The organism is Pseudomonas sp. dw_612 (genome assembly GCF_018449725.1).
In the GTDB taxonomy this organism is placed as follows: Bacteria; Pseudomonadota; Gammaproteobacteria; order Pseudomonadales; family Pseudomonadaceae; genus Aquipseudomonas.
The window spans coordinates 112,676-170,346 of record NZ_JAAVVC010000015.1 but is presented as its reverse complement, the minus strand read 5'-3'; the positions used below and the strand labels follow the sequence as shown (position 1 = coordinate 170,346).

Sequence of the window (57,671 nt, the reverse complement as noted above, 5' to 3'; positions counted from 1 at the left end):
CAATGTGCAGGACATCTATCCGCTGGCGCCGTTGCAGGAAGGCATTCTCTATCACCACCTCACGGCGGAAAAAGGCGATCCCTACGTGCTGCAGACGCAGTTCGGGTTTGAGAGCCGCGCACGCCTGGATGATTTCGCCCAGGCGCTGCAACAGGTAATCGACCGCCACGACATCCTGCGCACCGCGATGGTCTGGGAAGGTCTGGTCGAACCGATGCAAGTGGTGTGGCGCAAGGCACAGCTGATTTGCGAACCGTTTGAACCGGGCGCTGGCGATGTCGCCGCGCAATTGCATGAACGCTTCGATGCCCGGCATTACCGCCTCGATGTGCGTCAGGCGCCGATGTTGCGGCTGGTGTTCGCCGAGGACCTGGCCAACCAACGCTGGGTCGCGACGCTGTTGTTCCATCACATGGCGCTGGACCACACGGCGCTGGAAACCCTGGAACACGAAATGCAGGCGCATTTGCTTGGCCACGCGCATCAATTGGGCAATGCGGTGCCGTACCGCAACTATGTGGCCCAGGCGCGTCTGGGCGTCAGTCAGGATGAGCACGAAGCATTTTTCCGCGAAATGCTCAGCGATATCGAAGAGCCGACGCTGCCGTTTGGCCTGCTGAATGTGCAGGGCGATGGCACGGGGGTCGAGGAAGTGAAAGTGGCGGTGGAGACGCAGTTGAGTCAGCGTCTTCGCAGTCAGGCGCGGCAGCTCGGCGTTAGCGCGGCGAGTGTGGTGCATCTGGCCTGGGCGCAGGTCCTGGGTCGGGTCAGCGGTCGCGACGAAGTGGTTTTCGGCACCGTGCTGCTGGGGCGGATGCAGGGCGGCGAAGGGGCCGACCGCGCGCTGGGGATGTTCATCAACACCTTGCCGTTGCGGGTAAGCCTGGGTGCGCAAGGTGCGGCTGCGGCGGTGAAAGCCACGCATATGCGTCTGACCGGGCTGCTGGGTCATGAACACGCTTCCCTGGCATTGGCCCAACGTTGCAGTGGGGTGGCGGCGCCGACGCCGTTGTTCAGTGCGATGCTCAACTATCGACATTGCGCCGTTGAGATCACCGCGCGAATGATCTCTGCGTGGCAGGGCATGCAAGCACTGGGCGGCGAAGAACGCACCAACTATCCGCTGTCGTTGGCGGTGGATGATGAAGGCCAAGGGTTCAACCTGGTGGTGCAAGCGGTGGCCGGGATCGATGCGCAACGCGTCGCCGGGTACATGCAAATGGCGCTCGAAAGCCTGGTTGCTGCGCTGGAACAGGCACCAGAAACGCCGCTGCATGAACTCGACAGTCTGCCGCTGGCCGAACGCCGGCAATTGCTCGACACCTGGAACGCCACGCACGTGGCTTATCCGCAGGACCAGACGCTCGCGCAGTTGTTCCAGGCGCAGGTCGAGGCGTCTGCGGACGCGGTGGCTATTCAGTTCGGCGATCAACAGCTGAGCTACGCCGAGCTGAACGACCGGGCGAATCAGGTCGCGCATCATTTGCTGGCCCTTGGCGTCCGTTCGGACGATCGCGTGGCCATCTGCGTCGAACGTGGCCTGGGCATGTTGGTCGGGCTGTTGGGTATTTTGAAATCCGGCGCCGCTTATGTGCCACTGGACCCAGCTTATCCGTTGGATCGCCTGACCTACATGTTGGAAGACAGCGCCCCGGTGGCCTTGCTGGTGCACGCCGCGACCCATGATCTGCTGGCGGAAGCGTCGATGCCGGTGTTTGACCTAGACAGCGAGGCGTGGCAGGAACTGTCCACGGCCAATCCATCGATGTCGGGAGCCCAGGCGTCGGACCTGGCTTACGTGATCTACACCTCGGGTTCGACCGGCAAGCCGAAAGGCGTGATGGTCGAGCACCGCAGCGTGGTCAACCTGTTGTGCGCGATGGCCGACACGGTAGGTGTGGACGCGAGCGATCGGGTCTTGGCGCTGACCACCCTGGGCTTCGATATTGCCGGTCTGGAGCTGTTCCTGCCGCTGATGTGCGGTGCGCGGATTGTTTTGGTGTCCCGTGATCAGGCGCGTGATGGTCGCTTGTTGGCCGAGGTGATTGCCAGCAGCGGCGCGACCATTGCCCAGGCCACCCCGGCGAGTTGGCGCATGCTGCTCGAATCGGGTTGGCAGGGCGATGCCGCGCTGACCGTGTTGTGTGGCGGCGAAGCGTTGCCGGCGGACCTTGCCCGGCGTGTCGCAGGGCAGGTCAAGCGGTTGTTCAATGTGTACGGGCCGACCGAAACGACGATTTGGTCTTCGGCGCTAGAAGTTCAGGAGGTGGGTGGCAGCCAGGTCAGCATCGGCCGGCCCATCGCCAACACGCAGTTCTATTTGCTTGATCAACATGGCAAACCGGTGCCGACGGGCGTTGCGGGTGAGATCTATATCGGCGGCACCGGTGTGGCGCGCGGGTATATGAATCGTCCCGATCTGACGGCCGAACGCTTTCTCGACGATCCATTCAGCAACGGCCGGATGTACCGCACCGGCGACATCGCCCGCTACTTGCCCGACGGCAATATCGACTACTTGGGCCGAAATGATGGTCAGGTGAAAATCCGTGGCTTGCGTATTGAGCTGGGTGAAATCGAAGTCGTGCTTGCTGCCTGCCAAGGTGTGAGCGAGGCCGTCGTGGTGGTCCGCGAAGATCGTCCCGGTGAGCAGCGCCTGGTGGCCTATTACAAGGCGCAATCAGCGCTGTCGGTGGACGTGCTGCGGGCCTTGATGCTCGCGCAACTGCCCGAATACATGGTGCCCGTGGCTTATGTGCTGCTCGACGCCATGCCGCAGACGCCCAACGGCAAACTCGACCGCAAGGCCTTGCCGGCGCCGGATGCCGGGGCGTTGAACGCCTATGGTTATGAAACGCCGTTGCCAGGCGTTGAATCGGAACTGGCGCAGATCTGGCAAGACTTGCTCGGTTTGGAACAGGTCGGTCGGCATGACCGCTTCTTTGAATTGGGCGGCCATTCGTTGCTGGCGATGCGGTTGATTTCCCAGGTGCGTTTGCGCCTGGGTGTGGAGCTGGCGCTGAGTGAACTGTTCAGCCATGCGCAGTTGAGCGAACTGGCCCAGGCCGTGTCCCGTGCCGGACACAGCACCTTGCCGGAGATCGTCGCGGTGAGTCGCGATGAGCCGTTGCCGCTGTCGTTCGCGCAACAACGCCTGTTGTTCCTGACCCGGATCGAAGGTGCCAGTGCGGCCTATCATCTGCCGGCCGGCCTGCGCCTGACCGGGGATCTTGATCGCGGCGCGCTGCAGCGTGCGCTGGATCGGATCGTCGCTCGTCATGAGGCGTTGCGTACAAGCTTCACGCAAATCCCGGAGCAACCCGCCACACAACGAATCGCCGCCAGTGATTGCGGTTTTGCCTTGCGGTTGATTGATCTGTCCGGGCATGCCGAGGCGGAGCACCAACTGAACACACTCGCTACCCAAGAGGCGTCGGCAGCCTTTGATCTTGAGCACGGCCCACTAATACGCGGGCAGTTGATCCGCCTGGGCGAGCGCGAACATGTGCTGCTGGTGACGATGCACCACATCGTTTCGGACGGTTGGTCCATCGGCGTGCTGACCCGGGAACTGGTCGCCTTGTATGAGGCGTTCCGCCATGGGCTGGACGATCCGCTGCCACCGCTGCCCGTACAGTACGCCGACTATGCCGTGTGGCAACGCCGCTGGTTGAGCGGTGAAGTCATGAAAACCCAGGGTGATTATTGGAAAACGGCGTTGGCGGATGCACCGGCGGTGTTGATGCTGCCGCTGGACCGTCCGCGACCCGCGCAACAGAACTATGCCGGCGCCGCTGTGCCGGTACTGTTCGATGCCTCCCTGACCGCCGACCTCAAAGCCCTGAGCCAGCGCCACGGCACCACGCTGTATATGACGGTGCTGGCCGGTTGGGCGGCGGTGCTCGGGCGTCTGTCGGGGCAGGACAAAGTGGTGATCGGCACGCCGGTGGCCAACCGTCTGCGCTCGGAAGTCGAAGGGCTGATCGGTTTCTTCGTCAACACCCTGGCCTTGCCGCTGGATGTGTCGGGGCAGCCGAGCATTGAGGCGTTGCTGCAACGGGTCAAGGCACAGACCTTGAGTGCCCAGGCCCATCAGGATTTGCCGTTCGAGCAAGTGGTCGAACTGGTCAAACCGGTGCGCAGCCTGTCCCACAGCGCAGTGTTCCAGGCCATGTTGTCGTGGCAGAACACCGAAAGCGTCGAGCTTGCGCTGGGCGACTTGAAGCTGGAAGGGCTGGGGGCTGCGGGGCGGACGGCGAAGTTCGATGTGTCCCTTGATTTGGGGGAAATCGAGGGTCGGATTCAGGGTTCGCTGGAGTTTGCCACGGCGTTGTTCGATTCAACGACGATGGAACGTTATCTCGGTTATCTGGAGCGAATGCTGCGGGCTATGGTGGCGGATGCGGGGCGGGCGGTGAGTTCGATTGCGTTGCAGGATGATGTCGAACGTCGGTTGCTGGCCGGGTTTAATGCGACTGAGGCGGCTTATCCGCTGGAACAGACGGTTCATGGGTTGTTTGAGGCGCAGGTTGAGCGCACGCCGGATGCCGTAGCCGTGGTTCATGGTTTGGAACAGTTGAGCTATCGCGCGCTGAATCAAAAGGCTAACCGGTTGGCGCATTACCTGCGCGGGCAGGGTGTGAGACCTGATTCTCGGGTGGCGATTTGTGTTGAGCGCTCGGCGGAGATGGTCGTTGGGTTGCTGGCGATTTTGAAGGCGGGCGGGGGTTATGTGCCGCTCGATCCGGCTTATCCGCTGGATCGGATTGCCTACATGTTGCAGGACAGCGCGCCGGCCGTTGTGTTGGCGCAAGCTTCGATACTGGGCTTGTTGGCCGAAGCTCCGATGCCAGTCATCGACCTGGATAGCGGCATTTGGCAGGACGAATCCGCCTCCAATCCTGTGATTGACGGACTGACGTCAGCGCATCTCGCGTATGTGATTTACACCTCGGGTTCGACCGGTTTGCCGAAAGGCGTGATGATTGAACACCGCAACACTGTGAACTTCCTGACCTGGGCGCATCGTTCATTTGATGAAAGCACGCTGGCGAAAACCTTGTTCTCCACCTCGTTGAACTTCGACCTCGCCGTTTATGAGTGCTTCGCACCGCTGACCTCTGGCGGCAGCATTAATGTCGTGAAGAACGTGTTGGAACCACAACACGACATCACCCTGATCAACACCGTGCCGTCAGCGCTTAAGGCGTTGTTGGAATCGGGCGGGTTGAGCAAAAACGTGCACACGGTGAACGTCGCCGGTGAAGCGCTGAAACGCAGCCTCGTGGAAAACCTGTTCGAACACACCAGCGTGCAGCGCCTGTGCAACCTCTACGGCCCTTCGGAAACCACCACTTACTCAAGCTGGGTGTCGATGGACCGCGAGGACGGTTTCGCCGCCCATATCGGTAAACCCGTGGCCAACACCCAGTTCTATTTGCTGGATGAACATCAACAACCCATGCCACTGGGCGTGCCGGGCGAAATCTACATCGGCGGCGCTGGCGTGGCGCGGGGCTATTTGAACCGCGACGACCTGACTGCTGAACGTTTCCTTAACGATCCATTCAGCACAAACGCCCGGATGTACCGAACCGGCGACCTCGGCCGCTACCTGAAAGACGGCAACATCGAATACCTCGGCCGCAACGACGACCAGGTCAAAATCCGTGGCTTCCGCATCGAACTCGGCGAAATCGAAGCCAAACTCGCCCAACACGAGGACATCAAGGAAACCGTGATCCTGGCCCGCGAAGACGTCCCCGGCGAAAAACGCCTGGTCGCCTATTACACACCGAGCAACGCGGACATTACCCCAGCCACTGGCGCACTGCGTTCACACCTGCAAGCGCTGCTGCCGGAATACATGGTGCCCGCCGCTTACGTGCGTCTCGACGCGCTGCCCCTGACCCCCAACGGCAAACTCGACCGCAAGGCCTTGCCAATACCGGACAGCAGCGCCTTTTCCACCCGTCACTATGAAGCGCCGATAGGCGACGTCGAGACGAAACTGGCGGCGCTATGGGCCGAGTTGCTGAAGGTCGAACGGGTCGGCCGTCACGACCATTTCTTTGAACTGGGCGGGCATTCCCTGATGGCGGTCAGCCTGATCGAACGCATGCGCAAGGACAACATGGAGGCCGATGTCCGCGTGCTGTTTGGTCAGCCGACGTTGGCACTGGTGGCGGCAGCCGTGGGGCAGGTGCAACGGGTCGAAGTGCCCCTGACGAAAATCCCCGCGCTTACGCGTAAACGCCGTATCTGATTCACGCGCCGTATCCATCCGATGGGTTCGCCCATCGGATTACACCCCGATCCTGCGAATCCGCACGGATCCGCTTCTGGGCTTGTCCCTGCTTCCCATGACAGACATATCCCCCCGAATGTTCTAATTTTTTCGACCAGTGAAGGGCGTCATTGCGGCGAGAGAAACCTCCCGGTCTGCGATCGTTTTTCAACGTGACAATTCACCCAACGCCTCACCCATGCACCGCCCCTCGGCCCCTGAAGCGCTGCCGATTCCCGCGTTCAGGCGCCGCGCCGTATCTGAAAAGCACATTTTTCATCGTCAACCACCCCCGAATTCAAAAAGCAGGTTCTTCGATGCAATTCAGCGATTTGATGGCCGTTCTGTCCCAGCACCCGATCCGTCTCCAACTGGATGACGACAACCTGGTTATCCTGGGCGATGACGAAGGACTGGACAGCGCGCTGTGGGACAGTCTTGGCGTGCATAAGAACGAGCTGCTCAAGCTGGTGGAGCGAAATGGTGGCGACTGGCTGAGCCCGGCGTTCCGCATCACCCCGGACATGCTGCCCCTGGCCAGCCTCAGTCAGGAAGAGATCGACCGCATCGTTGAAACCGTGCCCGGCGGCGCCGGCAATGTGCAGGACATTTACCCGTTGGCGCCATTGCAGGAAGGCATTCTTTACCATCACCTTGCGGCGGAGCAGGGCGATCCGTATGTGCTGCAAGCGCTGTTCGGCGCCGAGCAACGGTCGCGGCTCGACGACTTTACCCACGCGCTGCAAGGCGTGATCGATCGCCACGACATCCTGCGCACCTCCGTGGTGTGGGAAGGGCTGGACGAGCCGGTGCAAGTGGTCTGGCACGAAGCGACCCTGGCGCTGGAAGAAATCATGCTCGACCCGGCGGACGGTGACATCGTCGGGCAACTGCAACAACGCTTCGACACCCGGCATTACCGCCTCGATGTGGGCCTCGCGCCGCTGATGCGCCTGGTGTCTGCGCAGGACAGTGAAAACGGCCGCTGGGTGGCGATTCTGTTGTTCCACCACATGGCGCTGGACCATGCGGCGCTGGAAGTGGTGCAGCATGAGATGCAGGCGTTCCTGCTCGGCGCGGCCGACGCGTTGCCGGAAGCGATGCCGTATCGCAACTATGTGGCGCAGGTGCGACTCGGCGTCAGTCGCGACGCCCATGAGGCGTTTTTCCGCGAAATGTTGGCCGATGTCGATGAGCCGACGCTGCCCTTCGGGTTGGCCGTAGTGCCGGAACGTGACCCGGTGATCGAGGAAGTCCATCTGCCGATCGATGCGACGCTCAGCCTTCGCCTGCGCGCCCTGGCCCGGCAGTTGGGCGTGAGCGCTGCTGCCTTGCATCACTTGGCGTGGGCGCGGGTGGTGGGCAGTGTGTCCGGGCGTGAAGACGTGGTGTTCGGCACGGTGCTGATGGGGCGGATGCAGGGCGGCGACGGTGCCGATCGCGCGTTGGGGATGTTCATCAACACCCTGCCGCTGCGGGTGAAACTGGCCGGGCAGGGCGCGCGCGAAAGCGTCAAAGCCACCCATGCCGACCTGGCAGCGTTGCTTGGTCACGAACATGCCTCGCTGGCCTTGGCCCAGCGTTGCAGCGGGGTGCCGGCACCGGCGCCGCTGTTTGGTTCGCTGCTCAATTACCGCCACAGCGGCACGGCGCAGGAGGCGACCACGGAGTCGTTGAAAGCGTGGAAAGGTTTGCAATCGTTGGGCGGTGAAGAGCGCACCAACTATCCGCTGACCCTGTCGGTGGATGACCTCGGCGAAGGTTTCAGCCTGAGCGTGTTGGCGTTGGCGGAAATTGGCGCGCAGCGGGTCGGCGAATACATGCTGACGGCGCTGGCGGGTCTGGCTCGGGCGTTGGAACAAACGCCGGAGATGCCGCTGCATCAGCTCATTGTGTTGCCGGACATCGAGCGCCAGCGGGTGTTGTTGGATTTCAACGCGACGACGCGCAGCTATCCGCAGGACCAAACCGTGCATGGGTTGTTTGAAGCGCGGGTCCTGGCTCACCCCGAGGCGACAGCGGCGGTTCACGACACGCACAGCCTGACTTACAACGAACTCAACATCCGGGCCAATCAGTTGGCCCAGCACCTGATCGGCCTCGGTGTGCAACCGGGCGCGTCCGTGGCGATTTTGCTGGAGCGCTCCCTTGAGTTGCTGGTCAGCCAGTTGGCGATCATCAAGTGTGCGGCGGTCTATGTGCCGCTGGATATCAGTGCGCCGATTGAACGTCAGGGTTTTATGGTGCAGGACAGCGGGGCGCGGGTTGTGCTGACGTTGAGCACGGAATCGGTGCCCGAAGACGCCCGGCGTGTTGATCTGGACACCGTTTCCCTCGATGGCTTGGCAAGTAATCCGCAACTGCCGCAGTCTAGCGAATCCCCGGCCTACATCATGTACACCTCCGGCTCGACCGGCACGCCGAAGGGCGTTTTGGTCCCGCACCGCGCAATCAGCCGCTTGGTGATCAACAACGGCTACGCCGAATTCAACGCCGAGGACCGGGTGGCGTTTGCCTCGAATCCGGCGTTTGACGCCAGTACCCTCGACGTCTGGGCGCCGCTGCTCAATGGCGGTTGCGTGGTGATCGTCGAGCAAGATGTCTTGCTGTCGCAAGAACGCTTCCGCACGTTGCTGCTTGAGCAAAAAATCAGTGTGTTGTGGATGACGGCAGGTCTGTTCCATCAATACGCCGCCGGTTTGATGACCGTGTTTGGCCAACTGCGCTACCTGATCGTCGGTGGCGACGTGCTCGACCCGGCGGTGATCAGTCGCGTGCTGAACGAAGGCGCGCCGCAACACCTGCTCAACGGCTACGGCCCCACTGAAGCCACGACCTTCACCACGACCTATGAGATCAAGGCTGTCGGCACGGGCAGCATTCCGATTGGTCGCCCGGTCGGCAACACCAGGGTTTATGTGCTGGACGCCTACCAGCGGCCCGTACCGGTTGGCGTCGCGGGCGAGTTGTATATCGGCGGCGACGGCGTCGCCAAAGGGTATTTGAACCGCCCGGAGTTGACCGCCGAGAAGTTTGTCGCCGACCCGTTCAGCGCCGACCCGGAGGCGTTGCTGTATCGCACCGGTGACTTGGCCCGCTGGCTGGCGGACGGCACTGTGGAATACCTGGGCCGCAACGACGATCAGGTGAAAATCCGTGGTTTTCGCGTCGAACTGGGCGAGATTGAAACCCGGTTGGGCCAGTGCTCTGGCGTAAAAGATGCTGTGGTGTTGGCGCGACAAGACGAATCGGGACCCAAACGTCTCGTGGGTTATGTGATTGCCGAACCCGGCACCGCTTTGTCAGCGCAGGATCTTCGCGCCGAGCTGGTCGCCTCGCTGGCCGAGTACATGGTGCCCAGCGCCTTCGTGGTGCTGGAAACCTTCCCGCTGACCGCCAACGGCAAGCTCGACCGCCGCGCACTGCCGGCCCCGGACGCCGATGCCTACGCCAGTCGCGAGTACGAAGCACCGCAGGGTGAGGTCGAGGAAACTCTGGCCCGCTTGTGGGCTGACGTGCTCAAGGTTGAGCAGGTCGGTCGTCACGACCACTTTTTCGAACTGGGCGGTCACTCGTTGCTGGCGGTCACGCTGATCGAACGGATGCGTCAGGCCGGTCTGAGCGCCGATGTGCGCGTGCTGTTCAGCCAGCCAACCCTGGCGGCATTGGCGGCCGCTGTAGGTAGCGGCAAAGAAGTGATCGTTCCGGCGAACCTGATTCCGCTGAACTGCGAACGCATTACCCCGGACCTGCTGCCGCTGGCCAACCTGACTCAAGACACCATCGACCGCATCGTCGCCACCGTCCCTGGCGGTTCGCGCAATGTGCAGGATATTTATCCGCTGGCGCCGTTGCAGGAAGGCATCCTCTATCACCATTTGGCCGCCGAGCAGGGTGATCCGTACGTCTTGCAAACGCAGTTTGCGTTCGACAACCAGGAACGCCTCGACGCGTTCATTCAAGCGCTGCAAGTGGTGATCGATCGTCACGACATTTTGCGTACCGGCGTTGTCTGGGATGGACTGGAATCACCCGCCCAAGTGGTCTGGCGTGAAGCGAAATTGCACCTTGAACCGGTCGAACTCGACCCGGTGGCCGGCGAGGCCGTGACACAGTTGAGCCAGCGCTTCGACCCGCGCCATCACCGACTGGATGTCAGTCAGGCGCCGATGATGCGTCTGGCCTATGCGCAGGATGAGGCTAATCAGCGCCTGGTTGCGACGCTGCTGTTCCATCACATGGCGCTGGACCACACGGCCATGGAAGTGGTGCAGCACGAGATGCAGGCGTACTTGCAGGGTGAAGCGGATCAGCTGACTGAAGCGGTGCCGTATCGCAACTATGTGGCCCAGGCGCGCCTGGGTGTCAGCCGCGAGGAACATGAGGCGTTTTTCCGCGAGATGCTCGGGGATATCGATGAACCGACGCTGCCATTCGGTTTGCTGGATGTGCAGGGCGATGGACGTGATATCGAAGAACATGCCCGGGTTGTCGAGACCGCGTTGGATGTGCGTCTGCGAGCACAGGCGCGTCAACTCGGCGTGAGTGCCGCGAGCCTGGTGCATCTGGCTTGGGCGCAAGTGCTGGGCAAGGTGTCCGGCAAGCAGGACGTGGTGTTCGGCACCGTCCTGATGGGCCGGATGCAGGGCGGTGACGGCGCCGACCGGGCGCTGGGGATGTTCATCAACACCTTGCCGTTGCGGGTGGATGTCGGTGCCCAAGGTGTGAAAGCCGGGGTCAAGGCGACCCATGCGCGACTGACCGCGTTGCTCGGCCATGAGCATGCTTCGCTGGCCCTGGCGCAACGCTGCAGCGGTGTGCTGGCACCGTTGCCGCTGTTCAGTGCGTTGCTCAACTATCGCCACAGTGCGGTGGGCGCGATATCCGCTCAGGCCGTGGACGCGTGGCGTGGGATGGAAGTGCTGAGTGGCGAGGAACGCACCAACTATCCGCTGACGTTGAACGTCGATGATTTAGGTAGCGGCTTCAGATTGACGGTGTTGGTGGGTGCGCAGGTTGGGGCCGCGCGGGTTTGCGCGTATATGCATTCGGCGTTGGAAAGCCTGGTGGAAGCGTTGGAGCAGACGCCTCAGGCTTCGTTGTATCGGTTGTCGGTTTTGCCGGTGGCTGAGCGGTTGAAATTGCTGGTTGAGTTCAATGCCACTGAGGCGCTATATCCGCTGGAGCAGACGGTTCATGGGTTGTTTGAGGCGCAGGTTGAGCGCACGCCGGATGCCGTAGCCGTGGTTCATGGCGAGCAGCGGTTGAGCTATCGCGAGTTGAATGAGCGGGCGAACCGGTTGGCGCATTACCTGCGCGGACAGGGCGTGAAACCTGATTCGCGGGTGGCGATTTGTGTTGAGCGCTCGGCGGAGATGGTGGTTGGGTTGCTGGCGATTTTGAAGGCGGGGGGCGGTTATGTGCCGCTGGATCCGGCGTATCCGCTGGATCGGATTGCCTACATGTTGCAGGACAGTGCGCCTGCTGTGGTGTTGGCGAAAGCCGCTACATTGGGGCTGTTGGCCGGGGCTTCGATGCCCGTGATCAATCTGGATGGCGGGATTTGGCAGGACGAATCCGTCGCCAATCCTGTGATTGGCGGACTGATGTCAGCGCATCTCGCGTATGTGATTTACACCTCGGGTTCGACCGGTTTGCCGAAAGGCGTGATGATCGAACACCGCAACACGGTGAACTTCCTGATCTGGGCGCATCGTTCGTTTGATGACGCCACGTTGGCGAAAACCCTGTTCTCGACCTCGCTGAACTTCGACTTGGCGGTTTACGAATGCTTCGCTCCGTTGACCTCGGGCGGCAGCATCGATGTCGTGACTAATGTGCTGGAACTGCGAGACGACATCACCCTGATCAACACCGTGCCGTCAGCCCTCAAAGCCTTGCTGGAATCGGGCGGGTTGAGCAAAAACGTGCACACGGTCAACGTCGCGGGTGAAGCACTGAAACGCAACCTCGTGGAAAACCTGTTCGAACAAACTAGCGTGCAGCGCCTATGCAACCTCTACGGCCCCTCGGAAACCACGACCTATTCAAGTTGGGTGTCGATGGACCGTGAAGACGGTTTCGCCGCCCACATCGGCAAACCCGTCGCCAACACCCAGTTCTACTTACTTGATGAGCACCAACAACCCGTGCCAATGGGCGTTCCGGGCGAAATCTACATCGGCGGCGCTGGCGTGGCGCGCGGTTACCTGAACCGTGACGACCTCACTGCAGAACGCTTCCTCGCCGACCCATTCCGCACCAACGCCCGGATGTACCGAACCGGCGACTTGGGCCGCTACTTGCCCGACGGCAACATTGAGTATCTGGGCCGCAACGACGACCAAGTCAAAATCCGCGGCTTCCGCATCGAACTCGGCGAAATCGAAGCCAAACTCGCCCAGCACGAGAACATTAAGGAAACCGCCGTCCTGGCCCGCGAAGACGTCCCCGGCGATAAACGTCTGGTCGCTTACTACACCGCGCCCGCAGCCCTGGACATCGACGCACTCCGCCGCCACCTGCAAACCCAACTGCCGGACTACATGATCCCGGCAGCCTACGTCCATCTCGACAAACTGCCCTTGACGCCAAACGGCAAACTCGACCGCAAAGCCCTGCCAGCCCCCGATTCCGCCGCCGTCATCACCCGCACTTACGAAGCCCCCCTCGGCGAAGTCGAAATCGCCCTCGCCAACATCTGGCAAGACCTGCTGGGCCTTCCAAAAGTCGGCCGTCACGACCATTTCTTCGAACTCGGCGGTCACTCCCTGTTGGCCGTCAGCCTGATCGGCCGCATGCGCCAACTCGGTCTTTCGGCAGACATCCGCGTCCTGTTCGGCCAGCCAACCCTGGCGGCACTCGCTGCCGCAGTGGGTGGCGCTAACGAAATCGTGGTGCCGGCGAACAACATCCGCCTGGGCTGCACCGAGATCACCCCGGACATGCTGACCCTGGTCAACCTCGACCAGAACGCCATCGACCGCATCGTCGCCACCGTTCCGGGCGGCGCGCGCAACGTGCAGGACATCTACCCCCTGGCGCCGTTGCAGGAAGGCATTCTCTACCACCACATCGCTGCGTCTCAGGGCGACCCGTATGTGCTGAAAGCCACGTTCACCGTCGTCGATCGCGAGCGTCTCGACGCGTTTGCCCATGCCCTGCAAGGCGTGATCGATCGCCATGACATCCTGCGCACCTCGGTGGTGTGGCAAGGCCTCGACGAACCGGTGCAAGTGGTGTGGCGCAAAGCGCAACTGGCGGTCGAGGAAATCAAGTTCGACGCCACCGAAGGCGAGATCGCCGACCGCCTGCGCGCACAATTCGACACCCTGCATTACCGTCTCGACATGCAACAGGCGCCGTTGATGCGCATCGCGTTCAGCCATGACGCGCCGAATCAACGCTGGGTGGCCATGTTGCTGTTCCACCACATGGCCCTCGATCACGTCGCGCTGGAAGTGGTGCAACAGGAAATGCAAGCGCACTTGCTCGGTCAGTCCGAGCAACTTGGCGAAGCCGTGCCGTATCGCAACTATGTGGGTCAGGCGCGCCTGGGTGTCAGTCGCGAGGAACACGAAGCGTTCTTCCGCGACATGCTCGGCGATATCGACGAGCCGACCTTGCCGTTCGGTTTGCAGGATGTGCGCGGCGATGGCAGTGACATTGAAGAATCCGCGCTGGACCTCAGCGCCGACCTGAGTCGCCGTCTGCGGGCCCAGGCCCGGCAGTTGGGCGTGAGCGCCGCAAGCCTGCACCATTTGGCCTGGGCGCAAGTGTTGGGCCGGGTTTCGGGTCGTGAAGACGTGGTGTTCGGCACCGTACTGATGGGCCGGATGCAGGGCGGCGAGGGCGCCGAACGGGCGCTCGGGATGTTCATCAACACCTTGCCGCTGCGGGTCAGTCTCGGTGAACTCGGCGTGCGCGACGGGGTAAAAGCCACCCACGCGCGGCTGAGCGGTTTGCTGGGTCACGAACATGCCTCGCTGGCCCTGGCCCAGCGTTGCAGCGGGGTGGTCGCGCCATTGCCGTTGTTCAGCGCCTTGCTCAACTATCGGCACAGCGCGGCCCATGCGCATTCAAACGAAACTCTGACGGCGTGGGAAGGCATCGAATCCCTGAGCAACGAAGAACGCACCAACTACCCGCTGACCCTGTCGGTGGATGACCTGGGCGAAGGTTTCCGCGTGACCGCGCTGGCCATGCCACAAATCGGCGCCGAGCGTATTTGTGCCTACCTCAACACGGCGCTGGAGCATTTGGTCGATGCCCTGGAGCAGGCGCCACACACCGCACTGCTGAGCCTGCCGATCCTGCCGCCCGCCGAGCGTCAGCAACTACTGGTGGACTTCAACGCGACGGCGCGCAGCTATCCGCAGGACAACACCGTTCATGGGCTGTTTGAAGCGCAGGTTCTGGCTGCTCCGCAAGCAACAGCGGCAGTCCACGACACGCAAAGCCTGACTTACAACGAACTCAACACCCGAGCCAATCAATTGGCTCATCACCTGATCGGCCTCGGCGTTCAACCGGGAGATCGCGTGGCGATTCTGCTGGAGCGTTCCCTTGAACTGCTGGTCAGCCAGTTGGCGATCCTCAAATGTGCCGCTGTGTATGTGCCGCTGGACTTCAGCGCACCCACCGAGCGTCAAGGTTTTATGGTGCAGGACAGCGGGGCGCGGAGGGTGCTGACGCTCAGCACAACAGCCGTGCCCGAAGACGCAGTGCGCGTGGATCTGGACACCGTAACCCTCGAAAGTCAGGTAACCGATCCACACCTGCCACAGTCCAGCGAATCCCCGGCCTACATCATGTACACCTCGGGCTCGACCGGCACGCCAAAGGGCGTTTTGGTCCCGCACCGCGCCATCAGCCGCTTGGTGATCAACAACGGCTACGCCGAATTCAACGCCGAGGATCGCGTGGCGTTTGCCTCGAACCCGGCCTTCGACGCCAGCACCCTCGACGTCTGGGCGCCACTGCTCAATGGCGGATGCGTGGTGATCGTTGAGCAAGATGTTTTGCTCTCGCAAGAATGCTTCCAGGTGCTGCTGCTTGAGCAAAAAATCAGTGTGCTATGGATGACGGCAGGGCTGTTCCACCAATACGCCGCCGGTTTGATGACCGTGTTCGGCCAGTTGCGCTACCTGATCGTCGGTGGCGACGTGCTCGATCCAGCCGTGATCAGCCGCGTATTGAAAGAAGGCGCGCCGCAGCACCTGCTCAACGGCTACGGCCCAACCGAAGCCACGACCTTCTCGGCGACCTACGAAATCAAGAAAGCAGGCGCGGGCAGCGTTCCCATCGGGCGCCCGGTCGGCAATACACGGCTTTACCTGCTGGATTCACAGGGCAACCCGGTACCGGTTGGCGTCGCGGGCGAGTTGTATATCGGCGGCGACGGCGTGGCCAAAGGTTATCTAAACCGCCCCGAGCTGACTGCCGAGAAATTCGTCGCCGACCCGTTCAGCACTGAGCCGCAAGCCTTGCTCTACCGCACCGGCGACCTCGGTCGCTGGCTACCGGACGGCAATGTCGAATACCTGGGTCGCAACGACGACCAGGTGAAAATCCGTGGTTTCCGCATCGAACTGGGCGAGATCGAGGCGCGATTGGGCCTGTGTGCCGGCGTGAAAGACGCCGTAGTGTTGGCGCGACAGGACGAGTCGGGACCAAAACGCCTCGTGGGTTACGTAATTGCCGAACCCGGCACCACGTTGTCAGTGCAGGATCTGCGCGCCGAACTGGCCGCCTCACTCGCCGAGTACATGGTGCCCAGCGCCTTCGTGGTGCTGGACCTGTTCCCGCTGACCGCCAACGGCAAACTCGACCGTCGCGCATTGCCAACCCCGGACGCCGATGCCTACGCCAGCCGTGAATACGAAGCGCCACAGGGTGAGGTCGAGGAAACCCTCGCACGCCTGTGGTCTGAAGTGCTCAAGGTCGAACGCGTCGGGCGTCATGACCACTTCTTTGAACTCGGCGGCCACTCGCTGCTGGCGGTCACGCTGATCGAGCGCATGCGTCAGGCCGATTTGAGCGCCGATGTGCGCGTGCTGTTCAGCCAGCCGACCCTGGCCGCACTGGCCGCGGCAGTCGGCAGCGGCAAGGAAATAACGGTTCCAGCCAACCTGATTGCGCTGAACTGCGAACACATCACCCCGGACTTGCTGCCGCTCGCCACCCTGACCCAGGACACCATCGACCGCATCGTCGCGACGGTGCCCGGCGGTTCGCGCAATGTGCAGGACATCTATCCGCTGGCGCCGTTGCAGGAAGGCATTCTCTATCACCACCTCGCCGCCGAGCAGGGCGACCCGTACGTGCTGCAAACGCAATTCGCCTTCGACAGCCGCGAGCGTTTCGACGCCTTCGTTCAGGCCTTGCAGGTGGTGATCGGTCGTCACGACATTCTGCGCACCTCCGTGGTCTGGGAAGGCCTCGATGAACCGGTGCAAGTGGTGTGGCGCGACGTCCTGCTGACCCCGGAATACATCGAACTCGACCCGGCCATCGGCGATATCTCCACACAACTGGGTAGCCGTTTCGATGCCCGCCATTACCGTCTCGACCTGCGCCACGCGCCACTGATGCACCTGGCTTACACCCACGATGCTGTGCAAAACCGCTGGGTCGCAATCCTGCTGTTCCACCACTTGGCGCTGGACCACACCGCGCTGGACGTGATGCAGCACGAGATGCAGCTGCACCTGCTGGGTCAGGACGACCAGTTGGGCGAGGCGATGCCGTACCGCAACTATGTGGCCCAGGCGAAATTCGGTTTGAGCGCCGATGATCACGAGGCGTTTTTCCGCGAGATGCTCAGCGACGTCGACGAGCCGACACTACCGTTCGGCCTGCAGGATGTGCAGGGCGACGGGCATGGCATCGACGAGGCGCGCCAGCCTGTGGATCTGGGGCTGTCCAAACGCCTGCGGGCCCAGGCGCGGCAGCTCGGTGTGAGTGCCGCCAGCCTGGTGCACCTGGCCTGGGCGCAGGTGCTGGGTAAGGTGTCCGGCAAACAGGATGCGGTGTTCGGCACCGTATTGCTGGGCCGTTTGCAAGCCGGCGATGGCGCGGACCGGGCGCTGGGGATGTTCATCAACACCTTGCCGCTGCGGGTCGATGTCGGTGCCCAAGGCGTGAAAGCCGGGGTCAAGGCGACCCACGCGCGGCTGACCGCGTTGCTCGGTCACGAACACGCTTCATTGGCATTGGCTCAGCGTTGCAGCGGCGTGACCGCACCGACGCCGCTGTTCAGCGCGTTGCTCAACTACCGACACAGTTCCGGCGAAGTCACCGAGGAAGCCTTGTCCGCGTGGCAAGGGATCTCGGCGCTGGGCGGTGACGAGCGCACCAATTACCCGTTGACCCTGAACGTCGATGACGCGGGTGAAGCCTTCTACCTCACGGCGCTGGTCGCCCAAGCCATCGGCGCCGAGCGCATTTGCGCCTACATGCAAGTCGCGCTGGACAACCTGGTCGTCGCGCTGGAAACCGCGCCGCACACGCTGCTGCAAGATCTGACTGTGCTGCCCGCCGCCGAGCGTCAGCAGTTGCTTGAAACCTGGAACACCACCGACGTCTTCTATGAACATGACGCGCTGATCCACCACCAATTCGAAGCCCGGGCGGCCACGCAGCCGGACTCCGTGGCTGTGGTCTATGAAGACCTGAGCCTGACCTACGGCGAACTCAACGCCCGCGCCAATCAGATGGCCCACCGTTTGCTCGCTCTGGGTGTGCGCCCGGATGATCGCGTGGCGATCTGCGTCGAGCGTGGCCTGGAAATGATCGTCGGCCTGCTGGGCATCCTCAAGTCCGGCGCCGGCTACGTGCCGCTGGACCCTGCGTACCCGGCCGAGCGCATCGCCTACATGCTCTACGACAGCGCGCCGGTGGCGCTGTTGACGCAACTGCCATTGCGCGATCAGCTGCCGCAAATGAACATCCCGACGCTGCTGCTCGACCTGATCGAAGCCAGCCACGAAGCGCCGCCCGCACAACACAACCCTGACGTGCCGGGCCTGACCTCGGCGCATCTGGCCTACGTGATCTACACCTCCGGCTCCACCGGTCTGCCGAAAGGCGTGATGATCGAACACCGCAACGTCGCGCGACTGTTCTCCGCGACGCAGCCGTGGTTCAACTTCGGCCCGCAGGACGTGTGGGCCTTGTTCCACTCCTTCGCCTTCGATTTCTCGGTCTGGGAAATCTGGGGCGCGCTGACCCACGGCGGCCAGTTGCTGGTGGTGCCGCAACTGGTCAGCCGCTCGCCACAATACTGCTATGCACTGTTGTGCGAGGCCGGGGTGACCATCCTCAACCAGACGCCGAGTGCCTTCCGCCAGTTGATTGCGGCTCAGGGTGAAATCGACCTGAACCACAGCCTGCGCCAGGTGATTTTCGGCGGCGAAGCGCTGGAAACCGGGATTCTCAAACCCTGGTATGCCCGCAAAGCCAATGCGAACACGCAACTGGTCAACATGTACGGCATCACCGAAACCACGGTACACGTGACCTATCGCGCACTTGAAGCGGCCGATGCGCAATTGATTGGCGTGAGCCCGATTGGCGGACGCATTCCCGACTTGCAACTGTACGTGCTCGATGCTCAGCGCGAACCGGTGCCGGTCGGCGTGATCGGCGAAATGTACGTCGGCGGCGCCGGTGTCGCCCGGGGTTACCTGAACCGCGACGAACTCACCGCCGAACGCTTCCTCAGCAACCCGTTCAGCAGCGACCCGAGTGCGCGGATGTACCGCACCGGCGACCTTGGCCGCTGGCTGGCGGACGGCAGCGTCGAATACCTGGGTCGTAACGACGATCAGGTGAAGATCCGTGGTTTCCGCATCGAACTGGGCGAGATCCAGGCCAAACTCGCCGCCTGCAACGGCGTGCGCGAAGCCGTGGTGCTGGCCCGTCAGGACACCGGCGACAAGCGTCTGGTGGCGTATGTGATTGCCAAGGAAGGCGAGCAACTGACGGCCGCCGAACTGCGCGCCGAACTTCTCGAAACACTGGCCGATTACATGGTGCCGAGTGCGTTCGTGACGCTCACCTCATTCCCGCTGACCACCAACGGCAAGCTGGACCGTCAGGCACTGCCGGTGCCGGACCAGTCCTCGGTGGTGAGTCGCGCCTATGAAGCGCCGCAAGGCGAGGTCGAAACCGCCATTGCGAAAATCTGGCAAGACCTGCTGCAAGTGGAGCAGGTCGGGCGTCACGATCATTTCTTTGAACTGGGCGGGCACTCGTTGCTGGCGGTGAAACTGATCGAACGCATGCGTCAGGTCGATCTTGCGGCGGACGTGCGTGTGTTGTTCGGCCAACCGACCCTCGCGGCACTGGCCGCCGCCGTCGGCGGCACAGTCGAAATCGTGGTGCCGGGCAATGCGATCCCGGACGGCTGCACCCGCATCACCCCGGACATGTTGTCGCTGGCGACGCTGACTCAGGACGAAATCGACCGCGTGGTGGCGGCGACCCCCGGTGGCGTGGCCAATGTGCAGGATATCTACGCCCTGGCGCCGTTGCAGGAGGGGATTTTGTATCACCACCTCGCGGCGGAGAAGGGCGATCCGTATCTGCAATATGCGATGTTTTCCTTCGACAGCCGCGAGCGTTTGGCCATCTTCGCCAACGCGCTGCAAGGCGTGGTGTCGCGACACGATATTTTGCGCACGGGCGTGGTCTGGGAAGGCCTGGACGAACCGGTGCAAGTGGTTTGGCGTGCGGCGCAACTGGGGCTGGACGAGATTGTGCTGGACCCGACGGTCGGCGAAATCGTCGAGCAATTGCGCGAACGCCTCGATCCACGGCATTACCGCCTGGACATTCGTCAGGCGCCGATGATGCGCATCGGCTATGCCGAGGACGTGGCGAATAACCGTTGGGTCGGCATGCTGCTGTTCCATCACATGGTGGACGACGCGACTTCGCTGGGGATGCTCACCGCCGAAATCGAAGCGCACATGCTCGGTCAGGAGCAACTGTTGGGCACTTCGGTGCCGTACCGCAACTATGTGGCCCAGGCGCGGCTGGGTATCAGCCGCGAAGACCATGAAGTGTTCTTCCGCGACATGCTCGGCGACATCGACGAGCCGACATTACCGTTCGGCCTGCAGGATGTGCAGGGCGAAGGACGGGATATCGAAGAAGTCCGCCAAGTGGTGGATGCGGTGTTGAGCAAACGTCTGCGGGCTCAGGCCCGTCAGCTCGGCGTGAGCGCCGCGAGCGTCTATCACCTGGCCTGGGCGCAGGTGTTGGCCAGTGTTTCGGGTAAGGACGACGTGGTGTTTGGCACGGTGTTGTTGGGCCGGATGCAGGGCGGTGAAGGCGCCGACCGTGCGCTGGGCATGTTCATCAACACCTTGCCGTTGCGCGTCAGCCTCGGGGCCCAAGGCGTGCGCGCCGGGATCAAGGCGACCCACGCGCGATTGACCGCATTGCTCGGTCACGAGCATGCCTCGTTGGTACTGGCCCAGCGGTGCAGCGGCGTGACCGCGCCGACGCCGCTGTTTAGTGCGTTGCTCAATTACCGTCACCTCGGCACACGAACCGTGTCGAGTGAAGCCATCGCGGCTTGGGACGGTATCGAGGCGCTGGATGGCGAAGAGCGGACCAACTATCCGCTGACCTTGTCGGTGGATGACCTGGGTGAAGGCTTCAACCTGACCGTCATGGCCTCGGCGCAGATTGGCGCCGGGCGGGTGTGCGGCTACATGCAATGCGTGCTGGAAAATCTGGTGCAGGCCCTGGAGCAGGCGCCGCAAGCACCGTTGCATGGCTTGAAAATCCTGCCGGCGGCGGAGCGTTTGCAGTTGCTGGACACCTGGAACGCGCCGGTTGGCGAATACGCCAGTGACCACACAATCCAAGGTTTGTTTGAAGCCAGGGCGGCGGCACAGCCGGATGCCGTGGCGGTGGTGTTTGAAGCGTTGACGCTGACTTACGGCGAACTCAATGCCCGGGCCAACCAAGTCGCCCATCACCTCATCGGATTGGGCATTCGCCCGGATGATCGGGTAGCGATTTGCGTCGAGCGCGGTCTGGAGATGATTGTTGGTTTGCTGGGGATTCTGAAGGCGGGCGCCGGTTATGTGCCGCTGGACCCGGCTTATCCGCAGGATCGAATTACCTACATGCTGGAAGACAGCGCGCCGGTTGCAGTGTTGGCTCAAGCCTCCACTCGGTGGTTGCTGGACGCGGTTGTGGTGCCGGTTGTTGAATTGGATAGCGACCGTTGGCAGGACAAATCCGTCTCCAATCCATTGGTGACGGGCCTGATTTCATCGCATCTGGCCTACGTGATCTACACCTCCGGTTCGACCGGCCTGCCGAAAGGCGTGATGGTTGAGCATCGCAACGTCGCGCGGCTGTTTTCGGCGACTCAAGACTGGTTCGATTTCGGCCCGAAAGACGTCTGGGCGTTGTTCCATTCCTTCGCCTTCGACTTCTCGGTCTGGGAAATCTGGGGTGCGCTGACCCACGGCGGCCGCTTGTTGGTGGTGCCGCAACTGGTCAGCCGTTCGCCGGCGGATTGTTATGCGCTGCTGTGCGAGGCGGGCGTTACGGTGTTGAACCAGACGCCGAGCGCGTTCCGGCAGTTGATCGCCGCCCAGAGTGCTAAGGCCCATAGCCTGCGCCACGTGATCTTCGGCGGTGAAGCGCTGGAAACCGGGATTCTCAAACCCTGGTATGCCCGTGCGCAAAACGCGCAAACGCAACTGGTCAACATGTACGGCATTACCGAAACCACCGTGCACGTCACTTATCGCCCGTTGACAGCGGCGGATGCGCAATTGGTCGGCGTCAGCCCGATCGGCGGGCGCATTCCCGATCTGCAACTGTACGTGCTGGACGCTCAGCGCGAGCCAGTGCCAGTGGGTGTGGTCGGCGAAATGTACGTCGGCGGCGCTGGTGTGGCGCGGGGCTACCTGAACCGTCCCGAGCTGAACAACGAACGCTTTATCCCCGACACCTTCAGCGGCCGTGCCGAGGCGCGGTTGTATCGCACCGGTGACCTCGGCCGCTGGCTGGCGGACGGTACGGTGGAATACCTGGGGCGTAACGATGATCAGGTGAAGATCCGTGGTTTCCGTATCGAATTGGGTGAAATCGAGGCGAAACTCGCGGCCTGCGAGCATGTGCGTGAAGCCGTGGTCATAGCGCGTGAAGATGAACCGGGCGACAAGCGCCTCGTCGCCTATGTGATTGCCGATCAGGATGCGCCGTTGTCAGCCGCCGATCTGCGCACGCAATTACTGAATTCACTGGCCGACTACATGGTGCCGAGCGCCTTCGTGATGCTGGCCGCGTTCCCGCTGACCACCAACGGCAAACTCGACCGCAAGGCGTTGCCGGCGCCGGATTCGGCAGCCTACGCCAGCCGCGAATACGCCGCCCCGCAAGGTGAAGTCGAAAGCACCATCGCTGGAATCTGGCAGGACCTGCTGAAGATCGAACAGATCGGTCGGCATGACAATTTCTTCGAACTCGGCGGGCATTCGCTGCTGGCGGTGAAGCTGATCGAGCGCATGCGTCAGGTCGATCTCGCCGCTGATGTTCGCGTTCTGTTTGGCCAACCGACCCTGGCCGCGCTCGCCGCTGCCGTGGGCGAACAAACTGAAGTCGTGGTGCCGGCCAATCGGATTGCAATCGATTGCCAACGCATCACCCCAGACATGCTGCCACTGGCTGACCTGGATCAGCAGGCCATCGACCGTATTATCGCCACCGTCCCGGGCGGCGTTGCCAACGTGCAGGACATCTACGCACTGGCGCCGTTGCAGGAGGGGATTTTGTATCACCACCTCGCGGCAACCCAGGGTGACCCGTACGTCCTGCAAGTGTTGTTCGGTTTTGACGGTCGAGACCGTGTGGACGCGTTTGCCCAGGCCTTGCAGAGCGTGGTGTCGCGTAACGACATCCTGCGCACCAGCATGGTCTGGCAAGGGCTGGCCGCACCGGTGCAAGTGGTCTGGCGTCGGGCGCAAATGGTGGTCGAGGAAGTCGCGACCGACCCGGCGGCGGGGGATGTGGTGCAGCAACTGCACGAACGTTTCGACCCGCGTCACTATCGTCTGGACATCGCCCAGGCACCGTTGATGCGGCTGGCCTACGCGCAAGACCCGGCGAATAGCCGTTGGGTCGGCATGTTGCTGTTCCACCACATGGCCCTGGACCACACCGCCCTTGAAGTGGTGGTGCATGAAATGCAGGCCAACCTGCTGGGGCAGTCGGAGCAACTCGGCGCGGCCGTGCCGTACCGCAATCACGTGGCGCAGGCCCGATTGGGCGTGAGTCGCGAGCAGCACGAAGCGTTCTTCCGCGACATGCTCGGCGACATCGACGAGCCGACGTTGCCCTTCGGTTTGCAGGACGTGCAAGGCGATGGCAGCGGTATCGAAGAACAACATCAGATGGTCGATACGGCGCTGGCCCTGCGTCTGCGAGTGCAGGCGCGGCAGCTTGGCGTCAGCGCGGCGAGCCTGGTGCATTTGGCCTGGGCGCAGGTGGTCGGTCGGGTATCGGGTCGCGAAGAGGTGGTGTTCGGCACCGTGCTGATGGGCCGGATGCAGGGCGGCGAGGGCGCCGATCGGGCGCTCGGCATGTTCATCAACACCTTGCCACTGCGCGTAAGCGTGGGGGCACAAGGTGCGCGCGCCGGGGTCAAGGCGACCCATGTGCAGCTCTCGGCATTGCTCGGGCACGAGCATGCCTCGCTGTCCCTGGCCCAGCGGTGCAGTGGCGTACCGAGTTCGTTGCCGTTGTTCAGCACCTTGCTCAACTACCGGCACAGCGCCGGGGAAGCGGTGTCCGATCAGGCGGTTTCGGCCTGGCACGGGATTCAGACCCTGAGCATGGAAGAGCGGACCAATTATCCGTTGTGCCTCAACGTGGACGATCTGGGCGAGGGCTTTATGCTCACCGCGCAGGCGGTGGTCGAGGTCGGAGCGCAGCGGGTTTGCGACTATATGCATTCGGCGCTGGGTGCCTTGGTTGAGGCGCTGGAGCACGCGCCGGAGTCGCCGTTGCGTGGGTTGTCGATCATGCCGGTGGCGGAGCGGGAGCAGGTGTTGGTCGGGTTCAATGCCACTGAAGCGTTGTATCCGCTGGATCAGACGGTTCATGGGTTGTTTGAGGCCCAGGTTGAGCGCACGCCGGAGGCGGTGGCGGTGGCGCATGGCTTTGAACAGTTGAGCTATCGCGAGTTGAATGAGCGGGCGAACCGCTTGGCGCATTACCTGCGCGAGCAGGGTGTGCGGCCGGATTCTCGGGTGGCGATTTGTGTTGAGCGTTCTTCTGACATGGTCGTTGGGTTGCTGGCGATTCTGAAAGCAGGCGGCGGTTATGTGCCGCTGGATCCGGCGTATCCGCTGGATCGAATTGCCTACATGTTGCAGGACAGCGCGCCGGCTGTGGTGTTGGCGCAGGCCTCGACCCTCGGACTGTTGACCGAAGCTTCGATGCCGGTCGTCGATTTGGATAGCGACATTTGGCAGGACAAATCCGTCTCCAATCCTTCGATTGAAGGCCTGACGTCGGCGCATCTGGCCTACGTGATCTACACCTCGGGTTCGACCGGTTTGCCCAAAGGCGTGATGATCGAGCATCGCAACACCGTGAACTTCCTGACTTGGGCGCATCGTTCATTTGATGAAGCCACGTTGGCCAAAACCCTGTTCTCGACCTCGCTGAACTTCGATTTGGCCGTCTATGAATGCTTCGCGCCGCTGACCTCGGGCGGCAGCATCACGGTCGTGAAGAACGTGTTGGAACCACAACACGACATCACGCTGATCAACACCGTGCCCTCGGCGCTTAAAGCCTTGCTGGAATCGGGCGGATTGAGTGAAAACGTGCACACGGTCAACGTGGCGGGTGAAGCACTCAAGCGCAGTCTCGTGGAAAACCTGTTCGAACACACCAGCGTGCAGCGCCTGTGCAACCTCTACGGCCCGTCGGAAACCACGACTTACTCAAGTTGGGTGTCGATGGATCGTGAGGACGGTTTTGCCGCCCACATCGGCAAACCCGTCGCCAACACCCAGTTCTACTTGCTGGATGAGCATCAACAACCCGTGCCGCTGGGCGTCCCAGGCGAAATCTACATCGGCGGCGCCGGCGTAGCGCGCGGTTACTTGAACCGTGACGACCTGACTGCGGAACGTTTCCTTACCGACCCATTCAGCACAAACGGACGCATGTACCGGACCGGCGACCTCGGCCGCTACCTGAAAGACGGCAACATCGAATACCTCGGCCGCAACGACGATCAAGTCAAAATCCGCGGCTTCCGCATCGAACTCGGCGAAATCGAAGCCAAACTCGCCCAACACACCGATATCCAGGAAACCGCCGTCCTGGCGCGCGAAGACGTGCCGGGCGATAAACGCCTGGTCGCGTACTACACCGCGCCGCAAACCCTCGACATCGACGCACTCCGCCGCCACCTGCAATCCCAACTCCCGGACTACATGATTCCGGCCGCGTACGTGCACCTCGACGTCTTGCCCTTGACCCCGAACGGCAAACTCGACCGCAAGGCGTTGCCAGCCCCGGACTCTACCGCTGTCATCACCCACACCTACGAAGCCCCGATCGGTGAAGTCGAAATCGCCCTGGCGCACATCTGGCAAGACCTGCTCGGCCTGCCGCAGGTGGGGCGTCAGGATCAGTTCTTCGAACTCGGCGGCCATTCGTTGCTGGCGATTCAACTGATTTCCCAAGTGCGTTTGCGTCTGGGCGTGGAACTCGGCTTGACCGACCTGTTCGCCCAGCCCGAACTCGCTGCATTGGCCCAAGCCGTGGCCCAGGCCAGCCGCAGCACCTTGCCGGAGATCGTGACGGTTTCCCGCGAGGAAGATCTGCCGCTGTCCTTCGCCCAGCAGCGCCTGTGGTTCCTGGCGCAGATGGAAGGTGGCAGCGCGGCGTATCACATGCCGGCCGGTCTGCGTCTGCGCGGGACTTTGGATACTGATGCCCTGCAACGGGCGCTGGACCGCATCGTCTTCCGTCACGAAGCGCTGCGCACCACCTTCGTCCAGACCCAGGGCGAAGAAGCGCTGCAACGAATCGCCCCGGCGGATTGCGGTTTCACCCTGCGCCAGCAGGATTTGCACGGTCAGGCCGATGCCGAAGCGCAACTGCAAGTGTTGGCCGCCGAAGAAGCCGTCGAACTGTTCGATCTGGAACACGGCCCGTTGATTCGTGGCCGACTGATCCGGCTCGATGCGCAGGACCATGTGCTGCTGGTGACCATGCACCACATCGTCTCCGACGGCTGGTCGATAGGCGTGCTGACCACCGAACTGGCGGCATTGTATGAAGCGTTCCGCCATGGTCTGGACGATCCGCTGCCGGCGCTGACGGTGCAATACGCCGACTACGCCGTGTGGCAACGTCGCTGGTTGAGCGGTGAGGTGCTGCAAACCCAGAATAACTACTGGCAACAAACCCTGGCCGACGCGCCGGCACTGTTGATGCTGCCGACTGATCGTCCTCGTCCGGCTCATCAGCATTACGCCGGCGCCGCCATTCCTTTGGTCTTCGACGAAGCCTTGACCAGCGGCCTCAAAACCCTGAGCCAGCGCCACGGCACCACGCTGTACATGACGCTGATGGCCGGTTGGGCGGCGCTGCTCAGCCGCCTCTCCGGGCAGGATGAAGTGGTGATCGGTTCGCCGGTCGCCAACCGCACCCGTGCCGAAGTCGAAGGCTTGATCGGTTTCTTCGTCAACACCCTGGCGGTGCGGGTCGATGTCTCCGGCGCGCCAAACGTCGAAACCTTGCTCGCGCGGGTCAAGGCCCAAACCCTCGGCGCCCAGGCTCATCAGGACCTGCCGTTCGAACAAGTGGTGGAAGTGCTGAACCCGGTGCGCAGTCTGGCCCACAGTCCTTTGTTCCAGGCCATGTTGTCGTGGCAAACGGCGGGTGGCGCTGAACTGGTGCTGGGCGAGTTGAAACTTGAAGGTTTGGGCGTGGCCAACCACGTGGCCAAGTTCGACCTGTCGCTGGAACTCGGTGAAATTCAGGGTCAACTGTTCGGCAGTCTGGAATACGCCACGGCACTGTTCGACGAATCCACCGTGCAGCGTTTCCTCGGTTATTTCGAGCGGGTGTTGCGTGGCATGGTGGCGGACGATCAGGCCCTGGTCGATCAGATCGAGTTGCTGGATGCCGGCGAACGCCAGCGTCTGTTGAGCGACCTCAATGCCACTCACACGCCGTACCCGCGCGACAAAACCATCCATCAGTTGTTCGAAGCGCAGGTCACCGCTCAGCCAGACGCCATTGCCGTGGTGTTTGACGGCGAACACATGAGTTACGCCGAGCTGAACCGCCAGGCTAACCAGTTGGCGCACCACCTGATCGGGCTGGGCATTCGCCCGGATGATCGGGTGGCAATCTGCGTCGAACGTGGCGCGGAGATGCTGGTCGGTTTGTTGGCGATCCTCAAGTCTGGTGCCGGTTATGTACCGCTGGACCCGGCGTATCCCGTCGAGCGTTTGGCCTACATGCTCAGCGACAGCACCCCGGCGGTCTTGCTGACCCAACGAGCGTTGCAGGATCGCTTGCCGAGCCTCGACATTCCAGTGGTCTTGCTCGATAAATCCGAACGCGTCACCGATGGCTACGACGACAACCCGGTGATCCTGTCGTTGGGCGTGCGCCATCTGGCCTACGTGATCTACACCTCCGGCTCCACCGGCACGCCAAAAGGCGTGATGATCGAACACCGTGGGTTGGTCAACTACACGATTGACGCGATTCGCCTGTTTGGCCTGACCCCAGCGGACACCGTGCTGCAACAAAACACCCTGAACTTTGATTTGTCGGTGGAGGAAATCTTCCCCGCGCTCATTGCCGGCGCGACCCTCGCGCCAAGCCGCAACATCTTCGGCACCTCTCAGGAAGACATCCGCCCAACCTTCCTGCACCTGACCGCTGCGCACTGGCATACCCTGGCTGCCGAGTGGCACTACAGCCCGGCGCTGGCTCAGGAGCAATTGCGCAACGTGCGCCTGATCAACGTTACCGGCGACGCGCTCTCCACGCAAAAACTGCAAATGTGGGAACAGATTCGTCCGTCGCACACGCAACTGGTCAACACCTACGGCCCGACCGAGGCCACGGTGTCCTGCACCGCAAGCTACGTGACCTTCGAAGCGCTGAACAGCAACGCCAGCATCGGCACACCGATGGCCAACACCCGCATTTATCTGCTCGACGCGCACCTTCAGCCAGTACCGTTTGGCGTGACGGGTGAAATCTACATCGGCGGCGACGGCGTGGCCCGGGGTTACTTGAATCTCGACGCAATCACCGCCGAACGCTTCCTCGCCGATCCGTTCAACAGCGTACCAAACGCCAGGATGTACAAAACCGGCGACCTGGCGCGCTACCGTCCCGACGGCGGCCTCGAATACCAGGGCCGCAACGACTTCCAGGTCAAGGTCCGTGGTTTCCGCATCGAACTCGGCGAAATCGAAGCCAGACTCGGCGACTGCACCGGCGTGAAGGAAGCCGCCGTCATCGTTCGCGAAGACGCGCCGGGCGATAAACGTCTGGTCGCGTACGTGGTCCCGCAAGCCAATACACTCCTGATCGCCGCCAACCTGCGCGCCCAACTCGCACCGTTGTTGGCCGAATACATGCTGCCGAGCGCTTTCGTCAGCCTCGAAGCGCTGCCGTTGACCCCGAACCGCAAACTCGACCGCCAAGCGCTACCGATCCCAGACGCCGCCGCCTACGCCAGCCGCAGCCACGAAGCGCCGCAAGGCGCGACAGAAATCGCCCTGGCGCACATTTGGCAAGACCTGCTCAAGGTCGATGAGGTCGGTCGTCACGACCACTTCTTCGAACTCGGCGGCCACTCGTTATTGGTTATGCGCCTGATCTCACAAGTACGCCAGCAACTGGGCGTCGAGATGAACCTGACCGACGTTTTCGCTTACCCGAACCTGATCGCCCTGGCGCAAATCCTCTCGCAAGCCGCACACAGCACTCAGCCCGACATTGTGCCGGTGTCCCGCGACCAGGCCTTGCCGCTGTCCTTCGCGCAACAGCGCCTGTGGTTCCTGGCGCAACTGGACGGCGCGAGTGCGGCGTATCACATTCCCACCGGCCTGCGTTTGCGCGGCGAACTGGACAACATCGCGCTGACCCGCGCCTTGAATCGGATCGTCGCCCGTCACGAAGCCCTGCGCACCACGTTCGTGCAGGAACACGGTCGGGACCCGGAGCAACGCATTGCCGATGCCGATTGCGGTTTCGCCCTGCAATTGCATTCGCTGGCCAGGCACACGGAGGCTGAAGCCGAGTTGCTGGTCATGGCGTCGGAAGAAGCGCGCGAGGCGTTCGATCTGGAGCGTGGCCCGTTGATTCGAGGGCGTCTGGTGCGCATGGCCGAAGACGACCATGTGTTGCTGGTGACCATGCACCACATCGTCTCGGACGGCTGGTCCGCCGACGTGCTGACCCGCGAACTGGGCGTGCTGTATGAAGCGTTCCGCGCCGGTGGCGAAGATCCGTTGCCGGAACTGTCGGTGCAATACGCCGACTACGCGATCTGGCAGCGCCTGTGGCTCACCGGCGAGGTGCTGAACACCCAGGAAATCTACTGGCAGCACGCATTGACCGGTGCGCCGGCCTTGTTGACGTTGCCGACTGACCGACCACGTCCGGCGCAACAAGACTATTCCGGCAGCGCCGTCGGGCTCGCGCTCGACGAAACCCTGACCGGCGAGCTCAAGGCGTTGAGCCAACGCCAGGGCACCACGCTGTTCATGACCGTCATGGCTGCGTGGGCCACGGTACTGAGTCGCTTGTCCGGGCAGAGTGATGTGGTCATCGGCACACCGGCGGCAAACCGCATGCGCGCCGAAGTCGAAGACATGATCGGTTTCTTCGTCAACACCCTGGCGCTGCGCGTCGAGGTGTCAGCGGAGCTGACGGTCGAAGCTTTATTGCAACAAGTGAAGGCGCAGACGCTGGGAGCGCAAGCCCATCAGGACTTGCCGTTCGAACAAGTGGTGGAAGTGGTGCGGCCGGTGCGCAGCCTGTCCCACAGCCCGGTGTTCCAGGCGATGTTGTCGTGGCAGAACAACGAAAGCGCCGGTCTGGAGCTGGGCGACATGAGCCTGCAAGGCTTGGGCGTGACCAGCCGCACCGCGAAGTTCGATGTGCTGCTGGACATGGCGGAAATCGGTGGCCGACTGTTCGGTTCTCTGGAATACGCCACCGCGCTGTTTGACCAAGCGACGATGGAACGTTACCTCGGCTACCTGGAATGCGTACTGCGCGCCATGGTTGCCGACGAACACACTGTGCTGGCGAACATTCCGCTGCTGGGAGACGAAGAACGTCAGCATCTGCTGGAAACCTTTAACCGCACCGCCGTCGAGTACCCGCAGGGTTTGACCTTGCACGGGGTGTTTGAGGCGCAAGTTGCCAAGGGGCCTGACGCCATCGCCGTGACCAGTGAAAACAGTCACTGGACTTACGCCGAACTGAACCGCAGCGCCAACCAGATCGCCCATCGCCTGATCGAACTGGGCATCCGCCCGGACGACCGCGTGGCGATCTGTGTCGATCGCAGCCTGGAAATGGTCGCGGGCCTGTTGGGCATCCTCAAATCCGGCGCCGCGTATGTGCCGCTGGATCCGGATTACCCGGCCGATCGCCTGGCCTACATGCTGGAAAACAGTGCTCCCGCAGTGGTCCTGACCCAGCGTTCATTACAGGCGAGTCTGCCTGCAACAGCGGCGCGGGTCATGTTGCTGGATGCGGCGGACGATTTCTCGGCCCAACCGAGTACCGATCCCGTGGTTGAAGGCCTGAATTCGCAAAACCTGGCCTACGTGATCTACACCTCGGGCTCGACCGGCATGCCGAAAGGCGTGATGAACGAACACGGCGGGGTGGTCAACCGTCTGTTGTGGATGCAGGACGAATATCAACTGACCCCAACGGACAGCGTGCTGCAAAAGACCCCGTTCAGCTTCGACGTGTCGGTCTGGGAATTCTTCTGGCCACTGTTCAACGGCGCGCGGTTGGTGATGGCGCGTCCGGGCGGTCACCGCGAACCGGCGTACCTGCGCGAAGTGATTCAAACCGAAGGCATCACCACGCTGCATTTTGTGCCGTCGATGCTCGATGTGTTCCTGGCCGCTGGCGATGTCAGCGATTGCAAGGGGCTGGTGCGGGTCATGTGCAGCGGCGAAGCACTGCCGGGTCAGTTGGTGCGGCGCTTCAAGATGCAATTGCCGGGTACTGAGCTGCATAACCTCTATGGCCCGACCGAAGCCGCGGTCGATGTCACCGCGTGGAACTGCGCCGGTGCCGAAACGCCGGACAGCACGCCAATCGGCAAACCCGTTGCCAATACACAAATCTACCTGCTCGACGCCTCCCAACAGCCCGTGCCGCTGGGCGTAGCAGGAGAGATCTACATCGGTGGTGTTCAAGTCGCTCGCGGTTACCTGCACCGTCCGGAACTGACGGTCGAACGCTTCCTTAATGATCCGTTCAGTGCCAGCGCCAATGCGCGGATGTATCGCACCGGCGATCTCGGTCGCTACCTGGCGGACGGCACTATCGTCTACCTGGGCCGCAACGACGATCAGGTCAAGATTCGCGGTTTCCGCATCGAACTGGGCGAGATCGAAGCGCGTCTCACCGGGCATCCAGCCGTGCTGGAAGCGGTGGTGCTGGCCCGCGAGGACGAGCCCGGCGACAAGCGTCTGGTGGCGTATTACACAGGCGAAACCCAGGACATCCAGGCCTTGCGTGCGTACCTGCACATTCAGTTGCCGGAATACATGGTGCCGGCCGCCTACGTGCGCCTCGACGCATTGCCACTGACGCCGAACGGCAAACTCGACCGCAAGGCATTGCCGGCGCCGGACCTGGATTCGCTGGTGACCCACGGTTATGAGGCACCACAAGGTCCAGTGGAAACCACCCTGGCACAGCTTTGGGCCGAGTTGCTCAAGGTCGAGCGGGTCGGTCGCCACGATCATTTCTTTGAACTGGGCGGTCATTCGCTGCTGGCGGTGACGCTGATCGAACGCATGCGTCAGGCCGGTTTGAGCGCAGATGTGCGGGTGCTGTTCGGCCAGCCGACGCTTGCCGCGCTGGCAGCGGCCGTGGGTGGTGGCATGGAAATCGTGGTGCCGGTCAACGGCATTACCCCGGATTGCCAGCGCATCACCCCGGACATGCTGCCGCTGACCACGCTGTCTCAAGATGAAATCGAGCAGGTGGTTGCGCGAATCCCCGGTGGCGTGGCGAATGTGCAGGACATCTACGCACTGGCGCCGTTGCAGGAGGGGATTTTGTATCACCACCTCGCGGCGCAGCAGGGTGATCTCTATCTGCAACAGGCGTTGTTCAACCTCGCGGATCGTGAACGGCTGGATGCCTTCGTCGATGCGTTGCAAGGCGTGATCGGTCGCCACGATATCTTGCGCACTGCCGTACTCTGGGAAGGATTGCGTGAGCCGGTGCAAGTGGTCTTGCGTGAAGCACGATTGATTGTGCAAGAGTGCGTTGTGGAACAGGGCGACGTCGCGGCACAACTGCGCGAGCGTTTCGATCCGAGCCACTACCGCCTCGATGTGCGCGAGGCGCCGTTGCTGCGTCTGGCCTGCGCCTATGACGAAACCCATCAGCGTTGGGTCGCGTTGCTGCTGTTCCATCACATCGCCCTCGACCACACCGCGCTGGAGGTAATTCAGCACGAAATGCAGGCCTACTTGCTGGGCCAGCAAGCGCAATTGGGCGAGGCGGTGCCGTATCGCAACTACGTGGCACAGGCTCGACTCGGCATGAGTGAAAGCGCCCACGAAGCGTTCTTCAGCGACATGCTCAGCGACATCAAGGAACCGACCTTGCCATTTGGTCTGCACGATGTGGAGGGTGACGCCACCGGTGTCGAACAGGCGCAATTGGTGGTGGAAGAAGGCTTGAGCCGGCGTCTGCGAGCGCAGGCCCGGCAGTTGGGCGTCAGCGCAGCGAGCCTGCATCACCTGGCCTGGGCGCAAGTGGTGGCGGGCGTGTCCGGTCAGGAAGATGTGGTGTTTGGCACCGTCCTGATGGGGCGGATGCAGGGCGGTGAGGGTGCTGATCGTGCGCTCGGCCTGTTCATCAACACCTTGCCGTTGCGGGTGGATGTCGGAACCCTGGGCGCGAAAGCCGGGGTGAAGGCGACCCACACACGCCTCGCAGCATTGCTGGGACACGAACACGCCTCGCTGGCCCTCGCGCAACGTTGCAGTGGCGTGGCCGCACCGGCGCCGCTGTTCAGCGCGTTGCTGAACTATCGACACAGCGCCACCCAAGTCACGAGCGAGGCGCAGTCGGCCTGGAGCGGGATCGAAGGGTTGGGCGGCGAGGAGTGGAGCAACTATCCACTGTCGCTGAACGTCGATGATCTCGGCGAACCGTTCGTGCTCACCGCGTTGGTGGTGACGCAGATCGGCGCCAAACGGGTCTGCGATTACATGCATGCGGCGCTGGAAAGCCTGGTCGATGCGCTCGAGCGCACACCGCAAGCACCGCTGCGCAGCCTGTCGATCCTGCCGTTGAGCGAGCGTCAGCAATTGCTGGTCGAGTTCAATGCCACCGATGCGGTTTACCCACACGAGCAAACAGTGCACAGCCTGTTCGAAGCCCGGGCAGCAGCCCGGCCCGAGGCGATTGCCGTCGAACATGCCGGACAGCAACTCACCTATGGCGAACTGGAAACACGGGCCAATCGCCTGGCGCATTACCTGCGTGGGCAAGGTGTCACGCCCCAGGCGCGGGTGGCGGTTCTGTTGAATCGTTCGTTCGACCTGATCGTCAGTGAACTGGCGATTCTCAAGTGCGGCGCCGTGTATGTGCCGCTGGATCACCATGCACCGCAGGATCGCCAGCGCTTCATGCTGGAGGACAGCGCGGCGACGTTGATCCTGACCACCAGCGACCGCGTTGTGCCCGAAGGCACGTTGCGGGTGGATCTGGACACACTGCTGCTGCCGGATGAAATGCCCGCCGCCGCACCGGTCCAGGCCAGCGATACCCCGGCGTACATCATGTACACCTCGGGTTCCACCGGCCAACCGAAAGGCGTGATCGTGCCGCATCTGGCCATTGGCCGACTGGTGATCAACAACAGCTTTGCCGATTTCGGCGAACAGGACCGCATGGCGTTCGCCTCGAACCCGGCGTTCGACGCCAGCACCATGGAAGTCTGGGGCGCGCTGCTGAATGGCGGGCGGATCGTAGTCATTGATCACGAGGCCCTACTTAACCCGACGCAATTCGCCCAGGTACTAACGGGCTCGGGCGCGACGGTGCTGTTCCTGACCACGGCGATGTTCAACCAATACGTAATGCTGATCCCGGACGCCCTGGCGCGCCTGCGCATCCTGATGTGCGGCGGTGAGCGGGCTGACCCGACGTCGTTCCGCCGGATGTTGGCCCATGCGCCATCCCTGCGTCTGGTGAATGGCTACGGCCCGACCGAAACCACCACGTTCGCCACCACCCACACGGTGACTTCGGTGCCGGACGGCGCGGTGAATATTCCCATTGGCCGGCCGATTTCCAACACCCGGATCTACATCCTCAACCGGGCCGGGCAACCGGTGCCGGTCGGGGTGGCGGGGGAGATCCATATCGGCGGCGCCGGTGTGGCCCTGGGTTATCTGAATCGTCCTGAATTGACCGAGGAGAGCTTTATCATCGACCCCTTCAGCGATAAGACGGGCGCACGCCTGTACCGCACCGGCGACCTCGGGCGCTGGTTGCCCGATGGCAGCGTCGAGTACCTCGACCGCAACGACGGCCAGGTGAAAATCCGCGGTTTCCGCATCGAAATCGGTGAAATCGAGGCCCGTTTGCATCTATGCGATGGCGTGCGCGAAGCCTGGGTGATGGCGCGGGAGGACAGCCCGGGCGACAAGCGTCTGGTGGCTTACTACACCGGGGGTCAACACCTCAATGCCGAAACGTTGCGTCTGCAACTGCAATCGCTGTTGCCGGAATACATGATCCCGGCTGCCTTCGTGAAACTGCAGGCGCTGCCGCTGACGCTCAACGGTAAGGTCGACGTCCGCGCACTGCCAGTGCCGGAAGCCGAGGCCTATGCCAGCCGCGATTACGAAGCGCCGTTGGCCGGCGTGGAAACTACCCTGGCCGGTTTGTGGGCCGAGGTGCTGAAGCTGGACCGCATCGGCCGTCATGACAACTTCTTTGAAATGGGCGGCCATTCGTTGCTGGCGATCCGCTTGGTAGGGCTGATGGCCCAGGCTGGCCTGAGCATTACCCTGGCCGAGTTGTTCCAGCACGAAAGTGTCGCGTCCATGGCCTCGATGCTTGAGGCCCGCGACAGCGATGCGGCGGCACCGACGGGGATTTTGCCGGTACGCGAGGCAGGGACGAAAAACCCGCTGTTCCTGGTGCATGAGTTCAGTGGCCTCGACGTCTACTTCCCGGCGCTGGGCAAACACATTGATCCAGACACCCCGGTCTACGGCTTGCCGGGCATTCCCTGGGGCGAAGAGCAGCTGCAGACCATGGAATGCCTGGCGACGCGCCTGTTGGGCATCATCCGTTCGGTGCAACCGCAAGGGCCGTACCGCTTGGCCGGTTGGTCGTTCGGTGGGGTGCTGGCCTACGAGATTGCCATTCAACTGATTGGCCTGGACGAGAAGGTCGAATTCCTCGGCCTGATCGACACTTACCTGCCACGGTTGGTGGATCAGGGCCGGGCACGCTGGTCGCCGGTCGATGCGCACAAAGTGCATCTGCTGGACCGTTGCGAGGTGTTCTGGAAAGCCCAGGACTCGGACGTGACATCGGTGCTCGCGAAGCTGACTCGATTGCAGGTGAATGAGTTCGACTTTGATGGCCTGGTGCAGCATTGCAGCGACGAAGGTCTGCTGCCTGCCGAACTGGCTGATTACAGCGCGGCGCAACTGTGGCAATACCTTGATCGCGAGGTCGCTCATGGCCATGCGTTGGCTCATTACACGGTGTATCCAGTCAGCACGCCGGTGCACCTGTTCATTGCGGAGCAGCGCAAGGACGACGCGCCCGAGCACGACGGTTATCTGGGCTGGGACGCGGTCTTGCCGAAAGCGCAGATACAGTGCGTCACGGTACCGGGCGATCACCAGACCATGATGCAGGCGCCGCATATCCAGACCCTGGCACGGGTCATCGACGAGGCACTGCACGCTGCGGCATCACGCCCGGCGTCCGGGTCATCGAAAACCGACTACCAACCGCTGCTGACCATTCAGGGCGGGCGCTCCGGTCAGGCGCCGATCTTCTGTGTGCCGGGCGCGGGTGACAGCGTGACCGGGTTTATCGGCCTGACCGATGCCTTTGGCCCGGACTGGCCGATCCACGGCTTGCAACCCCGCGGACTGGATGGCACCACCGTGCCTTACAGCCTGGTGGAAACCGCCGCCGAAGCCTATCTGGAAGCCGTCGACCGGGTACAACCCGACGGCCCCGTGCATTTGCTCGGGCACTCCTTCGGCGGCTGGATTGTGTTCGAGATGGCCGCGCGTTTGCGCGCCAATGGCCGTGAAGTGGCTTCGCTGACATTGATTGATAGCGAGTCACCGGGCGGCAACGGCGTGGTCGGCAAACCCTATACCGCAATGGGCGTGCTCAAACGCTTGATCGAGGCGATGCAACTGGCGTCCGGCAAGTCGCTGGGGATCGATGCCACGGCCTTCGCGGCCCAGGACGATGCCGGGCAGATGCGCTTGCTCCACGCTGGCATGGTCCGCGCCGGCATGTTGCCCCAGCGTTCTGCGGCCAATTCCATGAACGGACCGGCGCGGGCCTTTGGTACGGCGCTGCGCACGGTGTATCAACCGCAGCATCAATACGACGGCCCGGTGAACCTGGTGCTGGCCGACGATCCGACCCTGGACACGGCCGGTAACAAACGCGAGCAGGAAGACATGATCGAAGGCTGGCGCAAGCATGTACCCAATCTCAGTATCTGGTACGGTCCGGGCAACCATTTCACCATCCTCAAGGCACCTCACGTACATAACCTGGCCGCCTGGTGGCAGGACAGCCTTTCGATCCTCGATGAGGAGGCCGCCAATGACTACGTCTAGGCGTCACTCCCTCGTGCAGAACAGTCGTCACTCAGCAGTGCCGGCGAACCCCTGAACCGGGTTTTGCCAACCATGAGCGGCGACGGTTCCAGGCAACACGACGCTCTTATCAATGGCTCCCGGCTACAGGTTGGCCGGGCCTGACATCAACGCATTCGTGGTTATTTATGGAAAAGTCGAAGTTTCGCAAAATCGCTATCGTGAGCGTACTGGTCGTGGTGGCTGGTCTGATCTTCTACAGCGCTCAATCCCCCGGCAAACCACCGGAGTACCTGACCGCCACGGTTGAACGCGGCGACATCGAGAACGCGGTGCTGGCGGCCGGGATTCTGCAGGGCATCAAACAGGTTGATGTCGGTGCCCAGGTTTCGGGGCAGTTGAAATCGCTCAAGGTCAAACTGGGAGACAAAGTCACCAAGGGCCAATGGCTGGCGGAAATCGATCCCGTGGTGCTGCAAAACGCCCTGCGCCAGTCCCAGGTCAATGAAGAAAATCTGGTGGCGAAAAAACGTGCGACCGCCGCGCAATTGAAGGACGCCAAAGCCACCTACGACCGCTACAAAAAACTGCAACCGGACGATGCCATTTCCAAACAGGAATACGAGACCGCCGAGTCCAACTACCAGGTGCAGAACGCCAACCTGGTGTCCCTCGATGCGCAGATCAAGGACGCGCGGATCCAGATCGAAACCGCGCGGGTCAATCTGGCTTACACCCACATCGTCGCGCCCATCGATGGTTACGTCGTCGGCGTCGTGACCCAGGAAGGCCAGACCGTGATCGCCCAGCAACTGGCGCCGGTGCTGCTGAAACTGGCTGACCTCGACACCATGACCGTAAAAGCTCAAGTGTCCGAGGCCGACGTGATTCACATCACCCCGGGCCAGGAAGTGTATTTCACCATCCTCGGCGAGTCGGAAAAACGCTACTACGCCAAGCTGCGCGGCACTGAGCCCGCGCCGCAAAACTTCCTGGAAACCCAGGCTTCCGGCGCGACCAAGCAGAATACGGCGGTGTTTTACAACGGACTGTTCGATGTGCCAAACCCGGATCATCGCCTGCGTATTTCGATGACCGCGCAAGTGCGCATCGTGCTGGACAAGGCCAAGGACGTGTTGATGGTGCCGGTCGCGGCGCTGGGCTCCAAAAACAGCGATGGCAGCTTCGCCGTCCGAGTGCTGGATGCCCAGGGCGTGGCACAGATGCGTAATGTGAAAACCGGCATCAACAACAACGTCAAGGCCGAGATCAAGGAAGGCCTGGCTGAAGGCGACAAGGTCGTCATCGGTGAACCGGCGCCGGCCGTGGCAGGGGCCTGACCATGAGCCGACCATTATTGGAACTCAAGGGCATCAGCCGTAGCTTTGTCGCCGGCGAGAAGGATTTCAAGGCACTCAAAGACATCAACCTGACCATCAATGCCGGCGAGATCGTGGCGATCACTGGGGCCTCCGGCTCGGGCAAATCGACGCTGATGAACGTGCTCGGTTGCCTCGACCACGCCAGCTCCGGCAGCTACAAAGTGGACGGGCGCGAGACCAGCGCCATGGACGACCGTGAACTGGCGGTGCTGCGGCGCGACCACTTCGGGTTCATCTTTCAGCGATACCACTTGCTGCCGCACTTGAGTGCCCTGCATAACGTCGAAATGCCGGCGATCTATGCCGGGGTCGCCGAGACGCAGCGGCACAACCGGGCCGGGGAGTTGCTGGCGCGGTTGGGGCTGGATGGGCATTTGCTGAATCGGCCGAGCCAGTTGTCCGGCGGTCAGCAGCAGCGCGTGAGTATCGCCCGGGCCTTGATGAATGGCGGCGAAGTGATCCTTGCGGATGAACCGACCGGCGCCCTCGACACTGTCAGCGGCAAGGAGGTGATGAAGATCCTGCTGGAGCTGAACGCGGCGGGGCACACGGTGATCATCGTCACCCACGATGAAAAAGTCGCGGCCAACGCCAAGCGCATCATCGAGATTCAGGACGGCGAGATCGTCAGCGATCGCATTAACCTGGAGCGCCCGGTGGAAGACCCGCCGGCACAGGGCGAGCGTCCGCCGAAGGTCAAGCAGTCGAACCGTCTGGTCGCCAGCCTTGGGCTGTTCAGCGAAGCGTTCAACATGGCCTGGGTCGCGTTGATTTCCCACCGCATGCGCACCTTGCTGACCATGCTCGGCATCATCATCGGCATCACCTCGGTGGTGTCGATCGTGGCCATCGGCGAAGGGGCCAAGCGCTATGTGCTCAAGGACATCGCCGCGATCGGCAGCAGTACCATCGAGATTTTCCCCGGTACCGACTGGGGCGACAGTCGCTCGGCGGCTATCGAAACCCTGGTGTTGCCTGACGTTACGGCCCTGAGCGAGCAGTATTACATCGACAGCGCCACGCCCAACGTGGGGCGCAATCTGTTGCTGCGCTACGAAAACATCGACGTGACCGCGACGGTCAACGGTGTGAGCGAGAGTTACTTCCAGGTGCGCGGGATCAAGATGGGCGAGGGCGTTTCATTCGGCAAGGACGATGCCCGGCGCCAGTCCCAGGTGGTGGTGATCGACCACAACACCCGCGTGCGGATGTTTGGCCCGACCGTCAATCCGTTGGGCCAGGTGATTCTGGTCGACAACCTGCCGTGCACGGTGATCGGCGTTACCGAAGACAAGAAAAGCGTGTTCAACACCAGCAAGGCCCTCAACGTGTGGATGCCTTACGAAACCGCGGCCGGTCGGCTGCTGGGCCAGCGTTACCTCGACAGCATCACTGTGCGCATGAAGGATGGCCAGCCGAGCAAAGCAGTCGAGGACAACATCAACAAGCTGATGCAACAGCGTCACGGCACCAAGGACTTCTTCACCTACAACCTCGACAGCATCATGCAAACGGTGCAGAAAACCAGTCAGTCGATGGCGTTGCTGCTGTCACTGATCGCGGTGATTTCGCTGGTGGTCGGGGGGATCGGGGTGATGAACATCATGCTGGTGTCGGTGACCGAGCGCACCCGTGAAATCGGGATTCGCATGGCGGTCGGCGCACGTCAGTCGGATATCCGCCAGCAATTCCTGGTGGAAGCGGTGATGGTGTGCCTGGTGGGCGGGACGATTGGCATTGCACTGTCGTTCGGCATCGGCTTCATCTTTTCATTGCTGGTCAAGGACTGGGCGATGGTGTTCTCGATGGGCTCGATCATCATGGCGTTCGTGTGCTCGACGCTGATCGGAATCGTGTTCGGCTTCGTACCGGCGCGCAATGCGGCGCGGCTTGATCCGATTGAAGCACTGGCGCGGGATTAAACAGGAAAAGACCATCCCCCTGTGGGAGACAATCCCCTGTGGGAGCGGGCTTGCTCGCGAAAGCGGTGTGTCAGCCGACATCAATGTTGAAGCTGAAGCCGCCTTCGCGAGCAAGCCCGCTCCCACATTAGTTTGGGGCCAAACACAACATCTGCGGGCACCGAAAATCCCCTGTGGGATCTGCTGTGAGCTCATGATTTGTGAGCGCCCGAGATCAAATGTGGGAGCGAGCTTGCTCGCGATGACGGTGGCACATTCAGTATCAATGTGGCTGATCTACCGCTATCGCGAGCAAGCTCGCTCCCACAGGGTCAGTGCCAGGCTTGACTGAGAGGTATCAGATCAGGCTTTTTCACCAGCATAGAGCTGCCGGGCTTCTCCGGATTTTTTCACCGCCTGCTCGAAGCGATCCAGCACCATCCCGACTTCGGATTCGGTAATGGTCAGCGGCGGCAGGAACCGCAGCACCGCGCCATGCCGGCCGCCGGTTTCCATGATCAGGCCGTTTTCAAAGCAATTGAGTTTGATCGCCCGTGCACGGGCACCATCGCCCGGGCCTGCTTTGCCTTGGGTGCCGGGCTTGGTGATTTCCACGCCGAGCATCAACCCGCGACCGCGGATATCGCCCATGAATGAATACCGTTGCGCGATCTGCTGCAGACCGCTTTCCAGCAGCTCGCCCATTTTCGCCGCGTGGGCGATCACATTCCCTTCCTTTATATGACGCATGGTGGCCGCACCGGCGACCATCGCGATCTGATTGCCACGGAAGGTGCCGGCGTGCATGCCCGGGCTCCAGGTGTCCAGATGCTCGGCGAACACGATCACCGACAGCGGATAGCCGCCGCCAATGGCTTTGGACAACACCAGGATGTCAGGGACGATGCCAGCGTGCTCGATAGCGAAGGTGCTGCCAGTGCGGCCCAGTCCGGTCTGGACTTCGTCGACGATCAGCAAAATCCCCTGTTCCTGGGTGATGTCCCGCAATGCCCGCAGCCAATTCGCCGAGGCCGGAATGCAACCGCCTTCGCCTTGCACGACTTCAACAATGACCGCCGCCGGTTTGGTCACGCCACCTTCGGGGTCCGACAGCACAGTGCGGATGTAATCGATGGACAGCTGATCCGTGGCCTCGCCATCGGTGCCGAACGGGCAACGAAAGCGATAGGGGAACGGCAGAAAGTGCGTGCCTTGGGCGATGAGGCCGTTGTCGGCCTTGGGGTGCAGGTTGCCCATTGCCGAGAGCGCACCGGCGGTCATGCCGTGATAGCCGCCATGGAAGGCCATCAGGGTCGAGCGTTTGGTGTAATGGCGCGCCAGTTTGATCGCGGCTTCAACGGCATCCGAACCGCTGGGACCGCAGAACAGGATCTTGCTCGTGTTGCGCATTTTTGCCGGCAACATCGAGAACAGTTCCTGCACGAAGGCGTGCTTGGCCGGGGTGGCCAGGTCGAGCGCCTGTTGCAGGTGATCGCCACCGAGAAAATGCAACACCGCGTCCCTGACTTCGGACGGATTATGTCCCAGGGCCAGCGTACCGGCGTTGGACAGACAATCGAGGAACTCATGGCCGTTGGCGTCCTTGACCCGCATGCCCTTGCCACTGACAAACAGGCGCTGGAACGTTCGCGCATACGTGCGTGCATTCGACTCGACTTTGCTGAGATAGCTTAACTCTTCCATATTCGATCACTCATTGGCCGTAGGAAAGAACATCTGACCGGCATTGAAGTCCGGGATAGGCGATGTCGCTGTATTCGCCCGCGCGATGGGTTTCGATCAGGCGTAATTAGCCAATTGGCTCAACAGCCGATTGGCTGGCCCGATCAAGTTTTCATGTCATGAGAAACAGATAACGACGTTATCTTTTGTTATTCAATCATTTGTTTTCAAAGGGATTAACTGTTCAGGTTGGCGAACTTTGAACTCGATAAAAAGCAAAGTTCGATGGGTATGAAAGACACGCTTTGAACCGAATTTGATTCTGCTGGAGCCCTGCATTAATCGCCAATTTATCTGGCCGGACATGTCCCTGTTTCCCACGCCAGACACAGAAACAGCCATCGGTTTAAATCAATCACACACCTGCCTCATTAATTCATGTCGAGGCCATCAACTTTGAAGCACAACTATTTCGTCGTCTTCGTTGACTGATCATTCTCCATGTATCGACTTCCTGAGCCGTGCCTGTGCCTGCGTCGGGCGCCAAGGGACCTATATGTATGCCTTCAAACTTCCAGGCCGAATATTGTGGATTGCACTGTGCGCCATGGTGCTGAGCGGCTGCATGCTTGGACCGGACTATAAGGAGCCGGCGGTGCCGATCCCCGCGAAATGGCAAGCGCCGTTGCCCCATGGGGCGTCGGTGGCAGCCCTGACTAATTGGTGGCAGCAATTCAACGACCCGGCACTGGCCGAATTGATGCGCCTGGCCGAAGCGGACAGTCCTTCACTGGATCAGGCCTTTGCAAAGATCGCCCTGGCCCGCGCGACCCTGGACAGTAATTCAGCGGATGCGTTGCCGCATGTCCAAGGCACCTTGTCCGGAGGACGCGGAGGGCAGTTGACCAGCGTCGACCGCATTAGCGGATCAGGCTCTTCCGCCGAGTTCGACGCGGCGTGGGAGCTGGACTTGTTCGGCAAACTGCGCCGTAACAAAGAAGCCGCGCGCAGCCGCATCGACGCGCGGGTGGACGATTGGCATGACGCGCGCGTCTCGCTGGCAGCCCAGGTCGGCGACAGTTACGTGCAGTACCGCGGCTGTCAAAAACTGGCGCTGGCCTACAGCGATCAAGCCCAGTCCCAGCAGCAGACAGCACGTTCGACGCGCCAATCGCTGCTGGCCGGATTTACTTCGTCCGCCGATGCAGCCCTGGCCGACGCCAGCGCTGCGAGCAATGAATCAACCCTGATCAGCCAGCAGAGCGAGTGCCAGGTGTTGCTTAAAAGCCTGGTCGCGCTGACCGGCAGTGATGAAGGAAAACTGATCGAAGTGCTCAGCCGCACCCCGGCGCAATTGCCCCAGCCCGCCCAACTCAACGTCCAGCAAATACCCGCCGACCTGCTGCGTCAGCGTCCGGACCTGGCGTCCAGCGAGCGCGAACTGGCCGCGGCCAACGCGGACATCGGCGTCGCCCAGGCTGATCGTTTCCCCTCCCTGAGTCTTTCCGGGAATTTTTCCGTCAGCAGCATCCTCGGTGATTTGAACCGCTCCTGGACCTTCGGCCCGGCCTTATCCATTCCAATATTCGATGCGGGCAAGCGCCGTTCGGTGGTGGACAGCGCCAAGGCGAACTACGACTCGGCACTGGCGCTCTATCGCCAGACCTTGCGCACCAGCGTCATGGAAGTCGAACAATCCCTGGTGCGCCTCGATGCCGCTCGGCGCCGGGAAGTACAAGTCGAACGTTCCACCGCCGGCTACCGCGAATCCTACGCAGCCATCGACCGCAACTGGCAGGCCGGCAGTGTCAGCCTGCTTGATCGGGAAACCGCCCGCCGATTGGCCCTTACGTCAGAGATTGAATTGATTACTTTGCAGCAGGACCAAGTGCGCTACTGGATCGCCCTGTACAAGGCGTTGGGCGGTGGCTGGCAAGCCGATCAGCCACAAACCGCATCCCGAGGTAACGGAGCGTGAGGCCGGCCTTGCGCAATGGGTTGATCGCCGCTGGCGTGCTCGTGGCGGTGGTAGCTTTTGTCTCTCTGGGCCAAAAAACCGAACCCGTGGCGGATGCCCCAAGCGTCGCCAGTTTGAGCGTCGAAGTGGTCCAGGCGCGTCGGCAACAGTGGCCGCAGTTGCTGTCGGCCAGCGGCGCACTGGCGCCCTGGCAAGAAGCGGTGATCAGTGCCGAGACCAGCAGCTTGCGCATCGCCAGTCTAGAAGCGGATGTCGGCAGCCGGGTGAAGAAAGGCCAGTTGCTGGCGATCCTGGCCCCGGAAACCGTGCTGGCCGAAGAGAGCAAGCAGCAGGCACTGGTCGCTCAGGCTGTCGCCAGTTTGCAGCAAGCCACTTCCAATGATCGCCGCGCCGGGATTGTGGGGCAGGGCGGCGCCTTGTCAGAGCAGCAACGCGAGGATTACCGCATCAAGGTCGCCACCGCGAAGGCCGATCTGGCCGGCGCCAAAGCAGAGCTGCAAACCGCGCAAATTCGCCTCAAGCAGACGCGCATCGTTGCGGTCGACGACGGCATCATTTCCTCGCGCACCGCGTTGCTCGGCCAGGTGCCGTCGGCCGGCGATGAACTGTTTCGCCTGGTGCGTGACGGGCGCATCGAATGGCAGGCGGAACTGGACGCACGTCAGCTGTCCCGCGTGGAGCCAGGCCAGGTCGCGCGTCTGACCTTGCCGGGCGGGCAGAGCCTGGAGGGGAAAGTGCGCCTGGTGTCGCCGACCCTGAGCACGAAAACCAGCCGTGCGCTGATCTATGTCGCGCTGCCGAAAGACAGCCCGGCCCAGGCCGGCATGTACGCCAGCGGCCAGATCGAACTGCCGCCCCGCGAAGCCCTCACGGTGCCGGACACGGCGGTGATCCTGCGCGACGGTCGCTCTTACGTGTTCACTCTGGGGGACGATTCCCACGTCGCCCAGCGCCCCGTCGAGGTTGGCCGGCGCCTGATGAACTCGGTGGAAATTCTGTCCGGCCTGGATGAGCCCGCGCGCATCGTCCGCTCCGGCGGCGCCTTTCTCAGTGATGGCGCGAGCGTCACCCTGGTCCAGCCACAGCCGCAGGTGGCCCAGCCATGAATATTTCCGCGCTGTCGATCCGCCATCCGGTCCCGGCGGTGATGCTGTTTATCCTGCTGACGATCTTCGGCCTCATAGGTTTCGACAAACTCGGCATCCAGGATTTTCCGGACATGGACCTGCCGGTGGTGGTCATCAGCGCCTCCCTCGAAGGCGCAGCGCCCGAGCAACTGGAAACCGAGGTGGCGCGCAAGCTCGAAGACCAACTCACGTCCCTGCGCTTGCTCAAGCACGTGACCACGATCATCACCGACGGCGCCGTCAGCATCAGCGTCAGTTTCGCCATCGAAAAGGATGGCAACGAGGCGCTGAATGAAGTGCGCAACGCGGTGGACAGCGCGATTCCGCAACTGCCCGCGGCGCTGGACACGCCGTCCGTCTCGCGGCTGACCACCAGCGCCAGTTCGCTGCTGACATACGTCGTCGATTCCGACAGCCTGGATGAAGAGGCGTTGTCGTGGTTTGTCGACAATGAGCTGAGCAAAAAACTGCTGTCGGTCCAGGGCGTGGCGCTGATTTCGCGGATGGGCGGGGTTGATCGGGAAATTCAGGTCAACCTTGACCCAGCGTTGATGGCCGGGCTCGGTATCCGCGTCTCCGATGTGGCGGGTCAACTGAAAGCGATGCAGAAGGACAACTCCGGCGGCCAGGGCAACCTCGGCAGCGGGCAGCAGTCACTTCGCACGCTGGGAGCGATTGACGACCCGGCGGCGCTCGGTGCCATTGATATTCCGAGCGGTGACGGGCGCCTGCTGCCGTTGCGGCAACTGGCGGATATCCGCGACACCCACGCCGAACGCAGCACCCGGGCGTTTCGCGATGGCAAACCGGTGATCGGTTTTCAGGTCGTGCGTTCGCTGGGGTTCTCCGATGTCGGCGTGGCCGCTGGCGTGCGTGAAGCCATGACCGAGTTCGCCAAACAACATCCCAACGTGCAGATCGTTGAAGCGAGCGATGCCGTGGAGTCGGTCATCGACAACTACCACGGTTCGATGAGCTTGTTGTACGAAGGCATGCTCCTGGCGGTGCTGGTGGTCTGGTGGTTTTTGCGCGACTGGCGGGCGACGCTGATCGTGGCCACGGCATTGCCCCTGTCGATCATTCCCACATTTGGCGTGATGTACCTGGCCGGTTTCACGCTGAACACCGTGTCCTTGCTGGCCCTGGCGCTGGTCATCGGCGTGCTGGTGGACGATGCCATCGTCGAGATCGAGAACATCGCCCGACACTTGCGCATGGGCAAGACCCCACGCCAGGCGGCCATCGAAGCGGCGGACGAAATCGGCCTTGCGGTGCTGGCGACCACCATGACCCTGGTCGCGGTGTTCCTGCCCACGGCGTTCATGGGCGGTATCGCCGGCATCATCTTCCGCCAGTTTGGAGTGACGGCCTCGGCCGCGCTGCTCTTTTCCTTGCTGGTAGCGCGGTTGCTGACGCCGATGATGGCCGCCTATTTCCTGCGGGCCCGGCACGAGGCCGAGCACGATGGCAGGGTCATGAAGCGTTATCTGGGCTGGATTCACGGCACGCTGAACTGGCGCAGAACCACGATGCTCTGCGCCAGCTTGTTTTTCATCGGTTCGCTGATGCTGATTCCATTGCTGCCCACCAGTTTTCTGCCGGCCGCCGATACGTCCCGCAGCAAAGTCATTCTCGAACTGCCACCCGGCGCGACCCTGGACCAGACCACGGCAATGACCCTGCTGGCCAACGAAAAGCTCAACGCCATGCCTGAAGTCAAACACGTCTTCAGTTCGGTGGGAACCGCCAGCAGCTCAGGCTCCGGGCCCAAGGACATCACCGGCAATGGTGATTCGATTATCACCGTGGACCTGGTGCCCCGTGGTGAGCGCGCGCTCAAGCAGGTCGAAGTCGAAGCGAAAATCCGCCAGGCGTTGCGCACCTTGCCTGGGGTGCGGGTCAACGTCGGCGGCGATGGCAGCGGCGAGAAACTTGACATCGTGCTGGCCAGTGACGACGGCGACTTGCTGGTGCGCACCGCCAGCGCCCTGGAGCCGCAGCTGCGGCAATTGCAAGGCATCGGCAACGTGACGTCCAGTGCCGCGTTGCAGCGTCCGGAAATCCAGATGCACCCCGATTTCGCCCGGGCGGCGGAGCAGGGCATCACCAGCCAGGAAATCGCCGATACCCTGCGCATGGCGACCTATGGTGAATATTCCTCGGCACTGGGCAAGATCAACTTGTCGCAACGTCAGGTGGATGTTCGGGTGCGCATGGACCCGCTGGTGCGCAACGACCTGGACGCGATCAACCAATTGCGCGTGACCGGTCGCGACGGCCAGGTGTCACTGGCTTCACTGGGTGACCTGCGCATGGGCAGCGGGCCGGCGCAAATCACCCGGCTCGACCGCTTGCGCAACATCACGCTGTCCATCGAGCTCAATGGCCGCACCGTGGGTGAAGTCATGGCCGAGGCCAGCCAGTTGCCGGTGATGAAAAATCTTCCCCCCGAAGTGAAACTGGTGGAGGCGGGCGAGTTGCAACTGATGAGTGAACTGTTCGGCAGTTTCAGCTTGGCCATGGCCATCGGCGTGTTTTGTATTTATGCGGTGCTGGTGTTGCTGTTCCACGATTTCTTGCAGCCGGCGACGATTCTGTCGGCCTTGCCGCTGTCGTTGGGCGGCGCGCTGGTCGCACTGTTGATCTGCAACCTGAGTTTTTCCCTGCCGTCAGTGATCGGTTTGCTGATGCTGATGGGGATCGTGACCAAGAACTCAATTCTGTTGGTGGAGTACGCGATCATGGCGCGCCGGGATTACGGCCTGAATCGCTACGATGCGTTGGTCAACGCTTGCCACAAGCGTGCCCGCCCGATCCTGATGACCACCATCGCCATGGGCGCCGGGATGCTACCGACCGCGATGGGCATCGGCGAAGACCCGAGTTTCCGGCAGCCGATGGCCGTCGTGGTGATCGGCGGTTTGCTGACCTCGACATTGCTCAGTTTGTTGGTGGTGCCGGTGATCTTTACCTATGTGGACGATGTATTGCAGTCGCTCAAACGTCGCGTTGGCGTACTGCCGGACAGGGAGGTGGCGCATGAAGGCTGAAGCAGGATTCCCCGACCCGAGCCTGTTGTGGGCTGCGGTCGGGAAAAGAGTGGAAGGGGTTTTAGACGGCGTTGCGCAGTGCGGGTATGGCGGGTTGTGCATCCACCGAGTGCATCCAGCGAATCAGCGATCGGCGTCCGCCGATGCCCATTTTTATCGCCGCGCGCTTCAGATAGCTCTCGACGGTGTTCACTCTCAGATCGAATTGCTCGGCGAGTTCGGGCGCCGTATGCCCGGCCAGCAAGCCAACGCACACTTCGGTTTCGCGGGATGAGAGGGTCAATCCCGACTCAAGCAAGCGATCGGCAAAGCGCTGTCGCAACGTTTCCATGCCGCCGTGTTCGGGTTCATCCAGCGCGATGTGGGCGTCTGGTCGAGCCGGTGCCGACGGGAGCAGGGCAGCCACGTGCTCTTCAACCATGGGCAACAACAGGCAGGAAAAATCTTTCAAGAAGGCACATTCCTGTGGCGAAAAGCCTTGGGAAAGATGAGAGCGGTAGACAGACAGGACGTAGCGGCGACCGTTTTTCCGGGAGGTCAGGTGCAGTTGGGCGGCAGCCTTGGGTGGCACCGTGTCCGACTGGTCCTGGGCGAGTAGACAGCAAGAAAAGTCCGGCAGCTTCTGATATTTCGCGTCTTCGAAGAAAATATCATCAGCCAGTAAATAAGGCTTTTTTACCGTGTGGGTGTCCATAATGGCGTCTATGCACGTGTTATTGAGTCCGACGCAGCCAATACTTGATGTGCTCAGTTCAGAAATATCCCTATCGTCTATCCACTGCTCCGTAATATGGGTGGCGTCTACAGGCACTTCCGTGAGTATCAGATCATGCAACATGCGGGGGAAATTACGGCTGCCTGTACTGGCAATGACTTTGCCAACGTGCGGGAATAATCTTTGTAAGTTCATCGGCTCTCCATGTCATGATTTTGATTGGGGTTGTTTTTGTTTAATTTCGACATGCCATCAGTGTATATACAGCGCATTGCTGATTTGTTTCAGGTGGGTGATTAAGCCTGTGCGGGTCAGATATCACGCGGTGATATTAGCAGGCCATCAATGATTCGGTTAGATCTTCATCGTATAACGTTGTACTCGTAGGGATATTCTTCTTGAGAACCTCTTTATAGATGGAGGATGTGCAGGCGAGGGTGCCGTAGATAACTTTTTCGCCTTTGCTTCCCTGGGCAATATTTCGTCTATTGACTGCCCAGCCGGAACGTTTAAGGATTTTTTCCATCATGGCATCTACAACAACTTCATAGGTGTGTACGTTTTGTTTAAAGGCGAACTTTATCATTGACAGAAAAATTGCCGCCGTGCGAAAATCGATGTTCGATTTATTAAGTTCTCCAATGCAATTATCGTTGGCCGCCAGTGCAAATCGGGTCGCCTCCCAACAATGTTTTGTGTTGGGCCTGGTTTTATCCGTGGTCAGCATAAAACTTAATGCGCCAGAAATAAGGGTTGGTTTGCTGGAAGGGCGAAGTCTGACGCATCCGGTGACGCGATCTCGTTGGTGGGAGTAGATATAGATGGCGTCAGTGTCGTCGTATTCGTCAGACTCATAATCGCTGCCTTGATAGCTTTCAATGTCCCATTTTTTTCTATCAATGAATGCGACTTTTCGAATTGAGAGTATTTGCTCTAGGATTGTTGGCGGGATTGTCGAGTAACTGCCGATGCTAGTGTGTACACCGGAAAACTCAAATTCGCTATGAAATTGTTTCATGGTCGGACGTTCTTGGTTGTGCGTGGGGACTTTACTGTTAACGCTAGACTAAAGTATTACAACTGTCCTTAAGTACAGTGTCTGGTTTTTCTTGGCTGTTGTTTAATTGATAGTTTGGTTTTCTTAAGGGTGTGGCGCTTTAACACCAGTTGTCCTATCTGTACCGAATGCTGACTATTGAATTAATTATTGGTGAGCGTGTGGACTCGATCACAAACCCGGCGACAGGGGGTTTCGGGCTGTAATTATTATGGGTAGGCGGGAGGTGTGGAGCCATTGATACAGTTGGACTTTATTTACGTAATCAAACAGCAATAGTCGAAGTCTATTGTTGCTCTGCCATATGGCTGAGTGCGGTTGCAATCTCGATTCTGCTTTCGGTGTGACGCCAATATTACGCTTGTCAGTCCTGGCATTTATTGCATAAGGATGGACTGATTCGCCTCCTGAAAATATAAGCCGCCTCGGCTTCTGGTATGGATGACCTTATGTACTATATTGCGATTTCCCTGCTTACCGTGCTGCTGGTTCCGGGCCCCACCAATTCCCTGCTGCTGCAATCGGGCATCAGCCGGGGCTTGAACGCCCATTCGTTCCGGCTGATTGCTGCAGAATGGCTGGCTTATATGATTCAGATTACGGTCTGGGGCGTGTTCATTGACCGCCTGGCTGTTGATTATTCATGGGTGGTGACGGGCACCAAGATCTTCGCCGTGTGTTTCCTGTTTTATATTTCGCTGAAGTTGTGGTTTTCGACCCGAGGCAATGCCACTTCCGCTGTCGCGGCTATTACTGTTCCTGAATTGTTCCTGGCAACACTCACCAATCCGAAGGGTTTGTTTTTCGTATCGTTCGTTGCACCCACCGGCACATTCTTGGCACTCAACAGTTATGTGCCCTTTATGTCGCTGTTTTCGATCATTATCTTTCCGGTCGGGCTTGTCTGGGTGGCGACGGGTGCTTATTGCGGCCGCAAACTGCATTCGTCTATAACCGGGCGAATGGTCAATAGAACGATTTCTGTGGTGATTGGATTGTTTGCGTCGGTGATGCTGTTTAATGTGGCGTCCAAGGTAGTGTTTGCGTGACCTGGAAAAAGGTGACGCCTGTCCCATTTCTGCACAATGCCTGTGCAGTTGTGGGGGTACTACGGAACTGGAGTTGAAGTGAGTTGTCGCGAAGGATTAACTATTCAGTACGTCGAGTGCTAAATCAGGTTCAGGTATAACGCTTTGATCATGGCCTGCTTGACGTTTACACAATCCAGTTTTTCGGTCATTTGCTTGGCGTGGAATTTAACGGTCCGCTCGGTGATGCTCATGATCAGGCCTATTTCCTTGTAGTTCTTCCCAAGCGCAAGCCAGTGCAGGAATTCATGTTCTCTGGGCGTCAGTTTAAATGCACTTTCGGTGCTGGTTTCGATGGGGCGATATTGATGGGCAATAATGCTGATGGTTTTGATGATGAACATGTTTTCCCGGACAATGCGCACAAAGTCAGGATCGTTGTCTTCCGAAGTTAAATGAATGGAGCCGAACGCACGACCTGGCTCATGAAGCGGGATGCTGAAACCTTGCTGGATGCCATATTCCTGCGATTGTTCAAATATCTCCGTGTTTGATTCATCCGGGATCTCATTCCAGAAGAATGGATTCGAGGTGATGGCGGAGTTCGCCATGACGGGATCTGACTTGTAGAGGGCGTTTTTACGATAGGTTTCAACCCATTCGGCGGGGTAATTGCTATGAATGGCGATGTCGGAGCTTTCGAAGGGGGTAGAGTCCATGTGCACATAGGCGAATTTACTCACCTCTAACTTGCCGAATATCCATTCCAGTATTTCAACGTACTCTTTTTTATTTAATCCCGGGATAGTGTTCTCAAGCTCCTGGACTAAATCGAAAATGCTTTGGCTTGGGGTAAGCTTGGGCATGATGGGAGGGCTCGGTCAATGGGGCGATTTTTTATAAAGCAAGAGCCCTTATTAGACCAATTGCTCTAATATTGTTGAATGTTAGTTGAAATATGACGGAGTTATAGCACCGGTCGCCAGGGATGACAAGAATGTTTTTTGCTGTGCCAAATTGAAAAATTAGCATGGCTTTTACATGTTTTTTCAGAGAGGCTGAGGAGCAGAATGCTCAGTCATAACAGGTTAATAGTTGGCGCACCGGCACTCGGCGGGTGCGCTATTTTACGGATAATTCAACGATAATCAGGCAGCCAGTTGTTGCTGCAATTGCAGGTTCCCGTCAACGTCCTTGACCAAACCACTGGCCAGAAACAGCGGCTGTAACCGCTTGTGCAACTGAGGCTCGACAAACTCCTTCACGGTGGCCAGCACCAGATTTCCGTACACCTCAAGCTCCGCTTTGGTATACGACAGCCAGGCCTTCTTCAGCGCCATCAGCACATCGCTACCGGCGGTGGACGCGAAGCGGCGGTGCACCACTTGCCCTTCCAGATTGAAGGTGTGCTGGTACTCATAACCGGTCTCGTCGCCCTGTTTTTCGACACAACGAATGCAGGTGCACTTACCGTCGCCGAAGGCCACGCGCAGATAGCTGTTGAAGTCCACGACGGGCTTTAGCCCCAGGCGTTTATCATCGACTGCGAACAAATCCCCGGTCATTTTTTCTTCAGTACTCAACGTCAATTCCCTCACAGTCATGCGGCGTATTTTCACAGCGCAGCACAATACCAGCCGAACCGGCTCTGCGGGTACTTTCCAGGCCAGCGGACACGAAAACGCCACTCCATGAGTGGCGTTTCTTGTCCCCCATTTCGGGGTCAACTCAACCAATTGCCGCCATCAACGTTGTACGTCTGCGCCACGATGTAATCACTCTCGGCCGATGCCAGGAAGATCGCCATCCCCACCAGGTCCGCCGCCGTAGCCATGCGTCCGAACGGCACTTCCTCGCCGACCAGTTTCTTCTTTTCCCCGAGCGGACGGTTTTCATGCTTGGCGAACAACGCATCCACGCCGTCCCAATGCTCACCGTCCACCACGCCCGGGGCGATGGCGTTCACATTGATGCCGTGTTTGATCAGGTTCAGCCCCGCCGATTGCGTGAGGCTGATCACCGCCGCTTTGGTCGCGCAATACACCGCGACTAACGCTTCGCCCCGACGCCCGGCCTGACTGGCCATGTTGATGATCTTGCCGCCATGCCCCTGGCTGATCATTTGCCGGGCGGCGGCCTGCAAGGTGAACAGGGTGCCCGCCACGTTGATCGAGAACAGGCGCTCGTAGCTGTCGCGGGAGATCTCCGTGATTGGCGCGAGATCAAACAGTGCGGCGTTGTTGATCAGGATATCGAGCTTGCCGACTTTCGCGACGACGTCTGCGATGGCGCTGTCGATGGAGGTCTGGTCGGTGACGTCCATCTCGACCGCGTAGGCATTCGGACCCAACTCCGCCGCCGTGGCTTGAGCCTGTTGCAGGTTGATATCTGCAATCGCCACGGTTGCGCCTTCGTGGATATAGGCTTGGGCGAAGGCCCGGCCAATGCCTCGGGCTGAACCGGTGATGAGGGTGCTTTTTCCTTCCAGGCGTTTCATGTTCTTCTCCGTTTGTTGGAGTTATAGGCAGGTGTACAAATCCAGTGTGGGAGCGGGCTTGCTCGCGAAAGCGGTGTGTCATCCACATCAATGCAGACTGACAGAGCCCCTTCGCGAGCGAGCCCGCTCCCACAGGGGGTTGCGCTGATTATTTGGGATACCCGGCGCGCTTCATCTCGCGTTCGGTGGATTGCTGGGCGCTGGCCAAGGCCTGTTCGACCGACATCTGCCCGGTCAGGGCGGCGGACAACTGCTTGCCCACCGACGTGCCGATGGCCTGGAACTCGGGGATGGTCACGTACTGGATACCGACGTAAGGCACAGGCTGCATGGACGGGTGCGCCGGGTCGGCGTTCTGCATCATTTGCAGCGTGACTTTGGCAAACGGCGCGGCCTGCAAGTAGGCGTCGCTGTAGGTGGACATCCGGGTGCCCGGCGGCACGTTGGTGATGCCGTCCTTCTCCGCGACGAGCTGGATGTATTCCTTGGACGTGGCCCAGGTAACAAAGGCTTTGGCCGCCGCTTTGTGTTGGGAGCTGGTGGGAATCGCCAGCGACCACGCATAGAGCCAGGACGAGCCCTTGTCCGTAACTTGCGTCGGCGCGGCGACGAAGCCGACCTTGTCAGCGACATTGCTCTGGGTCTTGTCGGTGATAAACGAACCGGCGACGCTGGCGTCGACCCAGATCGCGCATTTGCCGCTGTTGAACAGCGCCAGGGTTTCGTTGAAGCCGTTGCTCGATACACCCGGCGGTCCGAAGCGCTTCAGCGTATCGACGTAGAAATTGGCGGCGGCGGTCCATTGCGGGCCGGTCAGTTGTGGTTGCCATTGCTCGTCGAACCAGCGCGCGCCAAACGCATTGGCCATGGTCGACAGCAACGCGATGTTTTCACCCCAACCGGCCTTGCCCCGCAGGCACATGCCGTATTGCTCCTGGTCCGGGTGGTGCAGCTTGCCGGCGAACTCGCCGAGCTGGGTCCAGGTCGGGCGCTCGGGCATGCTCAGCCCGGCGTCCTTGAACAGGTCGGTGCGGTAGTAAGTGACGGTGCTTTCGCCGTAGAACGGCAGGGCGTAGAGCGTGTCGTTGATGGAAAGTCCCTGGCGAACCGAGGGGAAGATGTCCTCAACGTCATAGTCGGCGGGCAAATCCTGCATCGGCTCCAGCCAGTGTTTGGCCGCCCACAACGGCGTTTCATAGGTGCCGATGGTCAGCACGTCGAACTGGCCACCCTGCGTGGCAATGTCGGTGGTCAGGCGCTGGCGCAGGACATTCTCTTCCAGCACCACCCAATTGAGCTTGATGTCCGGGTGCGCGGCCTCGAAGGTTTTCGAGAGCTTTTGCATGCGGATCATGTCGCTGTTGTTCACCGTGGCGATGGTGACGGTGTCGGCCGCGTGGCCGAGCAGGGCGAAGGAAAGACCGGCGGACAGAAAAAGTGCGTTGGGCAATAGCTTCATCGTGTTCTCCGCTCTGCGGCCTGGGCAGCAGAAACTTTTATTGTTGTAATCCGGGATGGCGAATCGATTACAACAGCTGCCCACGGGCGTCACAAATGAATGGCATACGCCGTACTGATACTTTTTTAACCGCCGTTGCTCGCGGCAAAAAAGTATCAGTCGCCGCCCGCCATTGCGCTAGGCAACTCCTACGCCTTAGTGTGAATCTTGCTTGATCTACAAAAATAATAAGGACTCGACAGTGATGAGCCATTACGCCACCGCGGAAAAACAGCCCGCGCTCGAAGTCATCCTCAACGAGCCGCAGCACAGCTTTCGCTGGTATCAGCATGACTATCCTTTCGACCTGGCGCGCTGGAATCATCACCCCGAATTCGAAATCCACCTGATCCGCGAGGGTAGCGGTCGACTGTTGGCGGGGGACTACATTGGCTTGTTCGAGGCCGGCCATGTGGCGCTGATCGGACCCGGCCTGCCGCATGACTGGATCAGCGACCTGGGCAAAGGCGAGGTGATTACCGGGCGCGATGTGGTGTTGCAATTCGATGGCCAGGCGTTGATGCAACTGCGCAATCTGGTGCCTGAACTCAATGAGCTGCAAAGCCTGTTTCGACAAGCCGCCCAGGGCATCGAATTCAGCGGTGTGACCCGCAAGAAAGCCGCCGAGTTGCTGGAACAGATCGGGCAGAGCCAGGGTTTTGCGCGGTTGTGCCTGTTCCTGTCGCTGCTGCAACTGCTGGCCTCGGCACCCGACAGCCAAAGAAAGACCCTCGCCAGCCTGCAATACGCGCCCATGCTCGACGCCTTGACGGCCCAGCGCATGAGCATCGTTTTCGACTACATCCTCAACGACCTCGCCGAGGAACTGCGCCTGTCGGTCATCGCCCGGCGCCTGGAGATGAGTGAACCGGCGTTTTCCAAGTTCTTCAAACGCGCGACCGGTCACACCTTCGTCGACCTGACCCGCAAGCTGCGGGTGCAACGGGCCTGTCGTTTATTGGCGCAGAGCAGCCTCAGCGTCGCCAACATCTGCTTTGAAGTCGGCTATGCCAACCTGTCGAATTTCAATCGGCACTTCCGCCATGAAATGCAGGAAACGCCGAGCGAGTATCGACAGCGGTTGCAGGCGGGTTGAAGCATCACACCGTGCTGTTCCACAAATCCGTCACTAACATGCACCCCGGCGCATGGGTGATGCACAGCGGTGGGCGTGAGGCTTGCACCACCGATTGCGGCGTCACCCCGCAGGCCCAGAACACCGGAATTTCATCGGCGGCGATCGGCACGGCATCGCCGTAATCCGGCGCGTCCAGCGAGCGGATGCCAATCAAGGACGGATCGCCGATATGTACCGGGGCGCCGTGGACGTTCGGCATGCGCGCGGTGATTTGGATGGCCTGGATCGCTGCGGCGGCTTTCATCGGGCGCATGCTTACCACCAGTTTGCCGCCCAGGCGTGCGGTGGGGCGGGTGTCGATGTTGGTCTGGTACATGGCGACATTGCGCCCCAAGTTGATGTGCTTGAGGGCGATGCCGGCATCCAGCAGCGGTTGTTCGAAGGAGAACGAACAGCCGATGGCGAAAGCCACCAGGCCGTCCTGCCACAGGGATTCAATGTCCAGCGGCTCCTCGCTCAATTCGCCATGGCGATACACTCGGTAGCGCGGCACATCGTGGCGAATGTCGATGGCGGTGCCGAGATTGCGGAAAAACGGATCCCCCGGCTCAGTCACATCCAGCAGCGGACAGGCCTGGCGATTGAGCGTGCAGTAGCGCAGGAACTCATTGGCCCAATCGCTGGGCAGAATCACGATATTGGCTTGCACCCGGCCCTGGCCCAGGCCGCTGGTGTGGCCCTGATAGTGTCCGGCGGCGATGCTTTGGCGCAGGGCCAGCGGGGCACGCGGTTGTAATTGTTCGAAGGACAGGGCGGGTTGATTCATCACGATAACTCCACAGGTTCGTGGGTTCTTTTTAGAAAACCGTGGCGATGCCGTCCAACAAGGAATGTTGTTGCCCCCAGACAACTAAAAGTTATTCGAGGGGCCGGCGACTGTTCAGGCCGGGGGCCGCGATCATGCGCTGCGGGCCGACATCAATCGCGTATTGACCGACCACCTGGCGGCTCATGTCGACGATGTTCTCGATCAGCTCCAGGCCGACCCCGGCGCGCCACGAAGCCACGACATCCAGTTGCGGCAGGCCGGTGCCGGGCTCCAGTTGAATCAACTCGCCGCTGGCCAGGGGTTTGGCCACCAGCGCCGCCGGCAACGCGCCAATGCCGAAGCCGTCGCGAATCAGCCGGGTCATGGCCGACACCGAGTTGACGCAACTGACCCGCGGCGCACTGATGCCATGGGCGTGCAGCAGGTTGAGCACGTCCTGGTGCGGCCGCG

At 61.0% G+C, this 57,671-nt stretch carries 18 protein-coding genes (2 of these 18 running past the window's edge); 9 read left to right on the top strand and 9 right to left on the bottom strand.

The genetic code is table 11. From position 1 onward, the window contains the following. The 4 genes from HB680_RS21940 to HB680_RS21925 all read left to right on the top strand — a co-directional run. Window positions 1–6,265 carry the 3' portion of an amino acid adenylation domain-containing protein gene (locus HB680_RS21940; protein WP_346657415.1) on the top strand. The gene continues 6,767 nt to the left of window position 1, outside the view, so the window shows 6,265 of its 13,032 coding nt (coding positions 6,768–13,032); its start codon lies beyond the left edge, outside the window; it ends in the stop codon at window positions 6,263–6,265. 338 nt (window positions 6,266–6,603) lie between these two features. Next, complete coding sequence (locus tag HB680_RS21935) at window positions 6,604–37,419, top strand: non-ribosomal peptide synthase/polyketide synthase (RefSeq protein ID WP_213940591.1); 30,816 nt, start codon at window positions 6,604–6,606, stop codon at window positions 37,417–37,419. A gap of 167 nt (window positions 37,420–37,586) precedes the next feature. Further along, window positions 37,587–38,738 carry a macrolide transporter subunit MacA gene (macA, locus tag HB680_RS21930; RefSeq protein ID WP_213940589.1) on the top strand — a complete coding sequence of 384 codons (1,152 nt, stop codon included), beginning with the start codon at window positions 37,587–37,589 and terminating at the stop codon, window positions 38,736–38,738. Window positions 38,739–38,740: 2 nt separating this feature from the next. Beyond that, window positions 38,741–40,702, top strand: coding sequence for a MacB family efflux pump subunit (locus HB680_RS21925; RefSeq protein WP_213940588.1), 1,962 nt, complete (start codon window positions 38,741–38,743; stop codon window positions 40,700–40,702). 342 nt (window positions 40,703–41,044) lie between these two features. Here HB680_RS21925 and HB680_RS21920 read toward each other — a convergent pair whose 3' ends face one another. Continuing rightward, on the bottom strand, window positions 41,045–42,385 hold the full coding sequence (locus tag HB680_RS21920; RefSeq protein WP_213940587.1) for a diaminobutyrate--2-oxoglutarate transaminase family protein: 1,341 nt from the start codon (window positions 42,383–42,385) through the stop codon (window positions 41,045–41,047). A gap of 535 nt (window positions 42,386–42,920) precedes the next feature. On the opposite strand from HB680_RS21920, the gene HB680_RS21915 reads away from it, so the two are divergent. The 3 genes from HB680_RS21915 (at window position 42,921) to HB680_RS21905 (ending at window position 48,519) form a co-directional block, all read left to right on the top strand. Beyond that, window positions 42,921–44,342, top strand: a complete 1,422-nt coding sequence (locus HB680_RS21915) for an efflux transporter outer membrane subunit (RefSeq protein ID WP_213940586.1) — start codon at window positions 42,921–42,923, stop codon at window positions 44,340–44,342. 65 nt (window positions 44,343–44,407) lie between these two features. After that, on the top strand, window positions 44,408–45,448 hold the full coding sequence (locus tag HB680_RS21910) for an efflux RND transporter periplasmic adaptor subunit (protein ID WP_256735601.1): 1,041 nt from the start codon (window positions 44,408–44,410) through the stop codon (window positions 45,446–45,448). After that, on the top strand, window positions 45,445–48,519 hold the full coding sequence (locus HB680_RS21905) for an efflux RND transporter permease subunit (RefSeq protein ID WP_213940585.1): 3,075 nt from the start codon (window positions 45,445–45,447) through the stop codon (window positions 48,517–48,519). Before HB680_RS21910 ends, HB680_RS21905 begins: the two co-directional genes overlap by 4 nt. Before the next feature lie 61 nt (window positions 48,520–48,580). On the opposite strand, the gene HB680_RS21900 is transcribed toward HB680_RS21905, so the two are convergent. Together HB680_RS21900 and HB680_RS21895 are read right to left on the bottom strand one after the other, a co-directional pair. After that, window positions 48,581–49,429, bottom strand: a complete 849-nt coding sequence (locus HB680_RS21900; protein WP_213940584.1) for a helix-turn-helix transcriptional regulator — start codon at window positions 49,427–49,429, stop codon at window positions 48,581–48,583. A gap of 136 nt (window positions 49,430–49,565) precedes the next feature. Beyond that, window positions 49,566–50,252, bottom strand: a complete 687-nt coding sequence (locus tag HB680_RS21895) for an acyl-homoserine-lactone synthase (protein ID WP_213940583.1) — start codon at window positions 50,250–50,252, stop codon at window positions 49,566–49,568. Window positions 50,253–50,740: 488 nt separating this feature from the next. On the opposite strand from HB680_RS21895, the gene HB680_RS21890 reads away from it, so the two are divergent. Next, window positions 50,741–51,340 carry a threonine transporter RhtB gene (locus HB680_RS21890; protein ID WP_213940582.1) on the top strand — a complete coding sequence of 200 codons (600 nt, stop codon included), beginning with the start codon at window positions 50,741–50,743 and terminating at the stop codon, window positions 51,338–51,340. 119 nt (window positions 51,341–51,459) lie between these two features. On the opposite strand, the gene HB680_RS21885 is transcribed toward HB680_RS21890, so the two are convergent. The 4 genes from HB680_RS21885 to HB680_RS21870 form a co-directional block, all read right to left on the bottom strand. Further along, window positions 51,460–52,185 carry a LuxR family transcriptional regulator gene (locus HB680_RS21885; protein WP_213940580.1) on the bottom strand — a complete coding sequence of 242 codons (726 nt, stop codon included), beginning with the start codon at window positions 52,183–52,185 and terminating at the stop codon, window positions 51,460–51,462. 282 nt (window positions 52,186–52,467) lie between these two features. Next, window positions 52,468–52,902, bottom strand: a complete 435-nt coding sequence (locus HB680_RS21880) for a hypothetical protein (RefSeq protein ID WP_213940579.1) — start codon at window positions 52,900–52,902, stop codon at window positions 52,468–52,470. 140 nt (window positions 52,903–53,042) lie between these two features. Further along, window positions 53,043–53,816 (bottom strand): L-iditol 2-dehydrogenase, encoded by a 774-nt coding sequence (locus HB680_RS21875; RefSeq protein ID WP_213940578.1) that lies wholly within the window; start codon window positions 53,814–53,816, stop codon window positions 53,043–53,045. Window positions 53,817–53,964: 148 nt separating this feature from the next. After that, a complete protein-coding gene (locus HB680_RS21870) occupies window positions 53,965–55,275 on the bottom strand; it encodes a sugar ABC transporter substrate-binding protein (protein ID WP_213940577.1) in 1,311 nt (436 codons plus the stop codon). Window positions 55,276–55,519: 244 nt separating this feature from the next. Between HB680_RS21870 and HB680_RS21865 the strand changes: the two genes are divergently transcribed. Further along, on the top strand, window positions 55,520–56,410 hold the full coding sequence (locus HB680_RS21865; protein ID WP_213940576.1) for an AraC family transcriptional regulator: 891 nt from the start codon (window positions 55,520–55,522) through the stop codon (window positions 56,408–56,410). Between the two features lie 4 nt (window positions 56,411–56,414). Here the strand turns inward: HB680_RS21865 and HB680_RS21860 are convergent, their stop codons facing one another. Together HB680_RS21860 and HB680_RS21855 are read right to left on the bottom strand one after the other, a co-directional pair. Continuing rightward, on the bottom strand, window positions 56,415–57,218 hold the full coding sequence (locus HB680_RS21860) for a putative hydro-lyase (RefSeq protein WP_213940575.1): 804 nt from the start codon (window positions 57,216–57,218) through the stop codon (window positions 56,415–56,417). A 91-nt stretch (window positions 57,219–57,309) separates the two neighbouring features. Continuing rightward, window positions 57,310–57,671, bottom strand: the final stretch of a protein-coding gene (locus HB680_RS21855; protein WP_213940573.1) for a LysR family transcriptional regulator. It continues 586 nt past the right edge of the window; the window shows 362 of its 948 coding nt (coding positions 587–948); its start codon lies beyond the right edge, outside the window — the gene reads right to left on this strand; its stop codon occupies window positions 57,310–57,312.

Excerpts from the sequence above, each read along its gene's own strand:
- HB680_RS21935 (WP_213940591.1), top strand. The coding sequence starts at position 6,604 with ATGCAATTCAGCGATTTGATGGCCGTTCTGTCCCAGCACCCGATCCGT.
- macA (WP_213940589.1), top strand. The coding sequence starts at position 37,587 with ATGGAAAAGTCGAAGTTTCGCAAAATCGCTATCGTGAGCGTACTGGTC.
- HB680_RS21925 (WP_213940588.1), top strand. The coding sequence starts at position 38,741 with ATGAGCCGACCATTATTGGAACTCAAGGGCATCAGCCGTAGCTTTGTC.
- HB680_RS21920 (WP_213940587.1), bottom strand. The coding sequence starts at position 42,385 with ATGGAAGAGTTAAGCTATCTCAGCAAAGTCGAGTCGAATGCACGCACG.
- HB680_RS21915 (WP_213940586.1), top strand. The coding sequence starts at position 42,921 with ATGTATGCCTTCAAACTTCCAGGCCGAATATTGTGGATTGCACTGTGC.
- HB680_RS21905 (WP_213940585.1), top strand. The coding sequence starts at position 45,445 with ATGAATATTTCCGCGCTGTCGATCCGCCATCCGGTCCCGGCGGTGATG.
- HB680_RS21900 (WP_213940584.1), bottom strand. The coding sequence starts at position 49,429 with ATGAACTTACAAAGATTATTCCCGCACGTTGGCAAAGTCATTGCCAGT.
- HB680_RS21895 (WP_213940583.1), bottom strand. The coding sequence starts at position 50,252 with ATGAAACAATTTCATAGCGAATTTGAGTTTTCCGGTGTACACACTAGC.
- HB680_RS21890 (WP_213940582.1), top strand. The coding sequence starts at position 50,741 with ATGTACTATATTGCGATTTCCCTGCTTACCGTGCTGCTGGTTCCGGGC.
- HB680_RS21885 (WP_213940580.1), bottom strand. The coding sequence starts at position 52,185 with ATGCCCAAGCTTACCCCAAGCCAAAGCATTTTCGATTTAGTCCAGGAG.
- HB680_RS21875 (WP_213940578.1), bottom strand. The coding sequence starts at position 53,816 with ATGAAACGCCTGGAAGGAAAAAGCACCCTCATCACCGGTTCAGCCCGA.
- HB680_RS21870 (WP_213940577.1), bottom strand. The coding sequence starts at position 55,275 with ATGAAGCTATTGCCCAACGCACTTTTTCTGTCCGCCGGTCTTTCCTTC.
- HB680_RS21865 (WP_213940576.1), top strand. The coding sequence starts at position 55,520 with ATGAGCCATTACGCCACCGCGGAAAAACAGCCCGCGCTCGAAGTCATC.
- HB680_RS21860 (WP_213940575.1), bottom strand. The coding sequence starts at position 57,218 with ATGAATCAACCCGCCCTGTCCTTCGAACAATTACAACCGCGTGCCCCG.